Origin of the sequence: Imperialibacter sp., assembly GCF_048007035.1 — a bacterium.
Taxonomy (GTDB): domain Bacteria; phylum Bacteroidota; class Bacteroidia; order Cytophagales; family Cyclobacteriaceae; genus Imperialibacter.
The window spans coordinates 6,765,118-6,822,788 of record NZ_CP180355.1 but is presented as its reverse complement, the minus strand read 5'-3'; the positions used below and the strand labels follow the sequence as shown (position 1 = coordinate 6,822,788).

The following is a 57,671-nucleotide window of genomic DNA, read 5'->3' as shown; positions in this document are numbered from 1 at the left end:
GAAATATCTAAGGAGGACTTTATGGCTCCGTACCTAAACATGCTCTGGAAGAATTTGATAATGAGCATCTTAGGGGCTGTGCTAAGCGTAGTGCTGGTGGTGGCTATTACTTCCCGATGGGTAGTAAGGCCTCTTATGCTGCTGAAGAGCGGCCTGATCAATTTTTTTCTTTTTTTGAACGGTGACCGAACCGGTTACGAAAAGATATCGGAGAGAGGAAGCCGGGAAATGAGAGACATGGCCCATGAAATAAATGGGGAGGTCGATAGGATCAAGTCTAATCTTGAAAAGGATCAGGCGCTGATTATGGAAATGCAGTTTCTTATCGAGCAGGTGAACAACGGCGTTTTTTCGGTAAGACTCAAAGAGCATGCGGCAAACCCCAGACTAAGGAGGCTAGGAGCCGACATTAATCACATGCTTGAGTTGCTGAGAGCAAAGGTTGGTGACAACCTCAACGAGACCCTAAAGTCGCTACAGCAGTATTCAAACCTTAATTTTTCGGACGCCTCAAAGAATAAGAATCTGGGTGAGCTTGGAGCACAGGTTCATAGCATGGGCACGGCGCTCGAGAATGCGTTGCATGAGATTAAGTCACAAAATAAGGAGTTAAAAGAAAAACGAGTCAAAGTAGACGAGCAGAATAAGTTTATCGAGTCTCGCAACAAGGAACTGAGCAATGTGAATGCTCAAATCAACCTGATTAACTCAAAGCTGGAAACGCTGGTTGAGGAGAAGACCCTTAACCTGCAAAAAGCTTACCGTGAGCTGGATACATTTCTCTACCGGGCCTCACATGATTTGAGGCGCCCTTTAACGACTTTAAGAGGGATTGTCCAGCTGGTTGAGGATAGAAATACTGACGAAAAAGTAGGAGAACTCTATGAGTTGATTGATAAGGTCATCAGCGGGATGGACAGCATGCTTAAGAAGTTGATTGCTATCAGCTATGTTTCCAGCACCGAATTAACATTTACTCATCTCGACAGCGACTCGTCTGCCAAACTGGTCGAAAAGGTTTTGAGTGGTTTTCAGGACAGGCTGACTGATTATGGCACAAAAGTGACCGTAAATATTGAGCCTGATTTAGGCTTTAATGCCAGCGAAGATTTGATAGAAAGCGTGCTCACGAACATCGTAGAAAACACCCTGATATTTTCCTCAAAAGTAGAGCCGATACTCGTAATTAGCTTTACCGGGGGATCTAAAGATCATGTACACCTTACTGTAGAAGACAATGGCGTGGGCATTCCCCAAAATGTGCAGGACAGGTGCTTTGATATGTTTTTTAAAGGCAGTCAGTTATCGCAGGGAGACGGCCTTGGCTTGTATGTTGTAAAGAAAATAGCTGACAGGCTGGGGGCCGCTATCGTGCTCAAGAGCCAGGTTGGTAAGGGCACCACTATTGTGGTGAAGTTTCCAAAGGAGCACACAGAATAAGGCAAAAAAATGACCCGTGCCTCTTTCTGGTACGGGTCATTTCGTTTCTTGTATAGCTTTTGCGAGACTTGGTTTTACTTAACCTTTTCTAGTACTTTCTCCACCTTCACGCTGATCTCTTTTGCAGTTTGCTCATTGAGCTGCTGGTCTATCGATACAGTATGAGGTTTTTCGGAAATATGTGGCGCAATGATGAGCGCCACAATAGACGTAAGCTTGATAAGAATGTTCATTGACGGCCCGGAAGTGTCCTTGAAAGGATCACCAACAGTATCACCAGTCACTGACGCTTTGTGCGGCTCAGAGCCTTTGTATTCCATCTTGCCATTGATTTCAACGCCCTTTTCGAACGACTTCTTGGCATTGTCCCAGGCACCACCGGCGTTGTTTTGAAAAATTCCCATCAATACACCAGAAACAGTGATGCCGGCTAGCGTTCCCCCGAGTACTTCAGGGCCAAAGCTGAAACCAACAATGATCGGAGTCAGCAGGGCAATGGCACCGGGCAGCATCATTTCACGAATGGAAGCTTTGGTTGAAATGGCTACGCATTTGTCGTATTCTGGCTTTCCTTTGTACTCCATAATGCCAGGAATCTCTTTGAACTGACGACGCACTTCGTTCACCATGTCCATAGCGGCACGACCCACGGCAGCAATGGCAAGGGATGAAAATATGAATGGGATCATTCCGCCCACGAACAAGCCTGCAAGCACATCAGCTTTGTAAATATCGATTGAGTCGATTCCAGCTACACCAACAAATGCTGCAAAGAGGGCAAGTGCTGTAAGGGCAGCCGAAGCGATAGCGAAACCTTTTCCTGCTGCTGCGGTAGTGTTACCAACTGCGTCCAGGTTGTCGGTGCGTTCACGAACTTCTTTAGGAAGACCACTCATTTCAGCGATACCTCCGGCATTATCTGCAATCGGGCCAAAGGCGTCGATGGCAAGCTGCATGGCTGTAGTGGCCATCATACCAGCCGCCGCAATGGCTACTCCGTAAAGACCGGCAAATGAGAACGAGCCATAAATGCCGGCTGCAAGAATCAGAATAGGTAAAACTGTTGATTCCATTCCGACAGAAAGCCCACCGATAATATTGGTTGCATGGCCTGTGGAAGACTGCTGAACAATTGAGTTAACAGGCTTCTTGCCCATGGCTGTGTAGTACTCCGTCACGATGCTCATCAAGGCGCCAACCACAAGGCCAAGCAGGATGGCGTAGAACACATCCATGTTTGTGAATTCATAACCCCGGATGGAAAGGCTGGCAGGTAGCATGTACTTTACCAGGAAGAAAGAACCGACACCAGTCAGGAAGATAGATGACCAGTTGCCCATGTTCAAAGCTGCCTGAACACTGGAAGTTTCACTTTTGATGCGGACAAAAAATGTTCCTACTATGGAGAAAACAAGCCCCATACCGGCAATGATCATTGGCAGCAAAATGGGAGAGAACCCACCGAAAGCATCGGCAGAAGCGTCAATTTCTTGTCCTAATACCATGGTAGCAAGAATGGTGGCCACGTAAGACCCGAAAAGGTCAGCGCCCATACCTGCTACGTCACCCACGTTGTCACCCACGTTGTCGGCGATTGTTGCGGGGTTACGAACGTCGTCTTCGGGAATGCCAGCTTCAACTTTGCCAACAAGGTCAGCGCCTACGTCAGCGGCTTTGGTGTATATACCACCACCAACACGGGCGAAAAGAGCGATAGATTCGGCTCCTAAAGAAAAACCAGCTAACACTTCTATAGCAGTTTTCATTTCGAGGCCTGTAGCCGCAGCCCCTTCGGGCACGAAAATCTGAACCAATACAATGAACAGTGAGCCAAGGCCCAATACAGCCAGACCAGCTACCCCAAGGCCCATAACGGCACCGCCGTTAAAAGAAACTTTCAAGGCCTGGGCAAGGGAGGTTCTGGCGGCTTGGGTGGTCCTCACGTTTGCCTTTGTGGCGATGTTCATACCTACCCAACCAGCAAACGCAGAGAGAACGGCACCTATTACAAAGGCAATAGCGATGGTAGGATGAGAATCAGGAACAAGCGTGCCTGAATAGGCCAGCAGAATGGCGGCAATTACCACGAAATAGCCAAGCACTTTCCACTCTGCTTTCAGGAAAGCCATGGCACCGTCGGCGATGTAGCCAGCCAATACCTTCATGTTGTCATCACCCGCATCTTGTTTCGATACCCAAGACGATTTCATGATCATAACGATCAATCCTAAAATCCCCAGAGCAGGGACTAAATACACTATACTGTTCATGGTCAGTTTTTAGTTCAATGAAAAGTTGTTAGTCCTTAAGATGTGTTAAGGCTCATTTCAGGGGCGCAAAAATAGCTGAGTAAATTGAAAAAATTTAATATAATCGGATGATTTTTGAAGAGATGCTATTTTCCATGTCTGGATGGATAGAAGATATTGCTATTCACCCGGAATTTTAATTGCCAAGAACTTTTGCCCTGCAAACACAACAAACCGACAGAGCTGTTTACTTATTTACCATTGAGATTGTTGGGCGTATTGATGTAATTCAAAAATTCCTTTTTAGTGTTTTCATCTGAAAACTTGCCGCTGAAATGTGCTGTGCCGGTTCTGCTATTAGTGTCGCCCACCCCACGTGAAGAAACACACATGTGCACGGCATCCACTACAACCCCTACATTCTCTGTCTTCAAAATCTTTTTCAGCTCATTGGCAATCTGCACAGTCATTCTTTCCTGTACCTGAGGTCTTTTTGCATAGTACTGAACAATCCGGTTGATTTTGGACAAGCCAATCACCTTTCCGCTGGAAATGTAAGCCACATGAGCTTTACCATAAATAGGGACAAAGTGATGCTCGCAATACGAATAGAAGGTAATGTCACGCTCTACCAGCATCTCGTTGTACTCGTATTTGTTGTCAAACAGCTTTGCCGTAGGCTTATTTTTGGGGTTTAAGCCGCTGAATACTTCCTTAACATACATTTTAGCCACTCTGTTGGGAGTGCCTTTCAGGCTATCGTCAGTGAGATCCATGCCAAGAATGTGCATAATCTCCCTGAAATGCTTGGCAATAAGCTCCATTTTGAGATCGTCGTCCATCTCAAAAGCATCCGCTCTCAACGGAGTTTCATAGGAAGTAGCAACGTGATCGTCGTCCAAATCATCTATGTCCAATGCCTGGCTAGGCTGGGTACTCAACAAAGTTTCTTTCCGTTTCATATAGGGTAATTTTTAAATCAAGTTTGTGGTCAATCCTGGCTCTCAGCAAGTCATAGATCACGATGGCAATATTTTCAGCAGTGGGATTTAACGAGCGAAACTCTTCCACATCGACATTTAGGTTTTTATGATCAAATTTTTTTGTTACGTGCTCCTTTACCAAATCGCTTAATACTTTCATATCAAATACGTACCCTGTTTCAGGGTCAGGCTCTCCTACTAGTTTTACCACCAAATCGTAATTGTGTCCATGGTAGTTGTCATTATTGCACTTCCCAAAAATCTTTCTGTTCTTTTCCTCACTCCAGGCCGGATTGTTGAGCCTGTGTGCCGCATTAAAATGTTCTTTTCTATAGACTGCTACCTTCATTGAAAAGTGTTTGAAATTCTATAAACGTTTATTTGGTAAATAAGTGCAATAATTCCTGTTAATAGAATCAATTACTTAGCAAACATTATGAAGAGTCAACTTGTTTAATTTTTTGAGCAATATATTAAACAATACTTCAGGGCATGGAGAATAGATTTGATGCATGTGTGGTGGGAAGCGGAATGGGTGGTTTAACAAGCGCTGCTCTGTTGGCTCAGAAAGGACTAACAGTGGCTGTGCTGGAGCAAAATTACCTACCTGGAGGATGTACAAGCTCATATTGGCGTAAGGGTTTTGTTTTTGAAACTGGTGCCACCACACTGGTTGGGCTGGATAAAGGGATGCCGTTGAAGTATCTGTTGGACAAAACAGGTATCCACCTGCCTGCCAGAAAGCTTGCTTTGCCCATGCAGGTGGTGTTGGCAGATGGAACAATCATTAACCGCTATGAAGCTATTGAAGACTGGATAAAGGAGGCGGAACGGATTTTTGGAAGCAAAGGCCAACGCCCATTTTGGGAGTTTTGTTACGATGTCAGCCGGTTTGTGTGGGATGCCTCACTTCGATTCAGGGAGTTTCCCCCTTCATCCTTTTCTGATCTGGTAAAATTGGCTTACAGAGCACGCATAACTGATTTTAGCTATGCGAGATGGAGCTTCTCATCTATGGCCGAGCTTCTGCAAAAGCATGGGCTTGACCAAAATGAGCGATTTGTTGCATTCGTTAATGAACAGTTGCTCATTACCGCTCAAAATCGGATGGGGGAAGTGAATGTGCTGTTTGGAGCAACAGCCCTTTGCTACACTAACTATGGCAATTACTATCTGGATGGAGGTATGGTCAATCTTGTTAACCCCTTGGTAGACTATATTGAAAGCATGGGTGGGGTAGTAGCCTTGAGGTGTCGGGCGGAGAAGATAACAACCGCCGGTGAGAGATACATCATTAACTCTTCAAAGGGCATTTTTGAATCGAAATACGTAATCGGCGCAATCCCAATCAATAATCTCCGGGAAGTATTTCCCCAAATTCAGCGAAATGAAGCAAAGGACATGCCATCAAAGATGCTAAATAGTGCCTTTCAGCTTAGCATAGGTTTCAGGCCCAGGAAACACTTCGACGCCATTCATTACCAGATTCACCTGCACGCACCGTTAAGTGGGATAAAATCCAAAAGCATTTTTTTAAGCTTAAGCCACCCGCTTGACGAAACCCGTTCGGATGTGGAAGGCCTGATGGTGGCGTCGGTCACAACGCACATTCCGCACCCCGGAGGCACTGAAATTGCCAGCGATATTTTGGAAAAGGAAATCATCGACACCCTCGAGCACCATGGTTTTCTGAGGCGAAAGGACATCGTTTACAAACACAACTCAGGGCCAAAGGCGTGGGAAAAGTGGACAGGAAGAAAATGGGGTTTCGTGGGTGGCTACCCGCAATACATGAAAATAAGGCCATGGCAAATGCTCAACGCCAGACTTGGACCGAAAAGAGCCTACCTGTGTGGTGACACTGCTTACCCGGGCCAGGGGATTCCGGGGACAGTGTTGAGTGGCATAATTGCGGCTGAAAAACTTTCCAGGGATTGGCTCTGAATTTTCTTCTATACAAACATTTTTTGTATTAATCTTGCTTTCTCATACGCTTTCGGAATTTTTCACCGGGAATGAGGGTTTCACTTTTTAAACTATAAGGAAGTGACTTTTCAAGAGCTAGAAACAAAAATTAAAGAGTATAAGGCAGAAGGGAAGAAGTTGTTTACAACCTCTTCTTTTCAAACGCACAGCCTGGTAATGCTGCACATGCTGAGCAGAATAGATAACTCGATTCCCGTCTATTTTATCAATACCGGCTACCTTTTTCCAGATACGATAGCTTTTAAGGATCAGGTGGCTAAAGAGTTCGGAATAAAAGTGCTCGATGTAAAATCAAGTATGCCAAGAAACATGCAGGTAGGTAATGACGGCAAGCTGCTATTTACGAGTGACCCGGACTACTGCTGCTATATCAATAAAACGCAACCAACCGATGCTTTGCTTCAAGAGCACGACATCTGGATCAATGGCGTAAGAGCTGACCAAAGCGCTGTAAGGGCAGCTATGAAAGTGGAGCAACCTGCGCCGCATAATACGTTTCGTTTCCATCCGATGCTGGACTGGAATGCAAAGATGATTTTTCAATACATCAGGGAGCACAATTTGCCGAGGCATCCCATGGACGCCAAGGGCTATATGAGTATAGGCTGTGAGCCGTGTACCCGTAAAATGGATCCTGAAATGCAGGAACGTGAAGCCAGATGGTTTGGGATGAAAAAAACAGAATGTGGTTTACATACTGACCTAATCAGTAAATAGATGCGAGTATTAATTACAGGAGGAGCCGGGTATATTGGAACCCAGGTGGTAGGGAATTTGTGCCAACAGCCGGAGGTTGAGAAGATCATCGTGTATGATAACCTGAGCAAGGGCAATTTCAATTTTTTCTTTGGTCAAAAGTACCCTGGTCATGAAAGGATAAAGCTGGTCTCGGCTGAGTTGCTTGACAGTAGAACCCTAAGGAAGCACCTGAAGGAAGTGGACGCTGTGATTCATTTGGCAGCCAGGGTAACCACACCATTTGCCAACACCGACTCACACTTTTACGAACAGGTAAACCACTGGGGAACCGCCGAGCTGGTGTATGCTGTGGAAGAGCTGGATAACGTAAAGAAACTCATCTACACCAGCAGTACCGCCGTTTATGGCGCCAGTGAGGAGCTTGCCACCGAAAGAGCCGACACTGATCCGTCTACGTTTTATGGTATTTCAAAGCATAGGGGAGAGGAACATGTAGTTCGATTGGGCACAAATAAGGATGCGGTTATACTACGATGTGGTAATGTATACGGCTACAATAAGAGTATGAGGTTCGATGCCGTCATCAACCGGTTTATGTTTGATGCCAACTTTGGCAATCGGATCCAGATTTTTGGCAACGGCAAACAAGCCAGGGCTTTTATACACGTGACGCACGTAGCCGAGATTATCAAGGAGACTTTGCTGAAGCAAGTGCCTTCCGGTATCTATAATGTTGTTGATAAGAACTTGCCCATTCTGGACATCGTGGATGCCATGAAGGAGATGTTTCCCGAACTTGAGTACACTTTCATTAACCAGCACATTAGCCTTATGGAATTAAAAGTGAGCCCTGAGACTCTGCTGGCTGATTATATCAACATGCCTCACCCGGAAAGCCTGAGGCAGGAGCTACTTGAATTCAAGGAGAAGTTCTCTTTTTAATCGCCATGGATTTCTTCGTTTGCAGACAACCTAAAGCTGGATTTAATAGTATTATGATCGCTGATTTCTTGTGGATCATCACATTGTAAGGTAATTAACAACAGACTGTCTCATTCAAAATTTTCGGAAATTTGAATGAGAAATTGTCATTGTTTGCTAAGGCCTTCGTTTTGATTTTTAGTCAATAATTTTTTATCCCAGTCATTGGTTTAATCCAATTTTATATGGGTAATAATGATTTTTTTAAGTAAATCGTAGATTGAAACATGGCTTTGAATCTCTGATTTCAAAACACTGACCAAATAGTTGAAATAAATGCGGATAAATTGTATTTCAAAAAGCCATTTCGGGTTCTCGTTAATTACGTGGTTGGGGCTGGTAACTTTCCTTTTTGTTAAGAAAAGAGTTTTTCTTACTGGAATTCTAGCTTCCGTAGTTGTTTTTGGGCAGGCCCAAAACAAGATAATTTTCTCCGACTCTAAGGTAAGTGCAAAACACCACGTTCCGGCAGGATCTCCGCTTGGGAAGGTGGACAAAAGAAATATTTCTTCGGTTCAGAAGAATAACGAATATGGAGTTAATAGTATTTACGATGAGCATGGACCTCTGGTAGAGCCAGGTGAAGGGCGACTTTTTTTTAGCAGAAGTAACCACCCCGACAACGTTGGAGGCACCAAAGACGCCGAAGATATTTGGACTGCAACCTGGGATCCAAAGACACATACTTGGACAAAGGTTGAGCGCCTCCCACCGCCTCTGAACAACAGAGGGCCTAATTTTGTCACCTCCATTACAGTCGAAGAGGGAGTCATTAATTTGATTTTGGGTAATACTTACGACAATGGAGAGATTTCAGGCGAGGGACTTTCCTATTCCGAGCTTCGCAATGGCAAATGGACTACCCCTGCCAATTTTACTATAAAGGGTTTCAAGAATAAGTCCGGATACGCTGACTTTTTTGTCTCTGAGGACGGCAAGCACATGCTAATTTCTGCGGAAATGGACGACTCAAGGGGTGGAAGAGATATTTATATCAGCCACAGAGTAAGTAAAAAGGCATGGGATACGCCGATCAACCTTGGTGTCCTGAATACACCCGGAGAAGATACCTCTCCATCGTTTTCTCCAGACGGTCGATTCCTCTTCTATTCCTCTGACGGTCAGGAGGGCTACGGTGGCCTCGATATCTTTTATTCAGTTAAACAAGGAGACAATTGGAACGAATGGTCAGGACCGAAGAACCTGGGTAATCAATTTAATGACCGGCATGACAACAAGCACTTTAGCCTCCCTCCAATTGGCGAAAAGATATACTTCGTCTCCGGCAACGAGCAGGGAAATCAAGATATTTACTCATTTGTCACCACGTCGGAGGAGTTGTACTCGGAGCTGACTGGTGAGGATATCTGTCTTGCGGAAAAAATCTTCACTAACGAAAACGCATTTTCACACAGACTAACCTGTAACCTCTGTGTCGATTTGGAATACCAGTCTGAGAGTAATAATGGAGACGTAAAGTATCGCTGGGACTTTGGCGACACTTTTAGCGGAGAAGGACGATCAGTAAGCCATTGTTATGATACTCATGGCACCTATGATATAAAGCTATCAATTTTGGAGGCGTCCACGAGCCGAACAATCTATGAAATTGACCACGAGTATGAACTGAACGAGTTTCTGGAGCTAAAGATAGACGAAGAAGTGCCAGGAGTTATCAATCAAGCTTCCAGATTTAAATCTCATTTGGCGGGAGCATATCCGGCCAATGCCGAGTTCTATTGGGATTTTGGAGACGGTTACTTTGCGTGTGGCAATGAAGTGAGCCACACTTATATACTTCCAAATGACTATGAAGTGAGGGCACTGGCTTCCTTTCAATGGCAGGGTAGGGTGCGGTACCTGATGACAAGTACGACGGTATCGATAAAGATGAAGAATTAATGACAGCCTTGGAGGCCAGCTCCTTGCGTCGATGAATCTTTCCACTTTTACACAAATATAGAAGGTATTTCCTGTGTCTATTATTTTTTAGCACCTGGGAGATGTTGGCTCTGTTAAAGATTTTGAGGAGAAGGTTTAATCCAAATGAAGGTACTTTTATGTGGATCATATCTGCTTTTCACGTAAAGTGCGAGACCGTGAAATCTTTGGAGATGCTAACAAATAGACGGATTTCTAAATGCTCTGGTTTCTATTCTGCCGAGACTAATATCTAGGTTTAGTAAAGGTATTCATTGCCAAACCAGATGCTGCGATCTTTCAGGTAATCGGAGAACTGGTTAACGCCAGCCCAAATACTGTTGGTCAAGAACCAATCGTTGGAAGAATATGTCATAGAACTGGGTAAGTTGAACTCACAATTGTTAAGTCCCTTTTCTTGTTCGCATCTCGTTTTGCATTCTCGTTAAGAAAGTTATCGAAGCTGGGTATTTGTGCATTTTCGAAGCAGCCACATCAAAAACAGACGAAATTTACTTCTTTGTCGAATACAGGATAGAAAGTAAGTTAAAAGCGAGTCTCCCTATGCCAATTCTACAAGTGCAAAGAGGCAAATTAGGAATTACATTTTGCAGGATGCCGCCATTTAATTGGAGCTAGTGGAGAGGCGATTTGGCTGAATATGTTGAAAAAAAAGTGGCAAATATCTTCCCAAAAGATTATTTCCCTCTATTCAAAACGACACAACATAAACGAGGTGCGCCTCAATTCTTTTCAGTAAAACACAAATGTTTAACGGTCAGCTTACCCAAAAATCTGAGTTTTCCACTCGTCGACGAATGACTGTCACTGACCTGACAATAAAGTTGACTAATCGAATTATGGCGACTGCCCAATTGGACGCATGGTAGATTTGAGTATCTGCAAACCGTCCACCCAACTAAGTATGACCCGACGATTACCGATAAAGAGCTTTTCTAATCATTTCATAGTTTTTTTATTCCTTTTGTTGCTAGCTGGATTTTCCCATCCATCTTTTGCACAAACAAAAGGCCTCATTTATAAGCCAGCCACCGCCGGTGGAGCAGCAGTCCTAGATCCGAACGGCGATGGCTACACCTCCTCATCAACGGCGGGCTTTGTTTCAAATGATGAGACCGAAAGTGAGATTCCCTACGTTGCCCTTCCAAGTGTTGGCGCCTCAGAACCCGATAGTGATCTTGGACCGGGGCCTTCGTGCGGATTTACCGATCTTGTTAAGTCGGACGACAACAACACGATTTACACGTATCTCGATGCAGCCGACAACTTAATGTACCGTTTCAGGCTCGGTGGAACAGCCAACAACTCAAAAGGATATTCCATTCTTATCGATACCGATCAAAAATTCGGCTTGTCTGGCCCTAATGCGGATCCGAATTATGTTGCCGGAAACCCCGGCTTTGAGATTGAGATAGTATTGCGTACTAATTTTGGAGTAGGCTTGTACAATGTTGATGGTACCATTAGCCCGGTTGAGATAGGTGATGCAACAGTTGACAGACCCTATGATGACTATGCGCAGAAATCAATAGCTGTTTCAGAGATATGCGGCGATGATGACTATTTCTACGATTTCTATATCCCATTTGCGCATATCACAGCAGCTTTCCCGGGAGTAACTACGTCCACTCCACTCAGGATGGTGGGTAATACGGTCATCAATCCCAAGGCGGCCATTGGGAACAATGGTATATCAGATTTGGGTGGAATTGATGATGCCACTGGTATTACTGATGGTTTATGGGAAAGCCTTGTTGATGTATTCCCTCCTACCTCACCTGCAGATATTGGTTCAGGCACTATCCTGTATGCCAGGGCTAGCTGTCCGTCTATCACCGGGCCATTAGTCATTGGAGCCACCTCAATCTCCGGATCCTCTGTCGAGGTGGATGGAGCTACTATTGAAGTGTTCAAGAATGGTGCATCTGTGGGAACAACTTCTGTTACCTCAAATGCCTGGACGCTCACAGGGCTTACTGCGCTTGCGGGTGGAGAGGTTTATACCGCATCCGCTACGGTTTCGGCTGCAGCAGCCCTTGCCACAGGCACTTCCCAGAAGTCCACCTCGTACAGTACGTGTAACTCAACTACCGTTGGCGCTACATGTTCTGCAGCTCCCACAACAATCTCAGAGGTGACCGGCAACAAGAAGTTTACGGGGAGCACCTCTGCGGTAGGCTCCTATACGCTAACGATATATGACGGAACAGGTGCCATATTAACCTCACCTGCTGGTACTCCCAATCCTCAGTCAGGCCTTACGGGCGCAACCTGGACATGGGAGTATGGTACGGGAGGCACAAAAATTCCGGCAGGTACTTATTACTTCACCATCATGGAATCAGGAAGTTGTGAGTCTGCAAAAACACAATATTGTACTGCCACCGCCGCTGCCTCTACAACGCCAGTTTTTTCTGGTTTACCAATTGTGGAAACGGACGCATCTATTAGCGGTACTTCTGGCTCTGGTGCCACGGTAACAATATTTATAGATAATGTGGAGCAGGCCACGGTAACTGCCACAGGAACTAGTTGGTCCTTTACCGTATCTTCATTGCCCAATGCAGCTATTGTTCAGGGACAAGTAATAAAGGTTAGAGCTACGGACAGCGGAAAGTGTGGCACCGAAGTTTCGACCACGGTGGGGTCAAAATCTGCCACTCCATTTATTTCAGGCGAATTTTGTATAGAGGCCACAGGCTCGGTTACTACCGTTAGTGGAGTTTCTTCCGAAGATGCAAACAGTGTTATCAAAATTTACACAGGGATGGCTGGTTCAGAAACCTACACAGGGCAGTCTGGTCTGGTTTCAGCCAATGGCTCATGGACTGTGTCTGGTTTGAACCTTGGGATAACCACCCGAATTAGCGCAACAGCTCAAACTACAGGTGAGCTGGAAAGCGATTTTTCTGGCGGGGTAATTGTGAACACAAAAACACCCGACCCGCTGAACGCCCTGGAGATTACAAGTAACCCTGTGGAGGGTGATGCATCCATATCGGGCACAGCCACGGTATCGGCCAACGATGTTGTAATTCAGCTTTATATAGATGGGGTTGCCATTGAGGGAGCGAATGCTACAATTGCAGGAGACCTTGCCAATGCCGGAATCCAGGTTGCTACCTGGACAATAACGGGTCTCAACACGCCTTTCGATAAATTATACGCCGAAGGTTCGGCTACAGTTACTGCTGAGGCTCAGGCAGTTGGTACTTGCGAGAGTAACCCTTCAGCAGCAAAAATAATAGCCTGTGCCCCGCCGGCATCCCAAACCTTTTCAGCAACAACTGCCACGCTGATTTGTGAAGGGGAGACTATAGACTTTCAAATCGACGGATCGGAGAACCTGATTGTTTATGAATTAATTGACCAGGCAGGAACGGGGGTTGGGCCAGCTAAATTGGGAAACGGAAGTCCATTGACCATTACGACCTTTGGATTATCCGCCTCTACAACCTCGATCTCAGTAAAGGCAAATAAAGTTGGAATCACCTGCGAAACAACTTTTACGCCTGCAGTAGCTGTCGAGGCAAAACCACTCGCTGTCGTGTCACTGACATCGGGTAGTTTACAAATTTGCCAGGGAGAAACTTCCGTCGATCTGGGGTATTCCGTTACCTCAAATGGTCCGGCAATTGATTATAGTATCGTATTTGATGCAGCTGCGCAGTCGGCTGGGTTATCAAATATTGCGAACAGCACCACAGTAGCGTCTCCAATCGCTATAGCAGTACCGGCTGGAATTGCTGGCGGAACCTACAATGGGTCTTTTACAGTAAGAAACTCTAATTCACTTGTCTGTACAAGTGTTGCTAAGCCATTTACCATCAATGTCATAGTCTCCTCAATCAGCTCGGCCCTTCCGACTAGCCCGACAACTTGTGGTGGAGTAGATGGCTCTATTACAATTAGTGGGCTGCAGGCATCTGCCAATTATAGCGCTCTTGATTTCAAGTTCGACGGAGTGACTGTGAATCATGGAGCCTTCGTTGCAAATGGAAGTGGAGAATATCAAATTACCGGACTGAATGCGGGTTCTTACACAGACATGACTGTCACAATATCGGGTTGTACCTCAAATGCTTTGTCGGGTCCAATTGCTGTGAGTGATCCAGGGGGAGCGGCGATTGTCGAGGGCACCCATGTACAGCCCACCAATTGTGACACGCCAAACGGTGAAATCGTGCTAACAGGAGTGACAAGCGGGTCTTATAGTGTTGATTTCTCGCTTGACGGTACACCTCAGGCTACTCAAACCATAAGCGCTACTGGTAGTGGAATTGCTATCGTCAATCTGAACGAAGGAGCCTACACCAACATATCTATAACTGATGTAAGTAGCTGCAGATCAAATACGATAGGCGGCCCTATTCAATTGACTAACAGTAGCGATCCAACCATTACGTTGGGTGTAAATCCATCTGTTGTTACGGGGTCAACTTCTGCTAATCTGCCTTATTCATCCACCACCAATGGCCCTGATCAATATACTATTGACTATGATGCAGCCGCTAATACGGCTGGATTTGCTGACATTTCTGCTTTCACTTCGCTGCCTGTATCTCCCATAGCTTTAGTGGTTCCGGGAGCAGCTGCTATTAATACCTACAATGGCTCTTTGGTAGTAAAAAACTCCTCGACCGGTTGTATTTCTTCTACTACTGCTTTTGCTGTTACAATAACTGCAAGCGGAGATGTGACGCCCCCTGCGGCAAGCATCACAGGTGCTCCATCGGCAGTGAACAGCACGACCCCTTATAATGTGACGGTAGACTTCGGTGAAGTAGTCACAGGCTTTGTAAGTGGGGATGTAACTGTAGGCAACGGATCAGTAACAGGATTTACAGACAATGGAGATGGGACCTACACAGTACAGATCACCCCGAGTGGTGCTGGCGATATCAGTGTAGACGTAGCAGCGAACGTAGCCCAGGACGCAGCTGGCAACAACAACACCGCAGCGACTACTGCCACAACAGTTTATGACACAACGGCTCCTGCGGCAAGCATCACAGGTGGCCCATCGGCAGTGAACAGCACGACCCCTTATAATGTGACGGTAGACTTCGGTGAAGTAGTCACAGGCTTTGTAAGTGGGGATGTAACTGTAGGCAACGGATCAGTAACAGGATTTACAGACAATGGAGATGGGACCTACACTGTACAGATCACCCCGAGTGGTGCTGGCGATATCAGTGTAGACGTAGCAGCGAACGTAGCCCAGGACGCTGCTGGCAACAACAACACCGCAGCGACTACTGCCACGACAGTTTATGATACAACGGCTCCTGCGGCAAGCATCACAGGTGCTCCATCGGCAGTGAACAGCACGACCCCTTATAATGTGACGGTAGACTTCGGTGAAGTAGTCACAGGCTTTGTAAGTGGGGATGTAACTGTAGGCAACGGATCAGTAACAGGATTTACAGACAATGGAGATGGCAGCTACACAGTACAGATCACCCCGAGTGGTGCTGGCGATATCAGTGTAGACGTAGCAGCGAACGTAGCCCAGGACGCTGCTGGCAACAACAACACCGCAGCGACTACTGCCACAACAGTTTATGATACAACGGCTCCTGCGGCAAGCATCACAGGTGGCCCATCGGCAGTGAACAGCACGACCCCTTATAATGTGACGGTAGACTTCGGTGAAGTAGTCACAGGCTTTGTAAGTGGGGATGTAACTGTAGGCAACGGATCAGTAACAGGATTTACAGACAATGGAGATGGCAGCTACACAGTACAGATCACCCCGAGTGGTGCTGGCGATATCAGTGTAGACGTAGCGGCGAACGTAGCCCAGGACGCTGCTGGCAACAACAACACCGCAGCGACTACTGCCACAACAGTTTATGATACAACGGCTCCTGCGGCAAGCATCACAGGTGCCCATCGGCAGTGAACAGCACGACCCCTTATAATGTGACGGTAGACTTCGGTGAAGTAGTCACAGGCTTTGTAAGTGGGGATGTAACTGTAGGGAACGGATCAGTAACAGGATTTACAGACAATGGAGATGGCAGCTACACTGTACAGATCACCCCGAGTGGTGCTGGCGATATCAGTGTAGACGTAGCAGCGAACGTAGCCCAGGACGCTGCTGGCAACAACAACACCGCAGCGACTACTGCCACGACAGTTTATGACACAACGGCTCCTGCGGCAAGCATCACAGGTGGCCCATCGGCAGTGAACAGCACGACCCCTTATAATGTGACGGTAGACTTCGGTGAAGTAGTCACAGGCTTTGTAAGTGGGGATGTAACTGTAGGCAACGGATCAGTAACAGGATTTACAGACAATGGAGATGGGACCTACACAGTACAGATCACCCCGAGTGGTGCTGGCGATATCAGTGTAGACGTAGCAGCGAACGTAGCCCAGGACGCTGCTGGCAACAACAACACCGCAGCGACTACTGCCACGACAGTTTATGACACAACGGCTCCTGCGGCAAGCATCACAGGTGGCCCATCGGCAGTGAACAGCACGACCCCTTATAATGTGACGGTAGACTTCGGTGAAGTAGTCACAGGCTTTGTAAGTGGGGATGTAACTGTAGGCAACGGATCAGTAACAGGATTTACAGACAATGGAGATGGGACCTACACAGTACAGATCACCCCGAGTGGTGCTGGCGATATCAGTGTAGACGTAGCAGCGAACGTAGCCCAGGACGCAGCTGGCAACAACAACACCGCAGCGACTACTGCCACAACAGTTTATGACACAACGGCTCCTGCGGCAAGCATCACAGGTGGCCCATCGGCAGTGAACAGCACGACCCCTTATAATGTGACGGTAGACTTCGGTGAAGTAGTCACAGGCTTTGTAAGTGGGGATGTAACTGTAGGCAACGGATCAGTAACAGGATTTACAGACAATGGAGATGGGACCTACACTGTACAGATCACCCCGAGTGGTGCTGGCGATATCAGTGTAGACGTAGCAGCGAACGTAGCCCAGGACGCTGCTGGCAACAACAACACCGCAGCGACTACTGCCACGACAGTTTATGATACAACGGCTCCTGCGGCAAGCATCACAGGTGCTCCATCGGCAGTGAACAGCACGACCCCTTATAATGTGACGGTAGACTTCGGTGAAGTAGTCACAGGCTTTGTAAGTGGGGATGTAACTGTAGGCAACGGATCAGTAACAGGATTTACAGACAATGGAGATGGCAGCTACACAGTACAGATCACCCCGAGTGGTGCTGGCGATATCAGTGTAGACGTAGCAGCGAACGTAGCCCAGGACGCTGCTGGCAACAACAACACCGCAGCGACTACTGCCACAACAGTTTATGATACAACGGCTCCTGCGGCAAGCATCACAGGTGGCCCATCGGCAGTGAACAGCACGACCCCTTATAATGTGACGGTAGACTTCGGTGAAGTAGTCACAGGCTTTGTAAGTGGGGATGTAACTGTAGGCAACGGATCAGTAACAGGATTTACAGACAATGGAGATGGGACCTACACAGTACAGATCACCCCGAGTGGTGCTGGCGATATCAGTGTAGACGTAGCAGCGAACGTAGCCCAGGACGCTGCTGGCAACAACAACACCGCAGCGACTACTGCCACAACAGTTTATGACACAACGGCTCCTGCGGCAAGCATCACAGGTGCTCCATCGGCAGTGAACAGCACGACCCCTTATAATGTGACGGTAGACTTCGGTGAAGTAGTCACAGGCTTTGTAAGTGGGGATGTAACTGTAGGGAACGGATCAGTAACAGGATTTACAGACAATGGAGATGGCAGCTACACAGTACAGATCACCCCGAGTGGTGCTGGCGATATCAGTGTAGACGTAGCAGCGAACGTAGCCCAGGACGCAGCTGGCAACAACAACACCGCAGCGACTACTGCCACGACAGTTTATGACACAACGGCTCCTGCGGCAAGCATCACAGGTGGCCCATCGGCAGTGAACAGCACGACCCCTTATAATGTGACGGTAGACTTCGGTGAAGTAGTCACAGGCTTTGTAAGTGGGGATGTAACTGTAGGCAACGGATCAGTAACAGGATTTACAGACAATGGAGATGGCAGCTACACAGTACAGATCACCCCGAGTGGTGCTGGCGATATCAGTGTAGACGTAGCGGCGAACGTAGCCCAGGACGCAGCTGGCAACAACAACACCGCAGCGACTACTGCCACAACAGTTTATGATACAACGGCTCCTGCGGCAAGCATCACAGGTGCTCCATCGGCAGTGAACAGCACGACCCCTTATAATGTGACGGTAGACTTCGGTGAAGTAGTCACAGGCTTTGTAAGTGGGGATGTAACTGTAGGCAACGGATCAGTAACAGGATTTACAGACAATGGAGATGGGACCTACACAGTACAGATCACCCCGAGTGGTGCTGGCGATATCAGTGTAGACGTAGCAGCGAACGTAGCCCAGGACGCAGCTGGCAACAACAACACCGCAGCGACTACTGCCACAACAGTTTATGATACAACGGCTCCTGCGGCAAGCATCACAGGTGCTCCATCGGCAGTGAACAGCACGACCCCTTATAATGTGACGGTAGACTTCGGTGAAGTAGTCACAGGCTTTGTAAGTGGGGATGTAACTGTAGGGAACGGATCAGTAACAGGATTTACAGACAATGGAGATGGCAGCTACACAGTACAGATCACCCCGAGTGGTGCTGGCGATATCAGTGTAGACGTAGCGGCGAACGTAGCCCAGGACGCAGCTGGCAACAACAACACCGCAGCGACTACTGCCACAACAGTTTATGACACAACGGCTCCTGCGGCAAGCATCACAGGTGGCCCATCGGCAGTGAACAGCACGACCCCTTATAATGTGACGGTAGACTTCGGTGAAGTAGTCACAGGCTTTGTAAGTGGGGATGTAACTGTAGGCAACGGATCAGTAACAGGATTTACAGACAATGGAGATGGGACCTACACAGTACAGATCACCCCGAGTGGTGCTGGCGATATCAGTGTAGACGTAGCAGCGAACGTAGCCCAGGACGCTGCTGGCAACAACAACACCGCAGCGACTACTGCCACAACAGTTTATGACACAACGGCTCCTGCGGCAAGCATCACAGGTGCTCCATCGGCAGTGAACAGCACGACCCCTTATAATGTGACGGTAGACTTCGGTGAAGTAGTCACAGGCTTTGTAAGTGGGGATGTAACTGTAGGCAACGGATCAGTAACAGGATTTACAGACAATGGAGATGGGACCTACACAGTACAGATCACCCCGAGTGGTGCTGGCGATATCAGTGTAGACGTAGCAGCGAACGTAGCCCAGGACGCAGCTGGCAACAACAACACCGCAGCGACTACTGCCACAACAGTTTATGACACAACGGCTCCTGCGGCAAGCATCACAGGTGGCCCATCGGCAGTGAACAGCACGACCCCTTATAATGTGACGGTAGACTTCGGTGAAGTAGTCACAGGCTTTGTAAGTGGGGATGTAACTGTAGGCAACGGATCAGTAACAGGATTTACAGACAATGGAGATGGGACCTACACAGTACAGATCACCCCGAGTGGTGCTGGCGATATCAGTGTAGACGTAGCGGCGAACGTAGCCCAGGACGCTGCTGGCAACAACAACACCGCAGCGACTACTGCCACGACAGTTTATGACACAACGGCTCCTGCGGCAAGCATCACAGGTGCTCCATCGGCAGTGAACAGCACGACCCCTTATAATGTGACGGTAGACTTCGGTGAAGTAGTCACAGGCTTTGTAAGTGGGGATGTAACTGTAGGCAACGGATCAGTAACAGGATTTACAGACAATGGAGATGGCAGCTACACAGTACAGATCACCCCGAGTGGTGCTGGCGATATCAGTGTAGACGTAGCAGCGAACGTAGCCCAGGACGCAGCTGGCAACAACAACACCGCAGCGACTACTGCCACAACAGTTTATGACACAACGGCTCCTGCGGCAAGCATCACAGGTGGCCCATCGGCAGTGAACAGCACGACCCCTTATAATGTGACGGTAGACTTCGGTGAAGTAGTCACAGGCTTTGTAAGTGGGGATGTAACTGTAGGCAACGGATCAGTAACAGGATTTACAGACAATGGAGATGGCAGCTACACAGTACAGATCACCCCGAGTGGTGCTGGCGATATCAGTGTAGACGTAGCGGCGAACGTAGCCCAGGACGCAGCTGGCAACAACAACACCGCAGCGACTACTGCCACAACAGTTTATGATACAACGGCTCCTGCGGCAAGCATCACAGGTGCTCCATCGGCAGTGAACAGCACGACCCCTTATAATGTGACGGTAGACTTCGGTGAAGTAGTCACAGGCTTTGTAAGTGGGGATGTAACTGTAGGCAACGGATCAGTAACAGGATTTACAGACAATGGAGATGGCAGCTACACAGTACAGATCACCCCGAGTGGTGCTGGCGATATCAGTGTAGACGTAGCGGCGAACGTAGCCCAGGACGCAGCTGGCAACAACAACACCGCAGCGACTACTGCCACAACAGTTTATGATACAACGGCTCCTGCGGCAAGCATCACAGGTGCTCCATCGGCAGTGAACAGCACGACCCCTTATAATGTGACGGTAGACTTCGGTGAAGTAGTCACAGGCTTTGTAAGTGGGGATGTAACTGTAGGCAACGGATCAGTAACAGGATTTACAGACAATGGAGATGGCAGCTACACAGTACAGATCACCCCGAGTGGTGCTGGCGATATCAGTGTAGACGTAGCGGCGAACGTAGCCCAGGACGCTGCTGGCAACAACAACACCGCAGCGACTACTGCCACAACAGTTTATGATACAACGGCTCCTGCGGCAAGCATCACAGGTGCTCCATCGGCAGTGAACAGCACGACCCCTTATAATGTGACGGTAGACTTCGGTGAAGTAGTCACAGGCTTTGTAAGTGGGGATGTAACTGTAGGGAACGGATCAGTAACAGGATTTACAGACAATGGAGATGGCAGCTACACTGTACAGATCACCCCGAGTGGTGCTGGCGATATCAGTGTAGACGTAGCAGCGAACGTAGCCCAGGACGCTGCTGGCAACAACAACACCGCAGCGACTACTGCCACGACAGTTTATGACACAACGGCTCCTGCGGCAAGCATCACAGGTGGCCCATCGGCAGTGAACAGCACGACCCCTTATAATGTGACGGTAGACTTCGGTGAAGTAGTCACAGGCTTTGTAAGTGGGGATGTAACTGTAGGCAACGGATCAGTAACAGGATTTACAGACAATGGAGATGGGACCTACACAGTACAGATCACCCCGAGTGGTGCTGGCGATATCAGTGTAGACGTAGCAGCGAACGTAGCCCAGGACGCTGCTGGCAACAACAACACCGCAGCGACTACTGCCACGACAGTTTATGACACAACGGCTCCTGCGGCAAGCATCACAGGTGGCCCATCGGCAGTGAACAGCACGACCCCTTATAATGTGACGGTAGACTTCGGTGAAGTAGTCACAGGCTTTGTAAGTGGGGATGTAACTGTAGGCAACGGATCAGTAACAGGATTTACAGACAATGGAGATGGGACCTACACAGTACAGATCACCCCGAGTGGTGCTGGCGATATCAGTGTAGACGTAGCAGCGAACGTAGCCCAGGACGCAGCTGGCAACAACAACACCGCAGCGACTACTGCCACAACAGTTTATGACACAACGGCTCCTGCGGCAAGCATCACAGGTGGCCCATCGGCAGTGAACAGCACGACCCCTTATAATGTGACGGTAGACTTCGGTGAAGTAGTCACAGGCTTTGTAAGTGGGGATGTAACTGTAGGCAACGGATCAGTAACAGGATTTACAGACAATGGAGATGGGACCTACACTGTACAGATCACCCCGAGTGGTGCTGGCGATATCAGTGTAGACGTAGCAGCGAACGTAGCCCAGGACGCTGCTGGCAACAACAACACCGCAGCGACTACTGCCACGACAGTTTATGATACAACGGCTCCTGCGGCAAGCATCACAGGTGCTCCATCGGCAGTGAACAGCACGACCCCTTATAATGTGACGGTAGACTTCGGTGAAGTAGTCACAGGCTTTGTAAGTGGGGATGTAACTGTAGGCAACGGATCAGTAACAGGATTTACAGACAATGGAGATGGCAGCTACACAGTACAGATCACCCCGAGTGGTGCTGGCGATATCAGTGTAGACGTAGCAGCGAACGTAGCCCAGGACGCTGCTGGCAACAACAACACCGCAGCGACTACTGCCACAACAGTTTATGATACAACGGCTCCTGCGGCAAGCATCACAGGTGGCCCATCGGCAGTGAACAGCACGACCCCTTATAATGTGACGGTAGACTTCGGTGAAGTAGTCACAGGCTTTGTAAGTGGGGATGTAACTGTAGGCAACGGATCAGTAACAGGATTTACAGACAATGGAGATGGCAGCTACACAGTACAGATCACCCCGAGTGGTGCTGGCGATATCAGTGTAGACGTAGCGGCGAACGTAGCCCAGGACGCTGCTGGCAACAACAACACCGCAGCGACTACTGCCACAACAGTTTATGATACAACGGCTCCTGCGGCAAGCATCACAGGTGCTCCATCGGCAGTGAACAGCACGACCCCTTATAATGTGACGGTAGACTTCGGTGAAGTAGTCACAGGCTTTGTAAGTGGGGATGTAACTGTAGGGAACGGATCAGTAACAGGATTTACAGACAATGGAGATGGCAGCTACACTGTACAGATCACCCCGAGTGGTGCTGGCGATATCAGTGTAGACGTAGCAGCGAACGTAGCCCAGGACGCTGCTGGCAACAACAACACCGCAGCGACTACTGCCACGACAGTTTATGACACAACGGCTCCTGCGGCAAGCATCACAGGTGGCCCATCGGCAGTGAACAGCACGACCCCTTATAATGTGACGGTAGACTTCGGTGAAGTAGTCACAGGCTTTGTAAGTGGGGATGTAACTGTAGGCAACGGATCAGTAACAGGATTTACAGACAATGGAGATGGGACCTACACAGTACAGATCACCCCGAGTGGTGCTGGCGATATCAGTGTAGACGTAGCAGCGAACGTAGCCCAGGACGCTGCTGGCAACAACAACACCGCAGCGACTACTGCCACGACAGTTTATGACACAACGGCTCCTGCGGCAAGCATCACAGGTGGCCCATCGGCAGTGAACAGCACGACCCCTTATAATGTGACGGTAGACTTCGGTGAAGTAGTCACAGGCTTTGTAAGTGGGGATGTAACTGTAGGCAACGGATCAGTAACAGGATTTACAGACAATGGAGATGGGACCTACACAGTACAGATCACCCCGAGTGGTGCTGGCGATATCAGTGTAGACGTAGCAGCGAACGTAGCCCAGGACGCAGCTGGCAACAACAACACCGCAGCGACTACTGCCACAACAGTTTATGACACAACGGCTCCTGCGGCAAGCATCACAGGTGGCCCATCGGCAGTGAACAGCACGACCCCTTATAATGTGACGGTAGACTTCGGTGAAGTAGTCACAGGCTTTGTAAGTGGGGATGTAACTGTAGGCAACGGATCAGTAACAGGATTTACAGACAATGGAGATGGGACCTACACTGTACAGATCACCCCGAGTGGTGCTGGCGATATCAGTGTAGACGTAGCAGCGAACGTAGCCCAGGACGCTGCTGGCAACAACAACACCGCAGCGACTACTGCCACGACAGTTTATGATACAACGGCTCCTGCGGCAAGCATCACAGGTGCTCCATCGGCAGTGAACAGCACGACCCCTTATAATGTGACGGTAGACTTCGGTGAAGTAGTCACAGGCTTTGTAAGTGGGGATGTAACTGTAGGCAACGGATCAGTAACAGGATTTACAGACAATGGAGATGGCAGCTACACAGTACAGATCACCCCGAGTGGTGCTGGCGATATCAGTGTAGACGTAGCAGCGAACGTAGCCCAGGACGCTGCTGGCAACAACAACACCGCAGCGACTACTGCCACAACAGTTTATGATACAACGGCTCCTGCGGCAAGCATCACAGGTGGCCCATCGGCAGTGAACAGCACGACCCCTTATAATGTGACGGTAGACTTCGGTGAAGTAGTCACAGGCTTTGTAAGTGGGGATGTAACTGTAGGCAACGGATCAGTAACAGGATTTACAGACAATGGAGATGGGACCTACACAGTACAGATCACCCCGAGTGGTGCTGGCGATATCAGTGTAGACGTAGCAGCGAACGTAGCCCAGGACGCTGCTGGCAACAACAACACCGCAGCGACTACTGCCACAACAGTTTATGACACAACGGCTCCTGCGGCAAGCATCACAGGTGCTCCATCGGCAGTGAACAGCACGACCCCTTATAATGTGACGGTAGACTTCGGTGAAGTAGTCACAGGCTTTGTAAGTGGGGATGTAACTGTAGGGAACGGATCAGTAACAGGATTTACAGACAATGGAGATGGCAGCTACACAGTACAGATCACCCCGAGTGGTGCTGGCGATATCAGTGTAGACGTAGCAGCGAACGTAGCCCAGGACGCAGCTGGCAACAACAACACCGCAGCGACTACTGCCACGACAGTTTATGACACAACGGCTCCTGCGGCAAGCATCACAGGTGGCCCATCGGCAGTGAACAGCACGACCCCTTATAATGTGACGGTAGACTTCGGTGAAGTAGTCACAGGCTTTGTAAGTGGGGATGTAACTGTAGGCAACGGATCAGTAACAGGATTTACAGACAATGGAGATGGCAGCTACACAGTACAGATCACCCCGAGTGGTGCTGGCGATATCAGTGTAGACGTAGCGGCGAACGTAGCCCAGGACGCAGCTGGCAACAACAACACCGCAGCGACTACTGCCACAACAGTTTATGATACAACGGCTCCTGCGGCAAGCATCACAGGTGCTCCATCGGCAGTGAACAGCACGACCCCTTATAATGTGACGGTAGACTTCGGTGAAGTAGTCACAGGCTTTGTAAGTGGGGATGTAACTGTAGGCAACGGATCAGTAACAGGATTTACAGACAATGGAGATGGGACCTACACAGTACAGATCACCCCGAGTGGTGCTGGCGATATCAGTGTAGACGTAGCAGCGAACGTAGCCCAGGACGCAGCTGGCAACAACAACACCGCAGCGACTACTGCCACAACAGTTTATGATACAACGGCTCCTGCGGCAAGCATCACAGGTGCTCCATCGGCAGTGAACAGCACGACCCCTTATAATGTGACGGTAGACTTCGGTGAAGTAGTCACAGGCTTTGTAAGTGGGGATGTAACTGTAGGGAACGGATCAGTAACAGGATTTACAGACAATGGAGATGGCAGCTACACAGTACAGATCACCCCGAGTGGTGCTGGCGATATCAGTGTAGACGTAGCGGCGAACGTAGCCCAGGACGCAGCTGGCAACAACAACACCGCAGCGACTACTGCCACAACAGTTTATGACACAACGGCTCCTGCGGCAAGCATCACAGGTGGCCCATCGGCAGTGAACAGCACGACCCCTTATAATGTGACGGTAGACTTCGGTGAAGTAGTCACAGGCTTTGTAAGTGGGGATGTAACTGTAGGCAACGGATCAGTAACAGGATTTACAGACAATGGAGATGGGACCTACACAGTACAGATCACCCCGAGTGGTGCTGGCGATATCAGTGTAGACGTAGCAGCGAACGTAGCCCAGGACGCTGCTGGCAACAACAACACCGCAGCGACTACTGCCACAACAGTTTATGACACAACGGCTCCTGCGGCAAGCATCACAGGTGCTCCATCGGCAGTGAACAGCACGACCCCTTATAATGTGACGGTAGACTTCGGTGAAGTAGTCACAGGCTTTGTAAGTGGGGATGTAACTGTAGGCAACGGATCAGTAACAGGATTTACAGACAATGGAGATGGGACCTACACAGTACAGATCACCCCGAGTGGTGCTGGCGATATCAGTGTAGACGTAGCAGCGAACGTAGCCCAGGACGCAGCTGGCAACAACAACACCGCAGCGACTACTGCCACAACAGTTTATGACACAACGGCTCCTGCGGCAAGCATCACAGGTGGCCCATCGGCAGTGAACAGCACGACCCCTTATAATGTGACGGTAGACTTCGGTGAAGTAGTCACAGGCTTTGTAAGTGGGGATGTAACTGTAGGCAACGGATCAGTAACAGGATTTACAGACAATGGAGATGGGACCTACACAGTACAGATCACCCCGAGTGGTGCTGGCGATATCAGTGTAGACGTAGCGGCGAACGTAGCCCAGGACGCTGCTGGCAACAACAACACCGCAGCGACTACTGCCACGACAGTTTATGACACAACGGCTCCTGCGGCAAGCATCACAGGTGCTCCATCGGCAGTGAACAGCACGACCCCTTATAATGTGACGGTAGACTTCGGTGAAGTAGTCACAGGCTTTGTAAGTGGGGATGTAACTGTAGGCAACGGATCAGTAACAGGATTTACAGACAATGGAGATGGCAGCTACACAGTACAGATCACCCCGAGTGGTGCTGGCGATATCAGTGTAGACGTAGCAGCGAACGTAGCCCAGGACGCAGCTGGCAACAACAACACCGCAGCGACTACTGCCACAACAGTTTATGACACAACGGCTCCTGCGGCAAGCATCACAGGTGGCCCATCGGCAGTGAACAGCACGACCCCTTATAATGTGACGGTAGACTTCGGTGAAGTAGTCACAGGCTTTGTAAGTGGGGATGTAACTGTAGGCAACGGATCAGTAACAGGATTTACAGACAATGGAGATGGCAGCTACACAGTACAGATCACCCCGAGTGGTGCTGGCGATATCAGTGTAGACGTAGCGGCGAACGTAGCCCAGGACGCAGCTGGCAACAACAACACCGCAGCGACTACTGCCACAACAGTTTATGATACAACGGCTCCTGCGGCAAGCATCACAGGTGCTCCATCGGCAGTGAACAGCACGACCCCTTATAATGTGACGGTAGACTTCGGTGAAGTAGTCACAGGCTTTGTAAGTGGGGATGTAACTGTAGGCAACGGATCAGTAACAGGATTTACAGACAATGGAGATGGCAGCTACACAGTACAGATCACCCCGAGTGGTGCTGGCGATATCAGTGTAGACGTAGCGGCGAACGTAGCCCAGGACGCAGCTGGCAACAACAACACCGCAGCGACTACTGCCACAACAGTTTATGATACAACGGCTCCTGCGGCAAGCATCACAGGTGCTCCATCGGCAGTGAACAGCACGACCCCTTATAATGTGACGGTAGACTTCGGTGAAGTAGTCACAGGCTTTGTAAGTGGGGATGTAACTGTAGGCAACGGATCAGTAACAGGATTTACAGACAATGGAGATGGCAGCTACACAGTACAGATCACCCCGAGTGGTGCTGGCGATATCAGTGTAGACGTAGCGGCGAACGTAGCCCAGGACGCTGCTGGCAACAACAACACCGCAGCGACTACTGCCACAACAGTTTATGATACAACGGCTCCTGCGGCAAGCATCACAGGTGCTCCATCGGCAGTGAACAGCACGACCCCTTATAATGTGACGGTAGACTTCGGTGAAGTAGTCACAGGCTTTGTAAGTGGGGATGTAACTGTAGGGAACGGATCAGTAACAGGATTTACAGACAATGGAGATGGCAGCTACACTGTACAGATCACCCCGAGTGGTGCTGGCGATATCAGTGTAGACGTAGCAGCGAACGTAGCCCAGGACGCTGCTGGCAACAACAACACCGCAGCGACTACTGCCACGACAGTTTATGACACAACGGCTCCTGCGGCAAGCATCACAGGTGGCCCATCGGCAGTGAACAGCACGACCCCTTATAATGTGACGGTAGACTTCGGTGAAGTAGTCACAGGCTTTGTAAGTGGGGATGTAACTGTAGGCAACGGATCAGTAACAGGATTTACAGACAATGGAGATGGGACCTACACAGTACAGATCACCCCGAGTGGTGCTGGCGATATCAGTGTAGACGTAGCAGCGAACGTAGCCCAGGACGCTGCTGGCAACAACAACACCGCAGCGACTACTGCCACGACAGTTTATGACACAACGGCTCCTGCGGCAAGCATCACAGGTGGCCCATCGGCAGTGAACAGCACGACCCCTTATAATGTGACGGTAGACTTCGGTGAAGTAGTCACAGGCTTTGTAAGTGGGGATGTAACTGTAGGCAACGGATCAGTAACAGGATTTACAGACAATGGAGATGGGACCTACACAGTACAGATCACCCCGAGTGGTGCTGGCGATATCAGTGTAGACGTAGCAGCGAACGTAGCCCAGGACGCTGCTGGCAACAACAACACCGCAGCGACTACTGCCACAACAGTTTATGACACAACGGCTCCTGCGGCAAGCATCACAGGTGCTCCATCGGCAGTGAACAGCACGACCCCTTATAATGTGACGGTAGACTTCGGTGAAGTAGTCACAGGCTTTGTAAGTGGGGATGTAACTGTAGGCAACGGATCAGTAACAGGATTTACAGACAATGGAGATGGGACCTACACAGTACAGATCACCCCGAGTGGTGCTGGCGATATCAGTGTAGACGTAGCAGCGAACGTAGCCCAGGACGCTGCTGGCAACAACAACACCGCAGCGACTACTGCCACAACAGTTTATGACACAACGGCTCCTGCGGCAAGCATCACAGGTGCTCCATCGGCAGTGAACAGCACGACCCCTTATAATGTAACGGTAGACTTCGGTGAAGTAGTCACAGGCTTTGTAAGTGGGGATGTAACTGTAGGCAACGGATCAGTAACAGGATTTACAGACAATGGAGATGGCAGCTACACTGTACAGATCACCCCGAGTGGTGCTGGCGATATCAGTGTAGACGTAGCAGCGAACGTAGCCCAGGACGCTGCTGGCAACAACAACACCGCAGCGACTACTGCCACAACAGTTTATGACACAACGGCTCCTGCGGCAAGCATCACAGGTGCTCCATCGGCAGTGAACAGCACGACCCCTTATAATGTGACGGTAGACTTCGGTGAAGTAGTCACAGGCTTTGTAAGTGGGGATGTAACTGTAGGGAACGGATCAGTAACAGGATTTACAGACAATGGAGATGGGACCTACACAGTACAGATCACCCCGAGTGGTGCTGGCGATATCAGTGTAGACGTAGCGGCGAACGTAGCCCAGGACGCTGCTGGCAACAACAACACCGCAGCGACTACTGCCACAACAGTTTATGATACAACGGCTCCTGCGGCAAGCATCACAGGTGGCCCATCGGCAGTGAACAGCACGACCCCTTATAATGTGACGGTAGACTTCGGTGAAGTAGTCACAGGCTTTGTAAGTGGGGATGTAACTGTAGGCAACGGATCAGTAACAGGATTTACAGACAATGGAGATGGGACCTACACTGTACAGATCACCCCGAGTGGTGCTGGCGATATCAGTGTAGACGTAGCAGCGAACGTAGCCCAGGACGCTGCTGGCAACAACAACACCGCAGCGACTACTGCCACAACAGTTTATGACAATGTTCCTCCCGTTGTTCCAACGATTTCAACAAGCGCTACGACGGACACCACACCGGTATTGAGTGGTGCGGCAGAGGTGGGCAGCACGGTAGTAGTGGAAATTAACGGAGTGACTTATACGGTAACTGCCGATGGAAGTGGGAACTGGTCAGTAGACACAGGAGCAGACACTCCAACGTCTGGTGGTCCGTTTACGCCCTTAACCGATGGTGCTTATGACATAGCGGTGACCAGCACTGATAGTGCGGGCAACAGTAGCAGTGATGTCACCAGCAATGAGCTGACGATAGATACTAAGTCACCAACCACTCCAACCGTTACAAGCCAGGTAACTACTATTTCGACCCCGGTCATAACAGGAACTGGAGAAGCCTTTACTTCAATATCTGTCACTGTCGGCGGAGCAACTTACAGCACCACTGTAGACGTCAATGGAATTTGGTCTGTCAACACAGCTACAGCAGTTCCATTGAGTGGAAGTTTTGATCCGGACTTGAATGGCTCGAACGACGTAACCGTGGTCAGTACTGACAAAGCAGGAAACTCTTCGACAGATACCACTAGCGCTGAGCTTACAATTCTAACGGGGGACTCTGACGGCGATGGTGTACCAACCGGCAAAGAGGATACCAATGGAGATAGTGACCCTACCAACGATGACACTGACGGCGATGGCATTGCCGATTACCTGGACTCAGATGATGACGGCGACACCGCATCGACCCTTGACGAAGACATCAACAGCGACGGAGATCCAACTAATGACGATACCGACGGTGACGGCACACCCGACTACCTGGATACCGATGATGATGGTGATGGAGTGTTGACCAAAGACGAAGACCGGAATGGCAACGGAGACCCCGGGGACGACGATACTGATGGCGATGGCATTCCCGATTACCTCGATTCAGATGATAATGATGGCCCGCTGGGCGACAAAGATGATGATGGAGTGAAAAACGGCGACGAGGATCTCAACGGCGATGGAGATTTATCTAACGATGATACAGACGGTGATGGTATTCCAAACTATTTGGATAATGATGACGACGGCGATGGAATCTTAACCAAAGACGAAGATGCCAATGGCGATGGTGACCCGACCAACGATGATTCAGATGGTGACGGAATCCCCGACTATCTCGATGCAAACGAAAATATTTTTGATCCAAATGCAGACGAAGATGGTGATGGTGTTATCAATAGCGATGAAGATCTAAATAAGGACGGAGATCCAACTAATGACGATACCGACGGTGACGGCACACCCGACTACCTGGATACCGACGACGATGGCGATGGAGTGTTGACCAAAGACGAAGACCGGAATGGCAACGGAGACCCCGGGGACGACGATACTGATGGCGATGGCATTCCCGATTACCTCGATTCAGATGATAATGATGGCCCGCTGGGCGACAAAGATGATGATGGCGTGAAAAACGGCGATGAAGATCGCAACGAAAACGGTGATCCGACCGACGACGACACCGATGGAGACGGAGTTCCCGACTTCCTGGATGATGACGACGATGGAGATGGTGTGCCGACCAGGGATGAAGATCGCAACGGAGACGGTGACCCAACCAACGATGATACCGATGGAGATGGTATTCCCGATTACCTGGATGACGACGACGATGGTGATGGAATATTAACCAAAGACGAAGATCTCAATGGTGATGGAGACCCAACCAACGATGATTCAGATGGTGATGGGATCCCTGACTATCTCGATGATAAAGATGACAGTAAAGTTCTTGAAATACCAAAAGGATTTTCGCCTAATGGGGACGGTATCAACGATGCATTTATTATTGAAGGGATCGAAAATTACCCGAACAATACAGTGCAAATATTTAACCGGTGGGGTAATGCGGTATTTGAGGTGAAAGGATACGACAATCGGAGCAAGGTTTGGGCCAGTGAATCTAATATAGGTCTGATTCTGGGCGCAAATAAAGTCCCCGATGGCACATACTTCTATCTCGTCGACCTGGGAGACGGAAGTAAACCATATTCAGGTTTTGTGGTAATCAATTCAGGAAAATTCTAAGAAAAATGGATAGGATGAAGTCCCTTGTTAAAGTATTGATCTCTGTGGCTGCCACTGCCTTTAGCTTCTCAGCAAACGCACAGCAGCAGCCAATGTTCACGCAATATATGTTCAATGGTCTGGCACTAAACCCCGCTTATGCCGGAAGTCATGAGGCATTGAGTACCACCGCAATTGCTCGTGTACAGTGGGTGGGGCTGGACGGCGCACCAAATACTCAATCCGTTTCCATGCACACACCGGTACCAGATAAAAATATTGGCATCGGCTTACTGTTTTTAAGAGATAAAATAGGTGTTACCAATCAAAACAGCCTTTTTCTGTCCTACGCCTATAAAATTAAGATGCGCAAGTCGACCCTTTCATTTGGGCTTCAGGGTGGCTTCAATGATTATAGTCACAATTTAAACGATCTGGGAATAGGCGATGACAACTATTTAGCCGGAAATATCAAGAGCTTTAAACCAAACGTTGGAACAGGAATCTACTTCAACAGTGAAAGGTTTTATTTGGGAGCCTCCCTTCCTTTGCTCTTTAATTCCGCAAAAGACGATAGAGTCACAAGCTTTATTTACTCAGAGATTAAGCGTCATTATTTTGTATCAGCAGGCTACGTATTCGATCTCAACAGAAGCTTGAAATTCAAGCCCAATCTGCTTATTAAAGCTGTGGAAGGTGCTCCTGTAGAGCTTGATGTCAATGCCAATTTACTTATTAACGATGTGTTTTGGGTGGGCCTCTCCTACAGGTCTTTTGAGTCGATCGATGTGCTTCTGGAACTACAGGTAAGCGAGCAATTCAGGGTTGGTTATTCGTATGATATTCTTACAAACGACCTTGGTAGAGTTAATTCAGGCTCGCATGAATTGATGCTCAATTACATATTTCAATATTCAAAAAGCAGAATAGTTACCCCAAGGTATTTTTAGGAAGACATGAAAAGAGTTTTAGTATATATCAATTTGTTACTTGGATTCCCTGCAATTGTTGCTACTGCGCAATCTGTGGAGTTCATCGAAGGCTTGAAAGGTCTTGAAAAAAGAGCCGACAAGAGTTATTATGAATTCTCTTACCAGTCCGCTGCATCACTTTACGAAGAGCTTTTTAAGCAGGACACCACGAACAAAAAAGTTGCTCTGAAGTTAGGAGACAGTTATCGTAATCTTAATATGCCAAAGGAAGCTAGTTTGTGGTATGGAAAGGTTTTAAAAGCTGATAGTGCCAGCGCCTACGGCCGCTATTTACTGTATTATGCCGAGTCATTAATGGAAATGGGAGAGTACAATCAGGCAATAAAATACTTCAAGTTATATCAGACGTCGGACGAAGGCAACTGGATTAGCGGCAGATTGGGGGGATTATATAATTCTGAAAACTATTTTTCAGATTCCGCCTTCTACGAAATCAACCCAATTAGTATCAACACAGCCTCTTACGAATTTAGTCCAATGATATACAAGGAGGGGTTGGTTTACTTATCGAACAGCAATGTGAGGAAAATAATACAGAACAATTTTAAATGGGACAATACTGAATACCTCGATCTCTTTTACACGAGAATAAGGGAGGGAGGCGAATTTGATTTACCTGTCTCGTTCAGTAAATCTGTTAATACTAAATATCATGAAGGGCCAGCCACTTTCTACAAAAATGAAAGTAAAATGGTTTTTACACGAAACCAGTACCACAAAGGCAAGGCGGTAAAAAGCAAGGACGGTATTACTAAATTGCAGCTATTTTTTGCTGACAATGTCAATGGTTCATGGTCAAATATTACGCCATATATTCACAACAGTAAAGAATTTTCAATTGGGCATCCGGCGATTGACGAAGAAGGAACAATATTGATTTTCGCATCAGATAAGGAGGGAGGGCATGGAGGTTCGGATTTATATTATTCGACTATGATGAACGGTGTGTGGTCCGAACCAATCAATTTTGGAGATAAAATAAATACACCGGGAGACGAGTTATTTCCCTACTTGTACAGGGGTACGATCCTGTATTTCTCTTCAAATGGCCATGGGGGCCTTGGCGGTCTCGATATCTACTCGGTAGTAATGGGCGAGAATGAGTTGATTGAACCAGTAAATGTAGGGGCACCACTGAATAGCCAGCGTGACGACTTCGGCATAAGTCGTGATTCTCTGGGGTTGACAGGTTTTTTTAGCTCAAACAGAAACGGAAACGATGATATATTCAGTTTTAATGTCTTTCCAACAAGGGTACACCTAAAGGTATTTGATGCACAAACAGGGGCTACTATAGATAGCTATTTATTAAGGGCAGAAAGTTCATTGGGAACAAAGAATGAACTAAACGGATTTGGAAAAGCAGAGCTAGTTCTTCAGCCTGGCGAAGGATTGCACGTGCGGGCCTCATCAGAAGGGTATGTAGAAAATTCAAAGATAATATCTGGAAAGCTGGCAGCTCCTGGTTCCGTGCTGGAAGTTGAGATTGGCTTGCAGAAAAAGCTTCAGGCAACCGCAGACCCATTGGCACTAATTGTCAACGGCAAAATATATGTGGGTGTTGGTGACAAACTCAAAAAAACGCACATTGACGATAACGGCAATCTTATGGTTCAGAATCAGGCCACAGGGGTCAAATTGGATCAGGGTGATTCTCCCACACAAGTCAACAAAAAGATAGCAGATGCCGGTTACCTGATCGATGACCCTATTATCATAGAGAACATCCACTATGATTTGGATAAGTTTGATATTCACCTCGACTATTATGATAAGTTGGATCATATAGTGAGAGTAATGAGCAAATATCAAAACCTTCGGCTCTCAATGAATTCATATGCCGACAGTAGGGGTAGCGATGAGTATAATCTCAGCCTTTCAGAAAAAAGGTCGCAGGAGGCTTTTGATTACCTGGTCAAGGAAGGAATAAGTGAAAGTCGAATAATTCCAGGCTTTTATGGCGAGTATTTTCCTGTTAACAATTGTAACAATGGGATTGAATGTGACGAGGAGATGCACATCATGAATAGAAGAACAGAATTTCACTTTTTAATTGACTAGTTATGTTGAGGAGCTGTTTGGTAATTTCTCTTATTGCTTTATCACTGTCTGTTGGAATGGCACAGGAGTGTGTTTCTAACTATAATTCGGCCAAATGTATAGAAATCGATGTTATCGATCATGGAATTCAGAATCCTGAAAACTATGAATTTTACTGGGATTTTAACGATGGTCAAAAAGGAAAGGGCGGTAAGGTAGAACACTGCTATGAGGAACCGGGCGACTATACGGTTAAACTAACCCTTGTAAATAAAGTGACAGGCGCTTTTTACCCTGAAGAAATGCAACTATCAGTTAATGTGATGCCCGAATTGCGTATTTCATTGGAAATACCCACCCAGGCCATGGAAGGAGAAAGTTTTGAAACATCTTTTTTCATAGAAGGTGAATCGCCAGCTATCAAAAGCATCGAGTGGATGATAGATGGGCAATCTGCACCCGGCAGCACCACTTCATTGATGCAGATCGACACTCCAGGAGTACACACAATCAGATTGAAAGTGATTACAAAAAATGGTATGAACCTTTGCAAAGAAGGCACCGTGGAGATACTGGAAAAGGCTGGCTTTAAGTATGCGACTCGGTTTTTGAAAGATGGAATTCACGATGTTGGTGGCCTTCTATTTTCTGGAAACTCAGCTCACAATGGCGGGGACACTGTTTTACTTCAATCAGTATTTTTTATGCCTAATGATATGAGCCTGACCGCTGAAGCCTCGGCCATTTTAAAGGCAAATATTGAAGTGCTCAGGCAACTGAAGGCATTGAATATCTTATTAGGTAGCTATACCCACACCAGCGGATTCTATTACGTCAACAGAGAGGTTGCTTTGAAAAGAAGTAAACTAATCAAAGAGTACATGATAGAACATGGAATCAATGCAGAAAGAATAAAGATTGCTGACCCGGAAGTGTACGGATCGCTCGTAAATACCTGCATTTATTCAAAGGATTGTGACTATTCGGACGCCAGCCTTAACCTGAGAACTGACTTTAAGTTGATCGAAGAAGGAATGTTTCATTGGGTTCAGAAAGAATAATTAGCGGCCGTTTTGGCAGCCGAGAATATCTTCGTTTCTCAACCTGCATAAAAATATATAATGAAATAAAAATGAATAAACTGACCATAGCCATAGTTTCCCTGGCCGCCTTTTTCCTCATCAGGCCCGTCGCTGCCCAGAAAATTCCTAGTAAATTTGAGCACGTAGAGGCATTGGTTACCTTCGGGCCCGAGGCATCTCCTTTGTGGGGAGACGATGACCATGTCCAGGTCTTCTTTTTTATTGTACCGACCTTCTTTACAAAGCCAGTTTATATCAGGGTTTTTGACCCGGAGACTGTGGGCTTGGATGACGAAGCTTCCGGTGAGTGGGATACTAAAACCAGGTTTTCAGTCTTTGGAGGGTTGGCTACGTATACTGAGCCGGACGCCAGAAAAATTGACCCGGTCGGGAACTTCAAAAGCGGCCAACTGCTTGCTACCAGAGAATTTTACAACGAAGAACAGTACGACCAGTCTTGGTACAGCTTTGGCCCATTCAATCCGCTGGAAGGAGAAGAGGTGCCGGAGTTGGGGGGAAATGTCTTCAAAGTTATAATTGAAGGAACTTCCGGAAATGATGGAAACCTTTACCACTTCTTCCTAAGTACAGATTCAAAGACAAATATGGCCGTTGAAGGCTCTAACGCCTTTACTTACGAATACTCATTCCGTCTTCCTTTAAGCGCAAAGGTGATTACACATTTATATCCTTTTGCGGACTCAAAGGTCGAGTCAATTACCCAATACAACTTTGACCTTGACCTGGAAGGTGAAATTCTTCTGTACACAGTCGCAAAAAACAGGCACAAGGCGGCAGGTTCAGTCAATACCAAATGGGCGCAAAGCAACCACCAACTGGTGGCTGAGGAGAAAAACACTACGCTCGACTTGCAAATAGTAAAGACCAGAGACTCCAGAAATGACATGGTAATGTATGTTGTTAATCAATACGGAGAAGCCTTGCCTTTCTTTTCCGTGCCTGTAGGAGGGCCACCGAAATACAAATACAAAGTGAATGTTACGTACAAGAAAACCGGAACTAGCTATTGATGAAAGCTGTCTTAACTATACCCCTGTCTTTTATTGCTTCGCTGACTCTTTTTGCCGGTCCTCTTGACTTCACCGTGAAAGTATTTGGGTTGGAGGAAGATTTTGGAGGCATTTTTATTTACACCATTGCTCAGGATCATGATGGCTTTATATGGGTAGGGTCTGACGACGGTCTGTACCGATTCGATGGAGTAGAGCTCATTAATTACAACAAGAAAGACAGCACAATCAGCAGCCTGGTAACTGCTTCGACGGTGTCAACTGATGGGCACCTATATTTCGGGTATTTTAAGGGTGGCGTTAGCAAAATGGTGCACGGAAGTTATCAGGAGATTTTTACCCATGAAGACTTTCCTGGCAAAATTGTATCGCTCACAGAGGATCGCTTCGGGAATATATGGGCGCTATCACAAAATAATGGGTTGGTCAGTATCAGCAAAGAAGGTAAATTCTCCCAGCACCCAGCAGGAGCCTTGCAAGGGAAGTTAGCTTATAGCATGGTTCTTATCAATGACTGGCTTATTATCGCTGGTTCTGAGGGTCTATCAGTTTTTAAAACGATGAGTGGTGGTGTCCTGGATTACATCGGTAATATGGAAGCTGTTAAATCTCAGTCAGTGCTTAGTTTGCTTTCGGACGTTCAGCGAGGCATGTTGTGGGTTGGTACAGACGGTGACGGAGTATTGGGAATCCCCGTCGATGACGCATTTGAAAAAAGCCCACTTCAGCGGGCTGCCAGTAGACAATTGCTCAATAGCCAAAGTGTTACTGCTATGGGTGAAGATGACCTTGGGTCCCTTTGGGTAGGAACCAAAAGCGATGGACTCATCCAGGTAGATTTGAATGAAGGCACTGCCCGGGAGGAAAAGTACACTTATTTTAATGAGGACAACGGATTTATTGGAAATGAAGTCAACACTGTTTTGGTTGACCGGGAAAATGAAGTATGGGTAGGATCCTTTGGACATGGCTTTGCTCAACTTAATCGAGCAGAATTTCATCACTATGAGCTAGGGAAAAGGTTTAAAATTCATAGCGCCAACGGTTTTGCTCAGAACGACGACTTTAGTATGCTGATTGCTACCGACCAGGGCTTGTTGAAGGCTGCTACGCCGTATGGCAGTGACACTTTGGTTTTTGAGAAGCTTCCTTTGAGGGGAGTTAAGGATCAAAATACTACGGTGATATTTAGATCTGAGAATGGCGTCTTCTGGTTGGGAACAAGGGACAGAGGTTTATATTGGTCAAATGATGAGCTTGCTTCTTTCCAAAAGGTAGACTTGGGCAAGGTTGATGGGCTCAATGAAACCATTAGAACTATCAGTGAAGACCCGGATGGAAATTTGTGGGTTTCAGTGGTAGGCAACGGTTTACTCAAATTGAGCAGCAATGGAACAGTATTGCAGCAATTCAACACAAGGAATGGATTCTATCACAATGAAATTTATTACTCTTACACTGACAGTCATCGAAGAACATGGGTAGCGGCACACTTGAATGGGTTGGCGGTAATTGAAGCCAATGGGGAGATAAAATATTTAACCAAGGACAATGTTTTTCCTTCCAGAGACGTGAACTCAATCACTGAAGCTGCCGATGGAGTTCTTTGGATCGCTACTTACGGAGACGGCATTTTCCAATATGTTAATGGTGAATTTACTCACCTGGGCAAGGAAGATGGCTTGTTGTCCAATTACTGCAATTCTGTTCGACACGACAAGGGTGGCAATGTTTGGATAAGTCATCGGGAAGGGCTGACCTTTATAAATTTGGGTACTAGTTTGATCAGAACCTTCAAACACAAAAGAGAATTAGGCGAAACTGAAATAGTCATCAACTCATCCTTCATTGATGATCTGGGGAATCTTTGGTTTGGGAATCCCTACGGTGTTACTAAAGTAATTTTGCCACATATTAACTTTGTTGACCAGCCGTCTATTACTCATATTACGGATTTAAGGGTATTTTTTAAAAAGGTAGATTTGCTGATGTTTTCAAAGCAGGAAGCTCTGGATGATATTTTGCCTAATGATCTCAACCTTCCTTTCAATCAGAATCACATTACATTCGATTATGTAGCAATAAATTTGCGAAAGCCGAATGCGGTATTCTATAGGTATAAACTTAATGGCTACGATGAAGAATGGTCGCCAGTGACGAAAGTCAACGAAGCAACATACACCAATCTTGATCCGGGAGATTATGAGTTTACTGTGCAAGAATCGTACAGTCCTGGTTATTGGTCACAAGACTTCAGCTCTATCCAGTTCACTATCAGCTCACCATACTGGCTTCGCTGGTGGTTCTACCTTCTCGAAATCTTTTTTGTGGCAGCAATGCTTTGGGTTACGTTCCTCTTTGTTAAAAAATTACAAAATAGGCTGGTAACAAAATTAATGATATTCACGGCTGTTTTTACAATGTTTGAATTTGTGCACAACCAACTTGAGCCTTTCTTCGAGAAGTACACTCAGGAAGCCCCATTTATGCAAGTATTCATGCATCTGGGACTGGCATTGCTTTTGTTTCCAATCGAAAACTCAGTTACCTACTACTTTGAAAGGAAGAGAAAAAGATCACTATCGTTGGCAGAGGTGGAGGAACAGAAAAACTGATCTGTAACAATAAAAAATCCCGGAAAGTTATTCCGGGATTTAGGTTGAGGAAGTGTTATTAGCAATATTCTTCAAAAACATCAACCAAATGAGCTGCAATCATTTGAGCATTACGGCCCTCAATGTGGTGTCTTTCTACGAAGTGAACCAGTTCACCATCTTTAAACAGTGCGATTGACGGCGACGAAGGGGGGTAAGGCAACGTATATTCCCTGGCAGTCTGAGTAGCCTCTTTATCTACACCTGCAAACACAGTTCCTAAAAAGTTCGGCTTCTTAGCACTATTGGCTAGAGCCATCTTCACTCCGGGACGGGCTGCTCCAGCCGCACATCCACACACCGAGTTGATAACAATTAGCGAAGTACCTTTGTGGTCTTCAAGATGATTTTCAACATCTTCGGAAGTTCTTAACTCAGTGAATCCTGCACTGGTAAGGTCTGTCCTCATGGGGGCAACTAGTGGTTCGGGATACATTTCCTTATCTTTTTAAAGTTCTATTTATTTCTGAATGACGGCTTAAACGGCCGTTGGATGAATAAACTAATTTACATGAAGCCTAGTTCCAATTTGGCGGCCTCACTCATCATATCTTGCGTAAATGGCGGGTCGAACGTAAGCTCAACCTCCACGTCGTTTACTCCCTCTACCTCTTCAATTTTGGCCTTCACCTCACTGGGGATGGCCTCGGCTGAAGGACAGCTGGGGGAGGTCAATGTCATAGACACGAAAACGTTGTTGACGGGAAATATACTGATCTCATAGATCAGACCCAACTCATATACGTCCACAGGAATTTCCGGGTCATACACCGTTTTGATGGCAGCAATCACCTTTTCCTTCAAATCTGCTTCTTGCTGATTTTGATTTTCCATAGTTCTCAGCGTTTTTGTCTATGTGTTTGTTCCGGCCAACTTTGTCTGAAAGGCCAGCGCATATAACTTCATTTGCTTGATCATCGACGAAAGGCCGTTCGACCTTTGCGAGCCTATCAACTGTCCCATGCCTATCTTTTCTATAAAGAAGAGCTCGGCTTGCATGATGTCCTGTGGCTTTTGTCCCGACAGTACCCGGATCAATAAACTGATAAGCCCCTTCGTCACTTCAGTGTTGCTATCTGCGCTAAACTTAATAACCTCGCCTGCCAGTTCTGCTGTGAGCCATACTTTTGATTGACAGCCCTTGATAATATTCTGATCTACTTTTTCGCTTTCTTCCATTGCTGGAAGCGTGGCGCCCAACTCCATAATGTAGAAAATCTTGCTTTCACGATCATCTCCAAGTATTTCAAACTCGGAAATTATTTCTTCCTGAATGCCTTTTATCGACTCTGCCATTTCAATTTTTTCTACCGGCAAGCAGGGTAACCGCCTCGGCCAGTCGGTCAATTTCCTCTTTGGTATTGTAAACAGAAAAGGAGGCCCTAACCGTTCCTTCAATCCCTAAATGTTTCATCAGCGGTTGTGTACAATGGTGTCCTGTGCGGACTGCTATACCTCTTGCGTCCAAATACATTCCCACGTCAAGCGGGTGGTAACCTTTGACCAGGAAAGACACCACACTGACTTTTTCTGCCGCCTGCCCAACTATCCTCACTCCAGGGATGCTTTCAAGCCTTGCCGTGGCGTAGTGCAATAGTTCTTCTTCATGCGCTGCAATCCGATCCTTTCCATGCTCATTCACAAAGTCGATAGCAGCACCAAAGGCCACCACATCGGCGATATTGGGCGTGCCTGCTTCAAACTTGTAGGGAATAGCGTTGTAGGTGGTCTTTTCAAAAGTTACTTCGCTTATCATTTCCCCACCGCCCTGGTAGGGGGGCATTGCTTCCAGCAAGCTTCGCTTACCATAGAGTATTCCCACACCTGTTGGTCCATACATTTTGTGTGCAGAAAGAGCGAAGAAGTCCACATCGAGTTTTTGTACATCCACTTCAAGGTGGGCTGAAGCTTGTGCTCCATCTAACAACACAACCGCCCCATGTTGATGCGCCAGGCTGATTATTTCTGCTACCGGATTTACAGTGCCCAGGGCATTCGAGGCAAAGACAACGGAAACGAGCTTTGTTTTAGCTGATAGTAGTTTTTTGAACTCGTCAATGATGACTTCTCCTTTTGGGTTGATTGGAATCACCCTCAGGATGGCACCTTTCTCCTCACAAAGCATTTGCCAGGGCACAATATTGGAGTGGTGCTCCAGCGTGCTGATGATGATTTCATCACCCTTGTTTACAAATTTTCTGCCCCAGGTCGAAGCCACAAGGTTGATGCTCTCTGTGGTGCCTTTGGTGAAAATAACCTCTTCTACTTCTTTGGTGTTGAGAAAGACGGCTGCCTTCTTTCTCGTCTCTTCGAAATCAGCTGTAGCTCTTTCAGCTAACGTATGAACACCTCTGTGGATATTGGCGTTGTCTGTTTCATAGTAGTGTTCCAGCGCTTTAATGACGGAGGAAGGCTTCTGATTTGTTGCAGCGTTGTCGAAATAGATCAAAGGTTTGCCATTCACTTCCTGGTGTAGCACTGGAAATTGCTTCCGTATTGATTGAATGTCCAATGACCAATCTATTGTTGAAGCTGGGCTGCCCATGATTAATTTTCTATTTTATCGGTAATTAACTGCTCGAGGTATTCTCTGACAGGCTCTACGGATATGTTCGCTATCACGTCGCCTGCAAATGCGTGCAGAAGCATAGCCCTGGCTTTGTCTTCTGAAATTCCACGGGCTCTCAGGTAGAACAACTGTTCGTTATCCAGCTGGCCTGTGGTACAACCATGTGAACACTTCACGTCATCCGCCCATATTTCGAGCTGTGGTTTAGTATTGATCACAGCGTTGGGGCTGAGCAGGATGTTATTGTTCTGCTGGAAGGCATTGGTTTTTTGCGCATCCTGACGAACAAATATTTTTCCGTTAAAGACACCGTGCGACTGATCGTCCATGATGCCTTTGTACAACTCATTGGAGAACGAATTAGGCTTTCTATGGTCAACAGAAGTGTGGTTGTCTACATGCGTTTTCCCGTCTATCAGGTACAATCCGTACATGTGTGCCTCAGTGTTTTCATCATCCAGGGCAATGTAGAGGTTATTTCTTACCATCTGCCCACTCAGCGTGATGGTGTTGATTGTACACTTGGAATCTCTTTCCTGGTATACCAGTGAATTGTCAATTCGTAGTGCAGTTTCGTTTTCGAGCTGTAGTTTACTCCATTCTACGGAGGCATTTTTTTTGCAGAAAACCTCCAAAACGGTATTTGTATATGACGTATTTGCTCCGGTGGAGAAATTAGCCTCTATCACCTTTAGTTGCGCTCCCTCTTCTACAATCGCCAGGTTTCTGTAGTGCGCAAGCACCTCAGTGGCCGACGTGTCATTTGAATGAATGATATACAGCGGCTTATCCAGAACAGTGTTTTTCTTTACTCGAATAAAAACACCTTCCTTCGCAAATGCCGTGTTGAGGTGCGAAAAAGCATCCGGCCACGACTTAACAATGCTGCCCAGGTATTCTTTTAGATCGCCTTGTTCTTTAACCGCCGATGCAAGAGATGTAACAGTAAGTTTTTCACTTAAATCTCCCAAATCTGAACGGGAAGCATCCAGCTTACCATTGACGAAGTAAAGCTTATAGCCCTCAAAACTGTCAAGAGGGGTGGGGGCACTGGCAGCGGCAGTTTCGGCTACGATGCCCTCGTAAGCTATGCTCTTTTCAAGTGCCTTGCCAAAGTTGGTGTAGCGATACTCTTCATGCTTTGGCCCGGGTAGTCCCGATTTGAGAACAGCGGCCAGGGACTCTTTTCTTAGTTCGTGCAGGAAAGTTGATTTGCTGCCATTTAAGCTGGCCTCAAATTTTTCAAATGCCTTGCCGACGGTGTTTATGTATTCGTTTGGGGTTGTCATTACTTTCGAATTTTCAGGTTAAAAGAACTAAGCAGAAACTGTGTCAGCTTCTTCTTTGATCCAGTCGTACCCTTTTTCTTCGAGTTGTAAGGCCAGGCTCTTGTCTCCCGACTTGATAATGCGCCCCTTGTAAAGAACGTGCACAAAATCAGGCACTATGTAGTCGAGCAGCCTCTGATAGTGCGTAATCAGAATAGTAGCGTTGTCTCTCGACTTGAGTTTGTTGACGCCATTGGCCACAATTCGCAAAGCATCAATGTCAAGCCCGCTATCCGTTTCGTCCAGAATGGCCAACTTCGGTTCAAGCATCGCCATTTGGAAAATCTCATTTCTTTTCTTTTCTCCACCAGAGAAGCCTTCGTTCAACGACCTGCTAAGCAACGCCTGGTCGATCTCCACCAGTGCCATTTTTTCTTTCATCAATTTAAGAAACGAAACAGCGTCCAGTGCTGGTTTGCCGTGATGCTCTCTTACTTGATTAAGAGCGGCTTTCAGAAAATTGGTCGTGCTTACACCAGGTATTTCTACGGGATACTGGAAGGCAAGAAAAACACCTTCCCTGGCTCTTTCCTCCGGCGAAAGATCCAAAAGATCTTTGCCAATATATTCAACTTCTCCACCTTCAATTTGATAGTCTTCCCGACCGGCCAAAACAGAAGCCAGCGTACTTTTTCCTGAACCATTCGGACCCATAATAGCGTGAACTTCTCCTGGCTTTACTTCCAGGTTAATTCCGTTGAGGATCATCTTTCCTTCTACCGAAGCTTTAAGGTTCTTTATCTTTAACATTGTCAATTACTTTTCTTTTTCACTTTTGCCTGACCTTATTTTCAGGCGTATAAAAACATAATTTTTGTTTGCGGAGTTTCTGCTTAGCCCACGCTGCCTTCGAGGGATATGGCCAGAAGTTTCTGAGCCTCAACAGCAAATTCCATAGGCAGTTGATTCATCACCTCTTTGGCGAAACCATTTACAATAAGCGCCACTGCATCCTCTGTAGCTATGCCTCTCTGGTTGCAGTAGAAAATCTGATCTTCTCCGATTTTCGACGTCGTAGCTTCGTGCTCTACAATTGCCAGCGGATTCTCGACATCGATATAAGGGAACGTATGTGCTCCGCATTTGTCGCCAAGTAGCAGTGAGTCGCATTGAGAGTAATTTCTCGCACCTTCGGCACGTTTCATTACCTTCACCTGTCCACGGTAGCTGTTTTGGCTTTTGCCCGCAGAAATACCCTTCGAAACGATCCTGGAACGGGTATTTTTACCAATATGGATCATTTTGGTGCCGGTGTCAGCCTGCTGATAGTTATTGGTAACAGCCACTGAATAGAACTCTCCAATGGAGTTGTCTCCTTTCAGGATACAGCTTGGGTACTTCCAGGTCACTGCCGACCCGGTTTCTACCTGTGTCCACGATATTTTAGAGCCGTCGCCAGAGCAAAGGCCACGCTTGGTGACAAAGTTGTAAATGCCGCCTTTGCCTTCTTTGCTTCCCGGGTACCAGTTTTGCACAGTTGAGTACTTCACCTCGGCATCTTTGGCTGCAAAAATCTCAACAACAGCCGCATGAAGCTGATTCTCATCCCTCATTGGAGCAGTACAGCCTTCGAGGTAGCTGACATAGGATCCTTCTTCAGCCACAATCAGCGTCCGTTCAAACTGCCCCGTGTTCATGGCATTGATCCGGAAATAGGTAGAAAGCTCCATTGGGCAACGCACACCTTTAGGTATGTAGCAAAAAGAACCATCCGAAAACACGGCAGAGTTAAGGGCGGAGAAATAGTTATCGTTGACTGGCACTACTGACCCGATATACTTTTTAACTAGCTCGGGGTGTTCTCTCACCGCTTCTGAGAAAGAACAAAAGATAATGCCCAGTTCGCCAAGTTTACTCTTGAAAGTAGTAGCTACGGAAACGCTGTCCAGCACGGCGTCGACCGCCACACCCGTAAGTCTTTTTTGTTCGTCAAACGAAATGCCAAGCTTCTCAAAGGTAGCCCTCAACTCAGGATCTACTTCGTCGAGGCTCTTGGGCGATATCTTTTGCTTCGGAGCAGCATAAAAAATGATGTCCTGATAGTTAATTTCCGGGAAAGTAACATTTTGCCAGGTTGGCTCTTTTAAAGTCAACCAGTGACGGTAAGCTGAAAGTCTCCATTCCAGCATCCACTCAGGCTCTTCCTTTTTTGCAGAAATAAACCTGACAATATCTTCATTAAGACCTTTGGGTGCCGACTCAGTTTCAATATCGGAGTGAAATCCGTATTTATAATCTGATTTGGTGAGCTCTTCCAGTATTTGGTTGTCCTTACTCATCCTCTACTTATTTAGACTGATTATAATTAAAGCAAATGTACAACATAAATTACTACCCCAAGACTTGAGGAGTCATTTTTTTCGCAAAAGGGGCATGAAAATTAAACCCGATAAAGGTTTCAAAACTATGGCACTCATAGTAAAACCTTTATCGGGCTAAATAGTTTCCGAAATGGGTGCTAAAAACTGATATGGCGGCTCAGGCTTTCTTCGAGACTAATCAGGGTTTCTGTCCTTTCTATTCCTTCCACCTTTTGAATCTTGTCATGAAGCACTTCTCTCAAGTGTTTGGTGTCTCTGCAGTGAAGCTTGACGAAGATACTATAGTTACCGGTGGTATAGTTGACGGTTACAATTTCGGGAATTTCCTTCAAGCGCTCGACGACCTCATCATATAGAGAGCTTTTTTGCAGGTAAATACCGATAAAGCACGTAATATCGTACCCGAGTTTGGAATAGTCTAACTTGAGGGTGGTGCCCTGAACAACGCCCATTTCTTCAAGTTTTTTCATTCTCACGTGAACTGTACCCCCCGAAACGAACACCTTTTTGGCAATTTCAGTGTATGGAATCTTGGCATCTTCCATCAACAGGTTCAGAATCTTCAAGTCTACATTATCAATTTCGTAATTTTTACTCATTTTAACTACCCTGATTTAATAATCTACTATTATGAGAGGTTCGAAATTATGTGTTGTACATTTTTTTATCAAATTTATTAAAAATATTTTAATAAAATCAAACTCTTGTTAATTTTGTTGCAGTCAATTAGATGAATTGACTTGCATATCACAATGTAGGGTGATGAAATTGGCAGCCATGCCCTCCTGTCTCGGGGGTGGGGATAAGGAATAAAGTCCACATAGAGCTCGTGTGGACCTAACTGCTCCGTGGAGGTTCGAATCCTTCTCCTACAGCCATCATTTTTGGGTTAATGTTGTTTATTTGGAAACCGGTATGAATTTCGTTCTACCGGTTTTTTTTATTTTCATTTATCGACTTTCACGCCGCAGGCCTCTCGCAACAATACTTAATCATTTGATTTTTTGCCGTTAATAGCTTATATCGGATGAGTAAACAATATGCCTTAGCGATAGTCATATTGGCAGCTCTACTTAAACGATATTAGAACTATGAAAGATTATCCCTGGTTCAAGCACTACCCCGCTGGTGTTGCCAAAGAAATTAACCCCGATGAGTATACATCATTAATTGAACTGCTTGGTGAGGCCATGAAGAAATATGCAGATCAGACTGCGTTTCTCAATATGGACAAAGGCTTTACCTACAGGGAGGTGGATGAGAAGTCAACACAGTTTGCTGCCTACCTGCAGAAAAAACTGGGACTGAAAAAAGGAGACCGCATAGCCATCCAAATGCCAAACTGCCTGCAGTACCCCATCGTCATGTTTGGAGCCATCAAGGCTGGGCTGGTGGTGGTTAATACCAATCCCTTGTACACTCATAAGGAAATGGAACACCAATTCAAGGACTCGGGCGCCAAGGCTATTGTGATTGTTGCCAATTTTGCGTTCAACCTGGAAAAAATAATAGCCAACACTGATATAAAACATGTCATTGTTACTGAGTTGGGTGACTTCTTGAAAGGTCTCAAAGGCCCCATAGTAAACTTCGTGGTGAAGCGTATAAAGAAGATGGTCCCGCCGTTTCGTATTCCTGGTGCTGTTAGTTTAAAGCAAGTCATGAAGGAAGGTGCCACTCTTCAATTTGATAAGCCAGAGATCAAGGGAGAAGATGTAGCGTTTCTGCAATACACGGGCGGTACCACAGGTGTGTCTAAAGGGGCCACGCTGTCGCATCGTAACATGGTTGCGCATACCTTGCAAACGACGCAGTGGTTTCAGCCAATTTTCGTAGAAGGTGAGGAGGTGGTTGTCATTACTGCACTACCGCTTTATCATATTTTCGCCTTAGCGGTGAATGGCCTGCTGATGTTTCATGTGGGAGCAAAAAATGTTCTCGTAACAAACCCGAGAGACATGAAGGCTTTTTGTGCCGACATGAAAAAGAACCCGTTTAGCATTATTACTGGCGTTAATACGCTGTTCAACGGACTGCTTAATCAGGAGAGTTTCAAAACGCTGGACTTTAGTAAACTTAAGGGAGCGATTGGCGGTGGCATGGCCGTGCAGAAGGCAGTGGCTGAAAGATGGAGGGAAGTGACTGGTTGCCCTCTGGTAGAAGGATATGGATTGAGTGAAACCTCGCCGGTACTTGCCTGCAACCCACTGGATGGCAGTCATAGAAATGGGTTTATTGGCTTGCCCGTACCGAGCACCGAAATCATATTGCTGGATGACGATGGAAAGGAAGTGCCTGTTGGTCAGCCTGGAGAAATATGCGCAAAAGGCCCTCAGGTGATGAGTGGCTATTGGGAGAGACCCGACGAAACGGCGAATGTGTTTGTTGACGGTTGGTTCAAAACCGGCGATATAGGGATTATCGATAAGGATGGTTTTGTGAAAATTGTTGACCGGAAGAAAGAAATGATTCTCGTTTCTGGCTTCAATGTATATCCGAATGAAATTGAAGATACGGTGGCCAGCAACCCTAAGGTGCTTGAGGTAGGCGCTATAGGGGTGCCTGACCCTAAGTCAAATGAGGCTGTGAAAATCTTTGTAGTGAAAAAGGACCAAAGCCTTACTGAAGAAGAACTGATAAGTTTCTGCCGGGAGAGCCTGACACGCTACAAAGTGCCTAAGCATGTGGAGTTTGTGAAGGAACTTCCCAAGTCTAATGTCGGTAAGATTCTGCGACGGATTTTGAAAGAAAATGATGCGAAGGTTAATTCTTATAATTGAAAGCCAGATATTTGTGACTTTTCGATCAGGCTTTGGAATGCTTTCGAATTAACTGTTAAACGCTATTAAAAATTTGTGATGAAGAAAAGTCTATTTCTAATTGTATTGTTATTTGCGGTTTTGGGATCGAGTATTGCGCAGGACGCAACACCAGCCGACACCACTTACTGGAAGAAAGGGTTCCTTGGAACCGCTTCTTTTACCCAGGTAAGCCTTACTAACTGGGCTGCCGGTGGGCAAAATTCTATTTCTCTTGGCGGCTACATGACCACATTCGCCAATTATGCCAAGGACAGGAACTCCTGGGAGAACTATCTCGAATTGGGCTATGGCCTAATTAAACAGGGAGACGCCGATTTTCAAAAGACAAATGACAAAATAAACATTGTAAGTAAGTTTGGTAGAAAGATGTCGCAGGCAAAAGACGGCAGGCTGTACTTCTCTTCATTGATTGATTTTAGAACTCAATTTGCACCTGGATTTTCCGCTTCTGGAGATGAAGAGTATATTTCGAAGTTTATGGCTCCAGGCTACGCTTTGGTGGCTACCGGTGTTGATATTAAGGTAAATCCCAGTTTCTCGGTCAATTTTGCACCTGTTACTGGCAAGTTCACCTTTGTAAACGATGATAGATTGGCTAATGCAGGTGCCTTTGGTGTAGAGGGAGCTGTTTTTGATACTGATGGCGTCACTGTTTTAACCCCTGGAAAGAAAGCGAGAGCTGAACTTGGTAGCTTTTTGAAAGTGAACTACAAAAAAGAGGTTGTTTCCAATGTTAACATTGAATCGAGGCTGGAAATGTTCTCCAACTATTTGAACAATCCTCAAAACATCGACGTGAACTGGGAAAATATCATCATCCTGAAGGTAAACGAGTGGCTAAGCACAAGCTTTATTACTCAGCTGATTTATGATGATGATATAAAAATTGCTCAATTCGACGAAGCGGGTGTGCAAACAGGGGCTGGACCGAGGGTACAGTTCAAACAACTTTTCGGGATCGGGCTAACTGTGAAGATGGGAGACAAGCTGAAAAAGTAGAAGCTTTTTGCATTTAGGAAAGAATTAATTACATTTACTCCATACTTTTTTAGCTGGGTAAAGAATTTTTTTGGGAAGGCGTTAGCCTTCCCTTTTTTGTTTCAAACGTTCGATCCTTCTTCCTGAGTTTGACACGATTTTGAGTTAAGTATCTGATATATAAGTAATTAAAAAATTGCTTTCGATATACAAGATTTTATAAGTATTTGATTATCTGATCCTTATGAAAAAGGTCTGGGAGGTTCTTTTCAGCCACTGCTTGTAGTAATTGCTGTGAGATTTCAGAGGTCTTGGAGCGCAGGTAGAAGTATTGATCGGCTTGTTTGACAAGGCTGACTTGCATTTTGGACAAGTGGGTTCGGATGGTTTGCTCTGTAAGTGGGGTGCCTTGTTTGGTTAGCCGAAGTTGTAAATGGTTTAGCATGCTATAGGCGATATAGCACAGACAAATGTGACCCTGGATACGCTTATTGGTCCAGTGGAACATCGGGCGGGTTTCCAGATAGCCTTTGAAGGTACGGAAGCTATGCTCTATCTGGTATAGATGGTGGTAGTGATCCAGCACCTGTTCATGGGAGAGTCCTTTGGCGTGGTAGGCGATGGCAAGGAAGCCGTCATACTTTTCGCTTCGTTTGATTTTTTCAGTATCAACCACATACTTTTCCCCTTCGGTATTTTTGAGGTAGTAGTGATGGGCCTTCTTTTTGAGTTGCGTTGGGTTTTTGAGCAACAATTCAGCCTTACGAAGCTTTTCTTCTCTTTCTTGTCGATCTTTTTCAGCTCGCTTTTCGCTGTAGGTAGCTATGATCTTTCGCTCATTGTATTCCAGGACAGTGTAGCGCACTTTGACCGGCTCACGCTCCGAACCTACTGAAGAACTCATCCATTGATGGTGATAGTTATCCAGATCGATCAACCGGGCCTGGATGGGTTTGGGGAGTACCTTGAGCCGCTCTCCCATGATGAACTCATAGCCTTTGTCAACAGTGACTTGCAGGTTGTCAGTATTGAGCATGCCTCGGTCGGCTACCAAGACGATGTTTTCGATCTGGTATTCTTTCTTGAGGCTTTCCACCATTTCTGTGTAGGTGTATCCTTCCCACAGGTCTCCGCTATAGAGTTTGTAACCGATGGGTTGCTTGTATCTGTCAATGAGCATGGCAAAAACCACTTGTGTGCTTCCTATTTTGCCATCTTTGCTAAAGCCTTTCTGACGCAATGCTCCTTCCTGTTCTATTTCTGATTCAAAATAGAAGGTGGTCACGTCATAGAACACCACATCTAATTTCTGGTTGAACAGGTCTCTACCAGTTTGGAAAATGGTTTGCTGGATCAGTTGGCTATGGTCAGCCAGGTAGTCCAGACTCCTGTAGAGGTGTTGCAAGGACACCTGAGCCAGCCCCAGGTATTCTTCCTGGTGGAAAAAGCTACCCCGCTTGCTACAAGGATCATTGAGGCGCTCAATGAGCAGTAGTAAAACCACTTCAGTAAGAGAGAAGGTCAGCTTTTTCTTTTTGGTGATCCGCTGAAATATGCGATCAAGGCCGTAATAGTGGAGTATTTTACGGTAAACCAACAGAAAGCCGTAGTTATATCTGCCTTCTTCGCTGACCTGCTCACCGAGTAAATCCTTCAGATTTCCACCACCTAATTCATAGAGCCGCTGGCCCATTCGTTTCAGAGACTCGGGCGAAAAACTGTCTACCCGCCCCAGGCTGTAAAGCGTTTTGGTGCGTGGCTTGCCATCCTGGTCACGATAAGACTCAACGATGCGGATATAATCACCTGATGGCTTCTTGTCGATAATGATACTAGGCACTCAAAATCTGTTTGAGGCAAATCAAGCCACTATCTGAAAGAAAATCAAGCGAGTTTTCGATATACAAATTTCTGAAAAGTAGTCTAAAAAGTGCCCATACACAGCGCAATGGCACTTTTTCAATTTCAGCGTGTCAAACTCAGGAGGCGTTAGCCTTCCCTTTTTTGTTTCAAACGTTCGATCCTTCTTTTTTGGGAAAACTTAACGCCAGCCATAACGATTCCAAACACAAGTCCAGCGGCAGTAAAAATGTCAACAATGCGTTTATTGGCACTTAGCCCGGTTGCCTGATCGAAAATGTACTTGGTAAATGAGTTGGGTAAGTGTTTTTCTCCGAGTTCTTTTTTAATGTCCCAGTGCCAGTCGGTGAGCGGGCAATAGCCTATCCCATACCAAATTCCAAGGAGAAGCCATGCTGCAATAGTGAGGGCCAACGCTATCAAATGAGCTTTCCGTGTTGCTTCAGGTATCCAGCCAAACAGCACAAACAGCACAAAAGTGGTGTGAAATCCTGTTAAGAAATAGTCAAGAAATTGTAACATACGTATTAGTTTGCATCATTAATCAAGTATGCGATATGTATGTAGCTCCTTATTTTCAAATGACTGATGCTGATAAAGTCTTAGACTTTATCAAATCGAACCCATTCGGGATTCTCGTAGCAAGCCAATCAAATATACCACTAGCAAGTCATATACCATTTTGGCTGGAGGAAAGAGACGGCAGTTATTTTTTGACAGGACACCTATCCATTGCCAATGAGCTAGCGTCAGTGCTTGAAAAGGCGGATCAGGTGTTAGTCATTTTTCAGGGCAGCCATGGGTATATTTCGCCGTCCTGGTATGAAAAGCAGAATGTGCCCACCTGGAACTACCAGGCCGTCCATATTTACGGATCAGCCGCACTGCTTTCAGGGCCGGAGTTGGAGGCGCATGTGAAAGAACTGATGGACAGCTACGAATCGAATATACCGGGAGGACGAAAATATGAAGACATGACTGCGGACTACCGGGAGAAGGAGTTGCGGGGAATCAAAGGCTTCAGAATAAAAATAGAGAACGTGGAAGCTGCCTACAAGCTGAGCCAAAACAGGAATGAGAAGGATCATGCCAATATCATTGCGCAACTCAAAAAGAGTGCAAATCCCCACGATCATGAGTTGGCCAAATTGATGGAGGAAAACCGCCCGACGCAAAAACAAAAAGCCGGACTATAAGCCCGGCTTCATGCTAAAACTAATGTTGAAATTCGTAATCCTTAATCCTTAAGGAAATTTCTTAGTACATAGTTCAAAATACCGCCATTTTTCCAATAGGCGATATCGACGTTAGAGTCCAGTCTTAGTTCTGCTTTGAATTCTACCTTCGAACCGTCAGGTCTCGTTGCAACTACGTCCACTACCTTATTAGGGGTCAAATCCTTTTCAAGGCCAAGGATGTCGTAAGACTCATCTCCCTTCAGTCCCAGGGTGTCTTGCGTTTGCCCGTTAGCAAATACCAAAGGAAGAACGCCCATTCCAACGAGGTTCGATCTGTGAATCCGCTCGAAGCTTTCCACGATAACCGCTTTTACGCCAAGTAAGGTCGTTCCTTTTGCAGCCCAGTCTCTGGAGGATCCTGATCCATATTCCTTACCACCGATCACCACCAATGGCGTGCCTGCTTCCTGATATTTCATGGAGGCATCAAACACGTACATTTCCTCACCGGTTGGATGATATTTTGTCCATCCACCTTCTTTGCTGGCCAGTTTGTTCTTAATCCTTACGTTGGCAAAAGTGCCTCGCATCATCACCTCATGGTTGCCACGACGTGAGCCGTAAGAGTTAAAATCAGGCTTCTCAACACCATTCTTCACAAGGTATTGGCCAGCAGGGTGCTCCGGCTGAAATTTACCAGCAGGAGAGATATGGTCAGTCGTGACCATGTCGCCCAGTTGAAGCAGCACCTTGGCACCTTTGATATTGGTTGGTTCAGGCACGTCTGCCGAAATGTTTTTGAAGAAAGGCGCTTCCTGAATATATGTTGAGGTTTCGTCCCATTTGTAAAGATTGCCCGTAGGCGCATCCAGTTTTTGCCAGGCCTCGTCACCGTCAAATACGGTGTCATAGGTTTTCTTGTAGTCCTCAGGAGTAACCACTTTTTCCATCATTTCATTGATCTCGGCCTGAGACGGCCAGATGTCCTTCAGGAAAACAGGCTCACCATTCGGGTCAAGCCCCAGTGGTTCGTTGTTCATGTCAAAGTCGACCCGTCCAGCAATGGCAAATGCAACAACCAGCATGGGTGATGCCAGGAAGTTCATTTTAATGTTCGGGTGGATGCGGGCTTCAAAGTTTCTGTTGCCGGAAAGCACTGAAGCAACGACCAGGTCATTGTCGATCACGGCCTTTTGGATAGCAGGAGGCATATCGCCTGAGTTACCAATACAAGTGGTGCAACCATAACCAACTACGTGGAACTTGAGCGCTTCCAGATAGGGGAGTAGCTCCGCCTTTTTCAGGTATTCCGTTACAACCCTTGAGCCAGGAGCCAGAGAGGTTTTTACCCATGGCTTAACGTCCAGACCTTTTTCTACGGCCTTCTGAGCAACAAGCCCGGCCCCAATCATTACGCTTGGGTTCGAAGTGTTGGTACAAGAAGTAATGGCTGCAATAACCACTGAAGCGTCGCTTAGCTCGTAAGTCATTGATCCAGATTTCATCTTCACTGAGCGAAGTCCGGTACCGGTTTTGGTTTCAGTGGCTACAGCCCCTCCATCAGAAAGCCATGAGCTTCCATTTCGAAGATCCGGTGCCACGTAGTCACGCTTGTGAACGTCTTTGAGCACACCAATAACCTTTTCTTTTGCTTCTTTCAGGAATATTTTATCCTGAGGACGTTTCGGGCCAGAGATAGTTGGCTCGATGCTGCCAAGATCCAACTCGATTACGTCGGTGTATTCAATTTGCTCGGAGTTATCTCTCCAAAGCATGTTTTCTTTGCAATAGGCTTCCACCATGCTCACATGGTTGGCAGGCCTGTTGGTTCTGGTCAGGTACGCCAATGTCTGGTCGTCTACCGGCCAGTGCGTATCCGTACAGCCGAACTCAGGCGACATATTGGAGATAGTAGCCCGGTCGGGAACAGTAAGGTTGGCAAGACCTGGGCCGAACACCTCAACGATTTTCTCCACTACGCCATAGTCACGAAGCAAGCGAGTTACTGTCAGCACAAGGTCTGTCGCAGTGATGCCTTCCTTCATTTTACCGCTGATCTTCAAGCCGATTACTTCGGGAAGGGTCATGTAAATCGGCTGGCCCAGCATGGCTGCCTCTGCCTCGATACCACCAACACCCCAGCCGAGTACGCCGATACCGTTCACCATTGGTGTGTGGGAGTCGGTACCTACCAGTGTGTCGGGGAAAAGGTAGCCGTCTCTTTCTATCACGCCACTTGCCAGGTACTCCAGGTTCACCTGATGGCAAATACCCATCCCGGGAGGGACAACAGTGAAGTTATCGAAGGCTTTTTGGCTCCACTTAAGGAGCTTATATCTTTCGGAATTTCTTGAATACTCGAGGTCAACATTCTTGCCGTACGACAGTTGAGTGCCAAAATATTCTACCATTACCGAGTGGTCAATGACCATGGCAGCTGGTACGAGAGGATTGGTTTTCCCGATGTCTTTGCCTTTGCGGGCTACTTCTGCTCTGATAGAGGCTATGTCGACAACGGCCGGCACACCAGTGAAGTCCTGCATCAGCACTCTGGCCGGCGTGTAAGGAATTTCTTTTTTGCCCTGGGTTTGTTTCCAGTTCAAAAGCGTTTCCAGGTGCTGCTCGGTGACAGCAAAAGCGTCGTAGTTACGGATGGCGTTTTCAAGCAAAATACGGATAGAGTAGGGCAGTTTCGCTACTCTGGCGTCCTTCTTGCTCAAGTCCCTCAAATTGTAATATTTGTGTGTGCCTAGAGGTGTTTTCAGCTCTTTCTCTATTCCAAAGAAATCTTTACTCATTTTTCTGTGGTTTATATCTTAAAAATCAAATTTAATTGAATTAGTGTGTAAAAGAAACGGAACTTTGGGCAACGGCACGATTTATAAAAATTATTGTACTTTCCTTTTATCACAAGCAGTAGTTCCGGATAAAAGTTCACTCCTGTGCCAACATGACCTACCCCGTTATAACCCGGAAAGAAACTTCAGCGTGTCAACGCCATCGGCGTAGTCCCACAGTTCTGGTTTTTGCAGTGTTCCGAAAGGAAGTGACCTGGGATACTGACCTCTCCGGGAAGCGATGGCCTGAATCTTTTCCTCATTAGCCACTAGTTTTTGTGACAAGGCAGCTTCGTTTTCATAGCATTCGTAATACACCACCGAGACCGGCGAAACAAGGTCGGCGCTTTCTCGGAAAAGGGAGAATCCAGAGTCAAGGTGGGGTTCTCCGTTCACCAGCATAATGGACTTGTGGTAATCGTAGTTGTTTCTGTACTTATGGTGCTCCAACAACTGATTGAAAGGTTGAATGGCGTCGAGCAGGGTAGGTAATGCATAACCCGTAGGTACATAAAGCTTGGATACATTTCTGCAGCCAAGGCCAAAGTAGCTGAACAGGTCGTCGCCGAGCGCCAGCAGATCCTCCGAAGATTCCTCACCTGAAATGATAGCACACGAGGTTCTGTTTTTTCTGATAATGTTGGGCACCTTCGAGAAGTAGTATTCGAAATAGCGGGATGAGTTGTCGCTGCCGGTGGCTATAACGGCTTCCATGTCGTTGAGCCTTTCTACCACAGCTACTTGCCCACCCAGCTCAGGCTGGATCTCGTTGAGCGAGTCGATAATAAACCGAATGAGGGCACTGTCCTGAGAACTGGGTTTTACCAAAGCTTTGTGCCCGGCAATGATAACGGACAAAAGGTCGTGAAAGCCCACCATGGGAATGTTACCCGCCATCACGAGCCCCACTTTTTTTGGTTTGCCATCAGTAAATGCATAGGCAGAAGTCCATTGTGTTAGTTTCTCCTTTGAGAGAAAATTGAGAATGCCCTGCCAGGCAAGGTGAAGGCTCTCCTTTGTGAACCAAGGGTTTTCATTGGCTGCCCGGAGAAATAGACCACTTTTCGTAGCCTCATCCAACTCTTTTAAGTAGTCGCCCAGGGCGGATATTGCATTTACTCTTTCCTCTAACTTCATTTCGGATTATTTTGCAAAGCAAAAATAAATTGGAACTCAAACATTCCATTTCTACTTTTGTTTGGTAAAGGTAATTGTAGAATCAAAAATTAAGTATCAATATGGCAATAATGATCACCGATGAGTGTATCAACTGTGGTGCATGCGAGCCAGAATGCCCCAACACCGCTATCTATGAAGGCGGTGTGGAGTGGACCTGGGCTGGCGGAACCAAGCTTACTCAGGTTGAGCTTGAAGACGGAACAGTAGTTGACGGCAACGAAGCTCAACAGCCATTTTCTGATGAGTTCTATTATATAGTGTCTCAAAAGTGTACTGAGTGCACTGGATTTCACGAAGAACCACAGTGTGCAGCGGTGTGTCCGGTGGACTGTTGTGTGGATGACCCGGACTACAGAGAAACAGTGGAAGAGCTTACCGCTAAGAAGACCTGGCTACACGACGAATAATATTCAGATATGTGTGAATGAAAGCGGCAAAAGCCGCTTTTTTTGTGCCATTCTAGTTAAGTTTTGTCCTTTTGATGAGGTAGCCCGTCAATATTTTGTTGATGTCGTCCTGAATGTCGGCTTCAACCAGGTCTATTTTTAGCTGACCGCATCTTAGCTTGAGAGTGCTGGCAAACTCTGCTACGGCCTTGTGGTACGACTCTTTTACCTGTGAAGGCGTCAGCTTAATTTTTTCTCCACCTTCCAAATCCATGAACTCGTAAGGCCGGTCTTCGAAAGAGAAATCGATCTCAGTCGACTTGTCGGTAACATGAAACATCAATACTTCGTGCCGGTTGTGTTTCAAATGCTGTAGCGCTGAAAATATTTGTTCGTGGTCGGCGTAGTTTTGAAACATGTCGCTGAAGATGATGACGAGCGAACGTTTGTGGATTTTCTCTGCCACCTGATGCAGCACTTCAGCAACATTGGTTTTTTTGAGGGTGGGAGTGCTTTCCAGCAGGTCATTGAGCAAAATGAAAAGCTTTTGGATATGGCT

At 46.9% G+C, this 57,671-nt stretch carries 32 protein-coding genes and 1 tRNA gene (2 of these 33 only partly in view); 17 read left to right on the top strand and 16 right to left on the bottom strand.

Annotation, left to right across the window (positions count from 1 at the left end; all coding sequences use genetic code 11):
• A protein-coding gene (locus tag ACMVP2_RS28745) for an ATP-binding protein (RefSeq protein ID WP_416866164.1) crosses the window boundary here: on the top strand, window positions 1-1,440 show its 3' portion. Its footprint begins 879 nt before the window's first position; only the last 1,440 of its 2,319 coding nucleotides appear in the window; the start codon falls outside the window, past its left edge; the stop codon is at window positions 1,438-1,440.
• Window positions 1,441-1,514: 74 nt separating this feature from the next.
• Here the strand turns inward: ACMVP2_RS28745 and ACMVP2_RS28740 are convergent, their stop codons facing one another.
• The 3 genes from ACMVP2_RS28740 to ACMVP2_RS28730 form a co-directional block, all read right to left on the bottom strand.
• Window positions 1,515-3,710 carry a sodium-translocating pyrophosphatase gene (locus ACMVP2_RS28740; RefSeq protein WP_416866163.1) on the bottom strand — a complete coding sequence of 732 codons (2,196 nt, stop codon included), beginning with the start codon at window positions 3,708-3,710 and terminating at the stop codon, window positions 1,515-1,517.
• A 230-nt stretch (window positions 3,711-3,940) separates the two neighbouring features.
• Window positions 3,941-4,651, bottom strand: a complete 711-nt coding sequence (gene folE, locus ACMVP2_RS28735; RefSeq protein WP_339792644.1) for a GTP cyclohydrolase I FolE — start codon at window positions 4,649-4,651, stop codon at window positions 3,941-3,943.
• Entirely contained in the window at window positions 4,614-5,021 is a 408-nt protein-coding gene (locus ACMVP2_RS28730) for a 6-carboxytetrahydropterin synthase (protein ID WP_339792643.1), read from the bottom strand. The genes folE and ACMVP2_RS28730 overlap by 38 nt, the downstream gene beginning before the upstream one ends.
• Before the next feature lie 143 nt (window positions 5,022-5,164).
• Here ACMVP2_RS28730 and ACMVP2_RS28725 point away from each other — a divergent pair, with 143 nt between their 5' ends.
• From ACMVP2_RS28725 to ACMVP2_RS28675, 11 genes are all read left to right on the top strand, one after another.
• Window positions 5,165-6,616 (top strand): phytoene desaturase family protein, encoded by a 1,452-nt coding sequence (locus ACMVP2_RS28725; RefSeq protein WP_416866162.1) that lies wholly within the window; start codon window positions 5,165-5,167, stop codon window positions 6,614-6,616.
• A 102-nt stretch (window positions 6,617-6,718) separates the two neighbouring features.
• Window positions 6,719-7,375 (top strand): phosphoadenylyl-sulfate reductase, encoded by a 657-nt coding sequence (locus ACMVP2_RS28720; protein WP_416866161.1) that lies wholly within the window; start codon window positions 6,719-6,721, stop codon window positions 7,373-7,375.
• Window positions 7,376-8,299, top strand: coding sequence for an SDR family oxidoreductase (locus tag ACMVP2_RS28715; protein ID WP_339792638.1), 924 nt, complete (start codon window positions 7,376-7,378; stop codon window positions 8,297-8,299). It abuts the gene before it with no gap.
• 315 nt (window positions 8,300-8,614) lie between these two features.
• Window positions 8,615-10,240 (top strand): PKD domain-containing protein, encoded by a 1,626-nt coding sequence (locus tag ACMVP2_RS28710; RefSeq protein ID WP_416866160.1) that lies wholly within the window; start codon window positions 8,615-8,617, stop codon window positions 10,238-10,240.
• Window positions 10,241-11,183: 943 nt separating this feature from the next.
• The gene (locus tag ACMVP2_RS28705; protein ID WP_416866159.1) at window positions 11,184-16,184 is read left to right on the top strand and encodes a beta strand repeat-containing protein; all 5,001 of its coding nucleotides are present in this window, start codon (window positions 11,184-11,186) and stop codon (window positions 16,182-16,184) included.
• Window positions 16,181-31,876, top strand: coding sequence for an Ig-like domain-containing protein (locus tag ACMVP2_RS28700; protein WP_416866158.1), 15,696 nt, complete (start codon window positions 16,181-16,183; stop codon window positions 31,874-31,876). The genes ACMVP2_RS28705 and ACMVP2_RS28700 overlap by 4 nt, the downstream gene beginning before the upstream one ends.
• Before the next feature lie 5 nt (window positions 31,877-31,881).
• Window positions 31,882-32,805 (top strand): type IX secretion system membrane protein PorP/SprF, encoded by a 924-nt coding sequence (locus ACMVP2_RS28695; protein ID WP_416866157.1) that lies wholly within the window; start codon window positions 31,882-31,884, stop codon window positions 32,803-32,805.
• A 6-nt stretch (window positions 32,806-32,811) separates the two neighbouring features.
• Window positions 32,812-34,908, top strand: a complete 2,097-nt coding sequence (locus ACMVP2_RS28690) for an OmpA family protein (RefSeq protein ID WP_416866156.1) — start codon at window positions 32,812-32,814, stop codon at window positions 34,906-34,908.
• Window positions 34,909-34,964: 56 nt separating this feature from the next.
• Window positions 34,965-35,948 (top strand): PKD domain-containing protein, encoded by a 984-nt coding sequence (locus ACMVP2_RS28685; protein WP_339794203.1) that lies wholly within the window; start codon window positions 34,965-34,967, stop codon window positions 35,946-35,948.
• 71 nt (window positions 35,949-36,019) lie between these two features.
• Window positions 36,020-37,000 (top strand): hypothetical protein, encoded by a 981-nt coding sequence (locus tag ACMVP2_RS28680; protein ID WP_339794201.1) that lies wholly within the window; start codon window positions 36,020-36,022, stop codon window positions 36,998-37,000.
• Window positions 37,000-39,615, top strand: coding sequence for a ligand-binding sensor domain-containing protein (locus ACMVP2_RS28675; RefSeq protein WP_416866155.1), 2,616 nt, complete (start codon window positions 37,000-37,002; stop codon window positions 39,613-39,615). The genes ACMVP2_RS28680 and ACMVP2_RS28675 overlap by 1 nt, the downstream gene beginning before the upstream one ends.
• Window positions 39,616-39,673: 58 nt before the next feature.
• Here ACMVP2_RS28675 and ACMVP2_RS28670 read toward each other — a convergent pair whose 3' ends face one another.
• The 8 genes from ACMVP2_RS28670 to ACMVP2_RS28635 form a co-directional block, all read right to left on the bottom strand.
• A complete protein-coding gene (locus ACMVP2_RS28670) occupies window positions 39,674-40,090 on the bottom strand; it encodes a BrxA/BrxB family bacilliredoxin (RefSeq protein ID WP_151997397.1) in 417 nt (138 codons plus the stop codon).
• Window positions 40,091-40,161: 71 nt separating this feature from the next.
• Entirely contained in the window at window positions 40,162-40,488 is a 327-nt protein-coding gene (locus tag ACMVP2_RS28665) for an SUF system Fe-S cluster assembly protein (RefSeq protein ID WP_151997396.1), read from the bottom strand.
• Between the two features lie 18 nt (window positions 40,489-40,506).
• Window positions 40,507-40,950 carry a SufE family protein gene (locus tag ACMVP2_RS28660; RefSeq protein ID WP_416866154.1) on the bottom strand — a complete coding sequence of 148 codons (444 nt, stop codon included), beginning with the start codon at window positions 40,948-40,950 and terminating at the stop codon, window positions 40,507-40,509.
• Window position 40,951: 1 nt separating this feature from the next.
• Complete coding sequence (locus tag ACMVP2_RS28655; protein ID WP_416866153.1) at window positions 40,952-42,199, bottom strand: SufS family cysteine desulfurase; 1,248 nt, start codon at window positions 42,197-42,199, stop codon at window positions 40,952-40,954.
• A gap of 2 nt (window positions 42,200-42,201) precedes the next feature.
• Window positions 42,202-43,512, bottom strand: coding sequence for a Fe-S cluster assembly protein SufD (sufD, locus tag ACMVP2_RS28650; protein WP_416866152.1), 1,311 nt, complete (start codon window positions 43,510-43,512; stop codon window positions 42,202-42,204).
• A gap of 27 nt (window positions 43,513-43,539) precedes the next feature.
• Entirely contained in the window at window positions 43,540-44,301 is a 762-nt protein-coding gene (gene sufC, locus ACMVP2_RS28645; RefSeq protein ID WP_339794188.1) for a Fe-S cluster assembly ATPase SufC, read from the bottom strand.
• 83 nt (window positions 44,302-44,384) lie between these two features.
• Window positions 44,385-45,830: a Fe-S cluster assembly protein SufB gene (gene sufB / locus ACMVP2_RS28640; RefSeq protein ID WP_151997391.1), complete on the bottom strand. Its 1,446-nt coding sequence runs from the start codon at window positions 45,828-45,830 to the stop codon at window positions 44,385-44,387.
• A 179-nt stretch (window positions 45,831-46,009) separates the two neighbouring features.
• Window positions 46,010-46,471, bottom strand: a complete 462-nt coding sequence (locus tag ACMVP2_RS28635; protein WP_339794186.1) for an Lrp/AsnC ligand binding domain-containing protein — start codon at window positions 46,469-46,471, stop codon at window positions 46,010-46,012.
• 154 nt (window positions 46,472-46,625) lie between these two features.
• Here ACMVP2_RS28635 and ACMVP2_RS28630 point away from each other — a divergent pair.
• The 3 genes from ACMVP2_RS28630 (at window position 46,626) to ACMVP2_RS28620 (ending at window position 49,693) form a co-directional block, all read left to right on the top strand.
• Window positions 46,626-46,750 (top strand) — tRNA-OTHER (locus tag ACMVP2_RS28630).
• Window positions 46,751-46,963: 213 nt separating this feature from the next.
• The gene (locus tag ACMVP2_RS28625) at window positions 46,964-48,652 is read left to right on the top strand and encodes an AMP-binding protein (protein ID WP_416866151.1); all 1,689 of its coding nucleotides are present in this window, start codon (window positions 46,964-46,966) and stop codon (window positions 48,650-48,652) included.
• A gap of 78 nt (window positions 48,653-48,730) precedes the next feature.
• Complete coding sequence (locus ACMVP2_RS28620; RefSeq protein WP_416866150.1) at window positions 48,731-49,693, top strand: DUF3078 domain-containing protein; 963 nt, start codon at window positions 48,731-48,733, stop codon at window positions 49,691-49,693.
• A gap of 196 nt (window positions 49,694-49,889) precedes the next feature.
• On the opposite strand, the gene ACMVP2_RS28615 is transcribed toward ACMVP2_RS28620, so the two are convergent.
• Window positions 49,890-51,512 (bottom strand): IS1634 family transposase, encoded by a 1,623-nt coding sequence (locus ACMVP2_RS28615; RefSeq protein ID WP_416864871.1) that lies wholly within the window; start codon window positions 51,510-51,512, stop codon window positions 49,890-49,892.
• Window positions 51,513-51,661: 149 nt separating this feature from the next.
• Window positions 51,662-52,054 (bottom strand): DUF2784 domain-containing protein, encoded by a 393-nt coding sequence (locus ACMVP2_RS28610; RefSeq protein WP_416866149.1) that lies wholly within the window; start codon window positions 52,052-52,054, stop codon window positions 51,662-51,664.
• 35 nt (window positions 52,055-52,089) lie between these two features.
• Between ACMVP2_RS28610 and ACMVP2_RS28605 the strand changes: the two genes are divergently transcribed.
• Window positions 52,090-52,728 (top strand): FMN-binding negative transcriptional regulator, encoded by a 639-nt coding sequence (locus ACMVP2_RS28605; protein WP_416866148.1) that lies wholly within the window; start codon window positions 52,090-52,092, stop codon window positions 52,726-52,728.
• Window positions 52,729-52,769: 41 nt separating this feature from the next.
• On the opposite strand, the gene acnA is transcribed toward ACMVP2_RS28605, so the two are convergent.
• Entirely contained in the window at window positions 52,770-55,508 is a 2,739-nt protein-coding gene (acnA, locus tag ACMVP2_RS28600; protein WP_339790745.1) for an aconitate hydratase AcnA, read from the bottom strand.
• Between the two features lie 165 nt (window positions 55,509-55,673).
• On the bottom strand, window positions 55,674-56,684 hold the full coding sequence (locus ACMVP2_RS28595) for an acyl-CoA reductase (protein WP_416866147.1): 1,011 nt from the start codon (window positions 56,682-56,684) through the stop codon (window positions 55,674-55,676).
• 101 nt (window positions 56,685-56,785) lie between these two features.
• Between ACMVP2_RS28595 and ACMVP2_RS28590 the strand changes: the two genes are divergently transcribed.
• The gene (locus ACMVP2_RS28590) at window positions 56,786-57,133 is read left to right on the top strand and encodes a 4Fe-4S dicluster domain-containing protein (protein ID WP_317492289.1); all 348 of its coding nucleotides are present in this window, start codon (window positions 56,786-56,788) and stop codon (window positions 57,131-57,133) included.
• A 52-nt stretch (window positions 57,134-57,185) separates the two neighbouring features.
• Here the strand turns inward: ACMVP2_RS28590 and ACMVP2_RS28585 are convergent, their stop codons facing one another.
• Window positions 57,186-57,671, bottom strand: the 3' portion of a protein-coding gene (locus ACMVP2_RS28585) for a DUF58 domain-containing protein (RefSeq protein ID WP_193217778.1). The gene runs 420 nt beyond the window's last position; the window shows 486 of its 906 coding nt (coding positions 421-906); its start codon lies off the right edge, out of view; the stop codon is at window positions 57,186-57,188.

Bases quoted from the DNA above. Each gene is read 5' to 3' on its own strand.
- ACMVP2_RS28740 (WP_416866163.1), bottom strand. From the start codon at position 3,710: ATGAACAGTATAGTGTATTTAGTCCCTGCTCTGGGGATTTTAGGATTG.
- folE (WP_339792644.1), bottom strand. From the start codon at position 4,651: ATGAAACGGAAAGAAACTTTGTTGAGTACCCAGCCTAGCCAGGCATTG.
- ACMVP2_RS28730 (WP_339792643.1), bottom strand. From the start codon at position 5,021: ATGAAGGTAGCAGTCTATAGAAAAGAACATTTTAATGCGGCACACAGG.
- ACMVP2_RS28725 (WP_416866162.1), top strand. From the start codon at position 5,165: ATGGAGAATAGATTTGATGCATGTGTGGTGGGAAGCGGAATGGGTGGT.
- ACMVP2_RS28715 (WP_339792638.1), top strand. From the start codon at position 7,376: ATGCGAGTATTAATTACAGGAGGAGCCGGGTATATTGGAACCCAGGTG.
- ACMVP2_RS28710 (WP_416866160.1), top strand. From the start codon at position 8,615: ATGCGGATAAATTGTATTTCAAAAAGCCATTTCGGGTTCTCGTTAATT.
- ACMVP2_RS28705 (WP_416866159.1), top strand. From the start codon at position 11,184: ATGACCCGACGATTACCGATAAAGAGCTTTTCTAATCATTTCATAGTT.
- ACMVP2_RS28695 (WP_416866157.1), top strand. From the start codon at position 31,882: ATGGATAGGATGAAGTCCCTTGTTAAAGTATTGATCTCTGTGGCTGCC.
- ACMVP2_RS28690 (WP_416866156.1), top strand. From the start codon at position 32,812: ATGAAAAGAGTTTTAGTATATATCAATTTGTTACTTGGATTCCCTGCA.
- ACMVP2_RS28685 (WP_339794203.1), top strand. From the start codon at position 34,965: ATGGCACAGGAGTGTGTTTCTAACTATAATTCGGCCAAATGTATAGAA.
- ACMVP2_RS28680 (WP_339794201.1), top strand. From the start codon at position 36,020: ATGAATAAACTGACCATAGCCATAGTTTCCCTGGCCGCCTTTTTCCTC.
- ACMVP2_RS28675 (WP_416866155.1), top strand. From the start codon at position 37,000: ATGAAAGCTGTCTTAACTATACCCCTGTCTTTTATTGCTTCGCTGACT.
- ACMVP2_RS28670 (WP_151997397.1), bottom strand. From the start codon at position 40,090: ATGTATCCCGAACCACTAGTTGCCCCCATGAGGACAGACCTTACCAGT.
- ACMVP2_RS28665 (WP_151997396.1), bottom strand. From the start codon at position 40,488: ATGGAAAATCAAAATCAGCAAGAAGCAGATTTGAAGGAAAAGGTGATT.
- ACMVP2_RS28660 (WP_416866154.1), bottom strand. From the start codon at position 40,950: ATGGCAGAGTCGATAAAAGGCATTCAGGAAGAAATAATTTCCGAGTTT.
- ACMVP2_RS28655 (WP_416866153.1), bottom strand. From the start codon at position 42,199: ATGGGCAGCCCAGCTTCAACAATAGATTGGTCATTGGACATTCAATCA.
- sufD (WP_416866152.1), bottom strand. From the start codon at position 43,512: ATGACAACCCCAAACGAATACATAAACACCGTCGGCAAGGCATTTGAA.
- sufC (WP_339794188.1), bottom strand. From the start codon at position 44,301: ATGTTAAAGATAAAGAACCTTAAAGCTTCGGTAGAAGGAAAGATGATC.
- sufB (WP_151997391.1), bottom strand. From the start codon at position 45,830: ATGAGTAAGGACAACCAAATACTGGAAGAGCTCACCAAATCAGATTAT.
- ACMVP2_RS28635 (WP_339794186.1), bottom strand. From the start codon at position 46,471: ATGAGTAAAAATTACGAAATTGATAATGTAGACTTGAAGATTCTGAAC.
- ACMVP2_RS28625 (WP_416866151.1), top strand. From the start codon at position 46,964: ATGAAAGATTATCCCTGGTTCAAGCACTACCCCGCTGGTGTTGCCAAA.
- ACMVP2_RS28620 (WP_416866150.1), top strand. From the start codon at position 48,731: ATGAAGAAAAGTCTATTTCTAATTGTATTGTTATTTGCGGTTTTGGGA.
- ACMVP2_RS28610 (WP_416866149.1), bottom strand. From the start codon at position 52,054: ATGTTACAATTTCTTGACTATTTCTTAACAGGATTTCACACCACTTTT.
- ACMVP2_RS28605 (WP_416866148.1), top strand. From the start codon at position 52,090: ATGTATGTAGCTCCTTATTTTCAAATGACTGATGCTGATAAAGTCTTA.
- acnA (WP_339790745.1), bottom strand. From the start codon at position 55,508: ATGAGTAAAGATTTCTTTGGAATAGAGAAAGAGCTGAAAACACCTCTA.
- ACMVP2_RS28595 (WP_416866147.1), bottom strand. From the start codon at position 56,684: ATGAAGTTAGAGGAAAGAGTAAATGCAATATCCGCCCTGGGCGACTAC.
- ACMVP2_RS28590 (WP_317492289.1), top strand. From the start codon at position 56,786: ATGGCAATAATGATCACCGATGAGTGTATCAACTGTGGTGCATGCGAG.